At 63.3% G+C, this 51260-nt stretch carries 56 protein-coding genes and 6 pseudogenes; 19 read left to right on the forward strand and 43 right to left on the reverse strand.

The genetic code is table 11. The annotated features are described in order from the left end of the window. The 3 genes from YO9_RS0101685 to YO9_RS16255 all read right to left on the reverse strand — a co-directional run. Positions 1 to 884, reverse strand: an 884-nt coding sequence (locus tag YO9_RS0101685; protein ID WP_016995959.1) for an ImmA/IrrE family metallo-endopeptidase, incomplete at its 3' end; no start/stop codon positions are given. After that, positions 872 to 1135 carry a hypothetical protein gene (locus YO9_RS16250; RefSeq protein WP_016995960.1) on the reverse strand — a complete coding sequence of 88 codons (264 nt, stop codon included), beginning with the start codon at positions 1133 to 1135 and terminating at the stop codon, positions 872 to 874. The genes YO9_RS16250 and YO9_RS0101685, both read right to left, overlap by 13 nt. Continuing rightward, the gene (locus YO9_RS16255) at positions 1132 to 1401 is read right to left on the reverse strand and encodes a helix-turn-helix domain-containing protein (protein ID WP_016995961.1); all 270 of its coding nucleotides are present in this window, start codon (positions 1399 to 1401) and stop codon (positions 1132 to 1134) included. Before YO9_RS16255 ends, YO9_RS16250 begins: the two co-directional genes overlap by 4 nt. A 165-nt stretch (positions 1402 to 1566) precedes the next feature. Between YO9_RS16255 and aceA the strand changes: the two are divergent. Both aceA and YO9_RS0101695 read left to right on the forward strand, forming a co-directional pair. After that, positions 1567 to 2852, forward strand: a pseudogene (gene aceA, locus YO9_RS0101690) (isocitrate lyase). Positions 2853 to 2994: 142 nt separating this feature from the next. Further along, positions 2995 to 3411 carry a hypothetical protein gene (locus tag YO9_RS0101695; protein WP_016995963.1) on the forward strand — a complete coding sequence of 139 codons (417 nt, stop codon included), beginning with the start codon at positions 2995 to 2997 and terminating at the stop codon, positions 3409 to 3411. 405 nt (positions 3412 to 3816) lie between these two features. Here YO9_RS0101695 and YO9_RS0101700 read toward each other — a convergent pair whose 3' ends face one another. Beyond that, a complete protein-coding gene (locus YO9_RS0101700; RefSeq protein ID WP_016995964.1) occupies positions 3817 to 4314 on the reverse strand; it encodes a hotdog fold thioesterase in 498 nt (165 codons plus the stop codon). A 167-nt stretch (positions 4315 to 4481) separates the two neighbouring features. On the opposite strand from YO9_RS0101700, the pseudogene paaZ reads away from it, so the two are divergent. Beyond that, positions 4482 to 6592: pseudogene (gene paaZ, locus YO9_RS0101705) on the forward strand (phenylacetic acid degradation bifunctional protein PaaZ). A 249-nt stretch (positions 6593 to 6841) separates the two neighbouring features. Here the strand turns inward: paaZ and YO9_RS0101710 are convergent. The 3 genes and pseudogenes from YO9_RS0101710 to paaI form a co-directional block, all read right to left on the reverse strand. After that, positions 6842 to 7470, reverse strand: a pseudogene (locus tag YO9_RS0101710) (TetR/AcrR family transcriptional regulator). A 112-nt stretch (positions 7471 to 7582) separates the two neighbouring features. Next, complete coding sequence (locus tag YO9_RS0101715; protein ID WP_016995966.1) at positions 7583 to 8920, reverse strand: phenylacetate--CoA ligase family protein; 1338 nt, start codon at positions 8918 to 8920, stop codon at positions 7583 to 7585. Positions 8921 to 8925: 5 nt separating this feature from the next. After that, complete coding sequence (gene paaI / locus YO9_RS0101720; protein ID WP_016995967.1) at positions 8926 to 9336, reverse strand: hydroxyphenylacetyl-CoA thioesterase PaaI; 411 nt, start codon at positions 9334 to 9336, stop codon at positions 8926 to 8928. A gap of 202 nt (positions 9337 to 9538) precedes the next feature. Between paaI and paaA the strand changes: the two genes are divergently transcribed. From paaA to YO9_RS0101750, 6 genes and pseudogenes are all read left to right on the forward strand, one after another. Continuing rightward, the gene (gene paaA / locus YO9_RS0101725; RefSeq protein ID WP_016995968.1) at positions 9539 to 10573 is read left to right on the forward strand and encodes a 1,2-phenylacetyl-CoA epoxidase subunit PaaA; all 1035 of its coding nucleotides are present in this window, start codon (positions 9539 to 9541) and stop codon (positions 10571 to 10573) included. A gap of 2 nt (positions 10574 to 10575) precedes the next feature. Beyond that, a complete protein-coding gene (paaB, locus tag YO9_RS0101730; RefSeq protein WP_016995969.1) occupies positions 10576 to 10872 on the forward strand; it encodes a 1,2-phenylacetyl-CoA epoxidase subunit PaaB in 297 nt (98 codons plus the stop codon). Continuing rightward, a pseudogene (paaC, locus tag YO9_RS0101735) lies at positions 10869 to 11702 on the forward strand (1,2-phenylacetyl-CoA epoxidase subunit PaaC). Before paaB ends, paaC begins: the two are co-directional and overlap by 4 nt. A gap of 5 nt (positions 11703 to 11707) precedes the next feature. Next, entirely contained in the window at positions 11708 to 12286 is a 579-nt protein-coding gene (gene paaD / locus YO9_RS0101740) for a 1,2-phenylacetyl-CoA epoxidase subunit PaaD (RefSeq protein WP_016995970.1), read from the forward strand. Between the two features lies 1 nt (position 12287). After that, a complete protein-coding gene (gene paaE / locus YO9_RS0101745; RefSeq protein WP_016995971.1) occupies positions 12288 to 13481 on the forward strand; it encodes a 1,2-phenylacetyl-CoA epoxidase subunit PaaE in 1194 nt (397 codons plus the stop codon). Positions 13482 to 13595: 114 nt separating this feature from the next. Continuing rightward, positions 13596 to 14369, forward strand: a complete 774-nt coding sequence (locus YO9_RS0101750; protein WP_016995972.1) for an enoyl-CoA hydratase/isomerase family protein — start codon at positions 13596 to 13598, stop codon at positions 14367 to 14369. A 339-nt stretch (positions 14370 to 14708) separates the two neighbouring features. Here the strand turns inward: YO9_RS0101750 and YO9_RS0101755 are convergent, their stop codons facing one another. Genes YO9_RS0101755 through YO9_RS0101765 form a run of 3 tightly spaced genes read right to left on the reverse strand, consistent with a single transcriptional unit; the run spans position 14709 to position 15748 of the window. Then, positions 14709 to 15086 (reverse strand): MmcQ/YjbR family DNA-binding protein, encoded by a 378-nt coding sequence (locus YO9_RS0101755; protein ID WP_016995973.1) that lies wholly within the window; start codon positions 15084 to 15086, stop codon positions 14709 to 14711. Positions 15087 to 15089: 3 nt separating this feature from the next. Beyond that, the gene (locus tag YO9_RS0101760; protein WP_223285942.1) at positions 15090 to 15536 is read right to left on the reverse strand and encodes a hypothetical protein; all 447 of its coding nucleotides are present in this window, start codon (positions 15534 to 15536) and stop codon (positions 15090 to 15092) included. Between the two features lie 20 nt (positions 15537 to 15556). Beyond that, a complete protein-coding gene (locus YO9_RS0101765) occupies positions 15557 to 15748 on the reverse strand; it encodes a hypothetical protein (protein ID WP_016995975.1) in 192 nt (63 codons plus the stop codon). Positions 15749 to 15858: 110 nt separating this feature from the next. On the opposite strand from YO9_RS0101765, the gene YO9_RS0101770 reads away from it, so the two are divergent. Continuing rightward, complete coding sequence (locus YO9_RS0101770) at positions 15859 to 17847, forward strand: M13 family metallopeptidase (RefSeq protein WP_016995976.1); 1989 nt, start codon at positions 15859 to 15861, stop codon at positions 17845 to 17847. A gap of 18 nt (positions 17848 to 17865) precedes the next feature. On the opposite strand, the gene YO9_RS0101775 is transcribed toward YO9_RS0101770, so the two are convergent. Next, positions 17866 to 18084: a hypothetical protein gene (locus YO9_RS0101775; RefSeq protein WP_016995977.1), complete on the reverse strand. Its 219-nt coding sequence runs from the start codon at positions 18082 to 18084 to the stop codon at positions 17866 to 17868. A 112-nt stretch (positions 18085 to 18196) separates the two neighbouring features. On the opposite strand from YO9_RS0101775, the gene YO9_RS0101780 reads away from it, so the two are divergent. From YO9_RS0101780 to YO9_RS0101785, 3 genes are read left to right on the forward strand one after another with little or no spacing between them, the layout of a single operon-like run. Then, entirely contained in the window at positions 18197 to 19432 is a 1236-nt protein-coding gene (locus tag YO9_RS0101780; RefSeq protein ID WP_223285943.1) for a sensor histidine kinase, read from the forward strand. Next, entirely contained in the window at positions 19429 to 19608 is a 180-nt protein-coding gene (locus YO9_RS16260; protein WP_016995979.1) for a helix-turn-helix domain-containing protein, read from the forward strand. The genes YO9_RS0101780 and YO9_RS16260 overlap by 4 nt, the downstream gene beginning before the upstream one ends. A gap of 26 nt (positions 19609 to 19634) precedes the next feature. Continuing rightward, positions 19635 to 20081, forward strand: a complete 447-nt coding sequence (locus YO9_RS0101785) for a response regulator transcription factor (RefSeq protein ID WP_262925537.1) — start codon at positions 19635 to 19637, stop codon at positions 20079 to 20081. A gap of 25 nt (positions 20082 to 20106) precedes the next feature. On the opposite strand, the gene YO9_RS0101790 is transcribed toward YO9_RS0101785, so the two are convergent. Beyond that, complete coding sequence (locus tag YO9_RS0101790; RefSeq protein WP_016995981.1) at positions 20107 to 20550, reverse strand: DUF4190 domain-containing protein; 444 nt, start codon at positions 20548 to 20550, stop codon at positions 20107 to 20109. A 170-nt stretch (positions 20551 to 20720) separates the two neighbouring features. Between YO9_RS0101790 and YO9_RS0101795 the strand changes: the two genes are divergently transcribed. Both YO9_RS0101795 and YO9_RS0101800 read left to right on the forward strand, forming a co-directional pair. Beyond that, a complete protein-coding gene (locus YO9_RS0101795; RefSeq protein WP_016995982.1) occupies positions 20721 to 21113 on the forward strand; it encodes a YidH family protein in 393 nt (130 codons plus the stop codon). Between the two features lie 3 nt (positions 21114 to 21116). Continuing rightward, positions 21117 to 21449, forward strand: coding sequence for a DUF202 domain-containing protein (locus YO9_RS0101800; RefSeq protein WP_016995983.1), 333 nt, complete (start codon positions 21117 to 21119; stop codon positions 21447 to 21449). Here YO9_RS0101800 and YO9_RS0101805 read toward each other — a convergent pair. Next, positions 21446 to 22950 (reverse strand): annotated as a pseudogene (locus YO9_RS0101805) (amino acid permease). The gene YO9_RS0101800 and the pseudogene YO9_RS0101805 overlap by 4 nt on opposite strands. 184 nt (positions 22951 to 23134) lie before the next feature. Continuing rightward, positions 23135 to 24424 carry an adenylosuccinate synthase gene (locus tag YO9_RS0101810; RefSeq protein ID WP_016995984.1) on the reverse strand — a complete coding sequence of 430 codons (1290 nt, stop codon included), beginning with the start codon at positions 24422 to 24424 and terminating at the stop codon, positions 23135 to 23137. A gap of 251 nt (positions 24425 to 24675) precedes the next feature. On the opposite strand from YO9_RS0101810, the gene YO9_RS0101815 reads away from it, so the two are divergent. Beyond that, a complete protein-coding gene (locus YO9_RS0101815; protein ID WP_016995985.1) occupies positions 24676 to 26085 on the forward strand; it encodes an amino acid permease in 1410 nt (469 codons plus the stop codon). A 123-nt stretch (positions 26086 to 26208) separates the two neighbouring features. Here the strand turns inward: YO9_RS0101815 and ald are convergent, their stop codons facing one another. The 8 genes from ald to YO9_RS16265 all read right to left on the reverse strand — a co-directional run bounded on the left by ald (position 26209) and on the right by YO9_RS16265 (position 33881). After that, a complete protein-coding gene (ald, locus tag YO9_RS0101820) occupies positions 26209 to 27297 on the reverse strand; it encodes an alanine dehydrogenase (protein WP_016995986.1) in 1089 nt (362 codons plus the stop codon). A 127-nt stretch (positions 27298 to 27424) separates the two neighbouring features. Next, a complete protein-coding gene (locus YO9_RS0101825; RefSeq protein WP_016995987.1) occupies positions 27425 to 27847 on the reverse strand; it encodes a DUF3151 domain-containing protein in 423 nt (140 codons plus the stop codon). A gap of 91 nt (positions 27848 to 27938) precedes the next feature. Then, complete coding sequence (locus YO9_RS0101830) at positions 27939 to 29381, reverse strand: AbgT family transporter (protein ID WP_317259702.1); 1443 nt, start codon at positions 29379 to 29381, stop codon at positions 27939 to 27941. Positions 29382 to 29383: 2 nt separating this feature from the next. After that, positions 29384 to 29572, reverse strand: coding sequence for an AbgT family transporter (locus YO9_RS20385; RefSeq protein ID WP_317259701.1), 189 nt, complete (start codon positions 29570 to 29572; stop codon positions 29384 to 29386). Positions 29573 to 29644: 72 nt separating this feature from the next. After that, the gene (locus YO9_RS0101835) at positions 29645 to 31033 is read right to left on the reverse strand and encodes an amidohydrolase (protein WP_223285944.1); all 1389 of its coding nucleotides are present in this window, start codon (positions 31031 to 31033) and stop codon (positions 29645 to 29647) included. Positions 31034 to 31166: 133 nt separating this feature from the next. Beyond that, positions 31167 to 32189 (reverse strand): class II fructose-bisphosphate aldolase, encoded by a 1023-nt coding sequence (gene fbaA / locus YO9_RS0101840; RefSeq protein WP_016995989.1) that lies wholly within the window; start codon positions 32187 to 32189, stop codon positions 31167 to 31169. Positions 32190 to 32295: 106 nt separating this feature from the next. Continuing rightward, positions 32296 to 33459, reverse strand: a complete 1164-nt coding sequence (locus tag YO9_RS0101845) for a sensor histidine kinase (RefSeq protein ID WP_223285945.1) — start codon at positions 33457 to 33459, stop codon at positions 32296 to 32298. Positions 33460 to 33686: 227 nt separating this feature from the next. Continuing rightward, positions 33687 to 33881, reverse strand: coding sequence for a hypothetical protein (locus YO9_RS16265; RefSeq protein ID WP_223285946.1), 195 nt, complete (start codon positions 33879 to 33881; stop codon positions 33687 to 33689). Between the two features lie 235 nt (positions 33882 to 34116). Between YO9_RS16265 and YO9_RS0101850 the strand changes: the two genes are divergently transcribed. Both YO9_RS0101850 and YO9_RS16270 read left to right on the forward strand, forming a co-directional pair. Further along, a complete protein-coding gene (locus tag YO9_RS0101850) occupies positions 34117 to 34629 on the forward strand; it encodes a response regulator (RefSeq protein WP_223285947.1) in 513 nt (170 codons plus the stop codon). After that, positions 34626 to 34799, forward strand: a complete 174-nt coding sequence (locus YO9_RS16270; RefSeq protein WP_016995992.1) for a response regulator transcription factor — start codon at positions 34626 to 34628, stop codon at positions 34797 to 34799. Before YO9_RS0101850 ends, YO9_RS16270 begins: the two co-directional genes overlap by 4 nt. Here the strand turns inward: YO9_RS16270 and YO9_RS0101855 are convergent. The 20 genes and pseudogenes from YO9_RS0101855 to YO9_RS0101955 form a co-directional block, all read right to left on the reverse strand. Next, positions 34786 to 35772 carry a lantibiotic dehydratase C-terminal domain-containing protein gene (locus YO9_RS0101855; protein WP_016995993.1) on the reverse strand — a complete coding sequence of 329 codons (987 nt, stop codon included), beginning with the start codon at positions 35770 to 35772 and terminating at the stop codon, positions 34786 to 34788. The two genes, YO9_RS16270 and YO9_RS0101855, sit on opposite strands and share 14 nt — an antisense overlap. Then, positions 35769 to 36806 (reverse strand): lantibiotic dehydratase family protein, encoded by a 1038-nt coding sequence (locus tag YO9_RS0101860; protein WP_262925534.1) that lies wholly within the window; start codon positions 36804 to 36806, stop codon positions 35769 to 35771. The genes YO9_RS0101855 and YO9_RS0101860 overlap by 4 nt, the downstream gene beginning before the upstream one ends. After that, the gene (locus YO9_RS0101865; protein ID WP_223285950.1) at positions 36803 to 37000 is read right to left on the reverse strand and encodes a hypothetical protein; all 198 of its coding nucleotides are present in this window, start codon (positions 36998 to 37000) and stop codon (positions 36803 to 36805) included. Before YO9_RS0101865 ends, YO9_RS0101860 begins: the two co-directional genes overlap by 4 nt. Before the next feature lie 209 nt (positions 37001 to 37209). Beyond that, positions 37210 to 37449 carry a hypothetical protein gene (locus YO9_RS0101870; protein WP_016995995.1) on the reverse strand — a complete coding sequence of 80 codons (240 nt, stop codon included), beginning with the start codon at positions 37447 to 37449 and terminating at the stop codon, positions 37210 to 37212. A gap of 107 nt (positions 37450 to 37556) precedes the next feature. Then, the gene (locus YO9_RS0101875; RefSeq protein ID WP_223285951.1) at positions 37557 to 38243 is read right to left on the reverse strand and encodes a hypothetical protein; all 687 of its coding nucleotides are present in this window, start codon (positions 38241 to 38243) and stop codon (positions 37557 to 37559) included. 24 nt (positions 38244 to 38267) lie between these two features. Continuing rightward, entirely contained in the window at positions 38268 to 39128 is an 861-nt protein-coding gene (locus YO9_RS0101880) for a M50 family metallopeptidase (protein WP_016995996.1), read from the reverse strand. Between the two features lie 373 nt (positions 39129 to 39501). Beyond that, the gene (locus YO9_RS16275; RefSeq protein WP_223285952.1) at positions 39502 to 39690 is read right to left on the reverse strand and encodes a thiocillin family RiPP; all 189 of its coding nucleotides are present in this window, start codon (positions 39688 to 39690) and stop codon (positions 39502 to 39504) included. Between the two features lie 56 nt (positions 39691 to 39746). After that, positions 39747 to 40043, reverse strand: a complete 297-nt coding sequence (locus YO9_RS21235) for a thiocillin family RiPP (RefSeq protein ID WP_396350714.1) — start codon at positions 40041 to 40043, stop codon at positions 39747 to 39749. After that, the gene (locus tag YO9_RS0101895; RefSeq protein ID WP_016995999.1) at positions 39971 to 40159 is read right to left on the reverse strand and encodes a thiocillin family RiPP; all 189 of its coding nucleotides are present in this window, start codon (positions 40157 to 40159) and stop codon (positions 39971 to 39973) included. Before YO9_RS0101895 ends, YO9_RS21235 begins: the two co-directional genes overlap by 73 nt. 94 nt (positions 40160 to 40253) lie before the next feature. Further along, on the reverse strand, positions 40254 to 41003 hold the full coding sequence (locus YO9_RS0101900; protein WP_016996000.1) for a nitroreductase family protein: 750 nt from the start codon (positions 41001 to 41003) through the stop codon (positions 40254 to 40256). A 99-nt stretch (positions 41004 to 41102) separates the two neighbouring features. Beyond that, positions 41103 to 41687 carry a nitroreductase family protein gene (locus YO9_RS0101910; protein WP_223285953.1) on the reverse strand — a complete coding sequence of 195 codons (585 nt, stop codon included), beginning with the start codon at positions 41685 to 41687 and terminating at the stop codon, positions 41103 to 41105. A gap of 161 nt (positions 41688 to 41848) precedes the next feature. After that, positions 41849 to 42667, reverse strand: coding sequence for a hypothetical protein (locus tag YO9_RS0101915; RefSeq protein WP_223285954.1), 819 nt, complete (start codon positions 42665 to 42667; stop codon positions 41849 to 41851). Next, positions 42660 to 42932 carry a hypothetical protein gene (locus YO9_RS0101920; protein ID WP_016996003.1) on the reverse strand — a complete coding sequence of 91 codons (273 nt, stop codon included), beginning with the start codon at positions 42930 to 42932 and terminating at the stop codon, positions 42660 to 42662. Before YO9_RS0101920 ends, YO9_RS0101915 begins: the two co-directional genes overlap by 8 nt. Positions 42933 to 43328: 396 nt before the next feature. Then, on the reverse strand, positions 43329 to 44288 hold the full coding sequence (locus YO9_RS0101925; RefSeq protein ID WP_223285955.1) for a YcaO-like family protein: 960 nt from the start codon (positions 44286 to 44288) through the stop codon (positions 43329 to 43331). Then, entirely contained in the window at positions 44213 to 44692 is a 480-nt protein-coding gene (locus YO9_RS16285; RefSeq protein ID WP_223285956.1) for a hypothetical protein, read from the reverse strand. The genes YO9_RS0101925 and YO9_RS16285 overlap by 76 nt, the downstream gene beginning before the upstream one ends. Next, positions 44689 to 45279 (reverse strand): annotated as a pseudogene (locus YO9_RS0101930) (ABC transporter permease); the annotation flags it as partial. The gene YO9_RS16285 and the pseudogene YO9_RS0101930, both read right to left, overlap by 4 nt. A gap of 517 nt (positions 45280 to 45796) precedes the next feature. Beyond that, a complete protein-coding gene (locus YO9_RS0101935; protein WP_016996005.1) occupies positions 45797 to 46558 on the reverse strand; it encodes an ABC transporter ATP-binding protein in 762 nt (253 codons plus the stop codon). Positions 46559 to 47110: 552 nt separating this feature from the next. Then, complete coding sequence (locus tag YO9_RS0101945) at positions 47111 to 47374, reverse strand: hypothetical protein (RefSeq protein ID WP_223285957.1); 264 nt, start codon at positions 47372 to 47374, stop codon at positions 47111 to 47113. Positions 47375 to 47503: 129 nt separating this feature from the next. Then, positions 47504 to 48073 (reverse strand): TetR/AcrR family transcriptional regulator, encoded by a 570-nt coding sequence (locus YO9_RS0101950; protein WP_262925536.1) that lies wholly within the window; start codon positions 48071 to 48073, stop codon positions 47504 to 47506. 165 nt (positions 48074 to 48238) lie between these two features. Then, positions 48239 to 49666, reverse strand: a complete 1428-nt coding sequence (locus YO9_RS0101955; protein WP_223285962.1) for an FAD-dependent oxidoreductase — start codon at positions 49664 to 49666, stop codon at positions 48239 to 48241. 114 nt (positions 49667 to 49780) lie between these two features. On the opposite strand from YO9_RS0101955, the gene YO9_RS0101960 reads away from it, so the two are divergent. Next, positions 49781 to 50587: a TetR/AcrR family transcriptional regulator gene (locus YO9_RS0101960; RefSeq protein ID WP_031272499.1), complete on the forward strand. Its 807-nt coding sequence runs from the start codon at positions 49781 to 49783 to the stop codon at positions 50585 to 50587. Positions 50588 to 50874: 287 nt separating this feature from the next. Here the strand turns inward: YO9_RS0101960 and YO9_RS0101965 are convergent. After that, positions 50875 to 51260: TrmH family RNA methyltransferase (locus tag YO9_RS0101965; protein ID WP_016996011.1), on the reverse strand; the 386-nt coding region annotated here is incomplete at its 5' end.

Consider the following 51260-nt stretch of genomic DNA (forward strand, 5'->3'; position numbering starts at 1 on the left):
TCAGGACTGGCGTCCCAGGTGTCCGCGAGCGCGCCGGGCGGCTCTTGGCAGCACGCGGGGTCGGGACAGGTGGACTGCTTGCGCGCGGTGGTGTCCCTGTTGCGGAACCACTTGACGTGCTCGTAGGGCACCCCGAAAGCAATGGAAAACTCGCCGTCCGTGGACCGCTCCACCCGCGCCGAACACCAGAACGTGCCGCCGGGAGTGTCCGTGTACTGGAAGTGCGAGAGCAACCGGTTGGTCGCGGAGAACGCCTGCCGCGCGGAGAAATAGCGACATGCCCGCTGGCCTTCGACCGCTCCGGTGTGGTCGGTGGGGAATGCGATGCCGTCATTGGACCAGGCCTTGTGGATGATCCCGGAGGAATGGACCTTCTCGAAGTGCGTGGGGATCCCGAAGTGCTGGGTCATCAGGTTGGTCATGCGGTGCGCGGCGGTCTCATGGGAGACGGCGAACGCGTCGCGCAGGTCGTCCACGGAGAGCTCTCGGCGGGCCTTGGACTCGGCGAGCAACTTCACGGCCGAGGACTCCGGAATCATGAGCGCTGCCGCAAAGTAGTTGGTCTCAACCCGCTGCTCCAGGAACTCCCCGTAGTTTTCGGGGCGCGAGTGATCCAGCAGCAAATGCCCCACGGCCTGCAGCAACACGGACCATGTGGAGCCGATACTCGAGCGCGCCGGCAGGTAGAACCGCTTATTGCGCAGGTCCGTGACCGACCGAGTGGAGTGCGGCAGATCCGGGACCTGATGAATCTCGAACCCCACGTGGGACACCAGCGACGAGATGTGGTGCTCGGACAGCGGCCCACCACCGTGCCCGATGGCCGCCAGCAACTCCCCGGCCATCGTCTCGATGCGCTCGAAGTAGTTATTCAGCTTCTGCATGCGCGCCGCAGGTCGGTGTTGGCGCGCCGGGCCTCCTCGGGTGTGGCTGCCTGTTCATCCAGCCGTTGGGCGAGCTGACGTTGCAGCGCGACGATGGCCTCGAGCGCCTCGGTGCTCAGCCCCGGCCCCACGCGCACGGACGGCAGCCCCAGCGACGAGTACATGGGCCCGCGCTGCACCCGTTCCACCTCGATCTCCAGCTCCATGCGCTTGGACGGTGCCTTGGCCCCGATCAGCTGGTCGACCGTCATGTCCAGCGCCTTGGCGATGCACCCAGCGTGGAGAGTTTGGGCTCGCGCTTTCCGTTCTCGATCAGCGACAACGCCGACGCCGCCATGCCCACCTGCTCGGCCAGCTGCCCGAGCGTCACACGGAGCCTCTTGCGGCGGTAGCGGATGCGGCGGCCCACGGCGATGGGGTCAGCGGGGTCGCCCTCGAACACGGAATCGGCGGGCGGGGCAGAAGGTGCGCTCTCGCGGGTGCGTTGGCCCTGCGGCGTCGTCGAACGAGGTGCCATGGCACGAGCTTACGGAAAACATGCCGAAACGTGAAGAACTGGATTTCTTCACTGAACTTTCTGGGTGCAACCGGCTGAAAACCCAGCAAAGTAGTAGTCACAAGGCACAGAGAAGCGGAACTTCAACGACAGCCGCCGTCTCGCAAGGATCAAGGAGAACCACCCATGAGCCCCATGAACAGCAATCAGCGCACCGCCCAGGAGATCCAGCAGGACTGGGACGAGAATCCCCGCTGGCTCGGCATCACCCGTGATTACACGCCCGAGGAGGTCCTGCGTCTGCAGGGTTCCTTTCGAGAGGAGCACACCCTCGCACGCCGCGGTGCAGACCGGCTCTGGCAGCTGCTCAACACGGAGAATTACATCAATGCTCTGGGCGCTCTGACCGGCAACCAGGCGGTTCAGCAGGTCAAGGCCGGCCTCAAGGCCATCTACCTTTCGGGTTGGCAGGTCGCCGGTGACGCCAACCAGGCCGGGCAGACCTACCCGGATCAATCCCTGTACCCCGCCAACTCGGTGCCGCAGGTGGTGCAGCGCATCAACAACGCGCTGCGCCGCGCGGACCAGATCGAGCACTCCGAGGGCATCAGCACGGTCGACAACTGGATGGCCCCGATCGTGGCGGATGCGGAAGCCGGCTTCGGCGGCCCGCTCAACGCATTTGAGTTGATGAAGTCCATGATCAACGCCGGCGCGGCCGGTGTGCACTGGGAGGACCAGCTGGCCTCCGAGAAGAAGTGCGGACACCTGGGCGGCAAGGTTCTGGTTCCCACCCAGCAGCACGTTCGCACCTTGAACGCCGCCCGCCTGGCCGCGGACATCGAGGACGTTCCCACCCTGATCATCGCCCGCACCGACGCTGAGGCAGCCACCCTCATCACCTCCGATGTCGACGAGCAGGACGCCGAATTCATCACCGGCGAGCGCACCTCCGAAGGCTTCTACAAGGTCCGCAACGGCCTGGAGCCCTGTGTGGCACGCGCCAAGGCGTACGCCCCGTATTCGGATCTGATCTGGATGGAGACCGGCACCCCGGACCTCGAGCTTGCCCGCAAGTTCGCCGAGGCCGTCCACGAGGACTTCCCGGACCAGATGCTCGCCTACAACTGCTCGCCGTCCTTCAACTGGAAGAAGCACCTGGACGACGAGACCATCGCCAAGTTCCAGCGCGAACTCTCAGCCATGGGTTACCGCTTCCAGTTCATCACCCTGGCCGGTTTCCACGCCCTCAACTACTCGATGTTCGATCTGGCCCACGCTACGCCCGCAACCAGATGACCTCGTACGTCGAGCTGCAAGAGCGCGAGTTCGCCGCAGAGGAACGCGGCTACACCGCCACCAAGCACCAGCGCGAGGTGGGCACCGGGTACTTCGACCTGGTCTCCCAGGCCGTGAACCCCAACTCCTCGACCACCGCTCTGGCCGGCTCCACGGAGACCGCGCAGTTCTGAGCGATGCGCGAGTAGTCGCCTCGAAGTAGAAGTAGTCGTGTCGCCCGGAGGTCATGATCCTCCGGGCGACCGTCATGTCACGTTCTTCTCTCTGTAGAACAAAGAGCCACGTCACCGCCTATCTCGCGTACGGTGAGCAGGCATGAAGGACTCCGCGCTCCGCTCAACCCTGCTCATAGCCCTGGGATTCTCAGCGCTGGCCGCGATAACCGTCCGGGTGTGGTTGGCATGGTTGGCTCAGGACTCCGCCGGCGGTGTTCCGATCGGCCTGGCCCTCGGCTACGTGACACTGGTCATCGCCACAGTGGGGTTAGGTATCGCAACTTTGATCATCTGCCTCACCGACCTCGCTCGCACCGCAGCCTCTCGAGGATTGCGCACCGGACTCACGCTGGGCAGCTACGCCTCGGGAGCGCTGTCCTTGGCCGCATTGGTCGCCACCGTGGCGCGGTCCATCACCGGCCCCGGCACAGGTTCCTGGCAGCAGGAATGTCTCATCCCTTTCCGCTCATCCTGTGGGTCCTGGCCCTCGCCACCCTGTGGGTCACTCTGGCGTTGAGCGCGCTGATTCTTCGACGCCGCCGCGCCAACCATGCCTGACCTTGCTCCATCAGGAGAAGGGCATTGGCGAATGGGGGCGGCGCTTCCCGCCTGCCGTTCCCTCACGCGAAGTTGTCGGCGCATGGTGCTCGGGCAAGCGTGATGTGAGGAAATCGCAAGGCAGCAGTCTGGTGTGAGGAAGATGCAGATTCCGGGCCCCGAAACTGCATTGTCCTCACATGAGGCCATCCGAATGCTGTTGCCTCACCTGAGATTGCAGGCATAGTATCCCGCCCTCCTCCCGGAGCATTCCCGACGACGCCGCTCGGTCGCGTTCGTCGCAACAGGCCCCTCAGCGCCGCGGCCCGCACACTCATCAGTGAGTGTGCGGGCCGCAGTGCTGTTGCGTGCGCGGGGTAATCCGTCAGGACTTCTTCTTGGTGTCCTTGAGGAAGTTGGTGATGCGGATCGTGCACAGGCGCTTGCCGGTGTCGATGTGGCTGATGACCACTTCATGAGTCGTGGCCGAGCGGCCCAAGTGGATGGCAGTGGCTACGCCGCGGATCATGCCGGACCGCGCGGAAGCGTGGTGGGTCGCGTTGATGTCCACGCCCACGGCCACTTTGCCGAATGTGGAGGCGTGAATCACCGCTGCCCACGAGCCGAGCGCTTCACCCAGGGCCACGGATGCGCCGCCGTGCAAAAGGCCCAGCGACTGGCGGTTACCTTCCACCGGCATGGTCGCGACCACGCGTTCGGCGGACTGCTCCTCGATCACCACGCCCATCTTGTTGTCCAGCTCACCCAGCTGAATGGTCCACGGTTCGTAGGGCTGGCCGTCCGCGTCCTCGAAGGGGAGCTTCTCGCGGTTCTTCCGGTCCTGGTCCGCGCGGATGTCCGCCGGGGTGGGGTCCTCGTGCATGGTTCCTCCTTAGCTTGGCGTCCGACGCCGCCGCGGTGCGTTGCGTGCGCGAGGTACCCGAGCGGCGTCGTTGCCCGAAAAACGGTGGTGCGCTGTTGTGACCTAGGTTATCCTGGACTAAATACTGACCGATCGTTCGGCTTGAAGTGTTGAGAAGGGACCGGCGCGTGAGCACCCAAACCAAAACCCAGGACATCCAAATCCTCCCCAGCTACGTGAGCGGCCAGTGGTGGCAGCCGGAAAACCCGGAGCGCGTCGCGGATGTGAACAACGCGGCGACCGGCGAGCTTGTGGCCCGCGTCAGCACCGACGGTCTGGACACCGCCGCCGCCATCGAATACGGCCGCACGGTGGGCCAGGAAAACCTGGGCAAGCTGCGCATTCATGACCGCGCGCTGATCCTCAAGCAGCTCGCGCAGTACCTCACCGAGCACAAGGACGAGCTCTACGAGATCTCCTACGCCACGGGTGCGACCACCAAGGATCACCTGATCGACATCGACGGTGGCATCGGCACCGTGTTCACGTTCTCGTCCAAGGGACGTCGCGAACTGCCCAATTCCAACGTGATCGTCGACGGCGCCGTGGAACAGCTCTCGCGTGACGGCTCGTTCCTGGGCGAGCACATCTACACACGCATTCCCGGTGTGGCCGTGCAGATCAACGCGTTCAACTTCCCCGTGTGGGGCATGCTCGAGAAGTTCGCCCCGGCGTTCATCGCTGGTGTCCCCTCCATCGTGAAGCCCGCGACGCCCACCGGTTACGTGACCGAAGCCTGCGTGCGCCTGATGCTGGATTCGGGCCTGCTGCCCGAGGGTTCGTTGCAGCTCATCTCCGGCTCCGCCCGTGACTTGCTCGACCACCTGGACGCCCGCGACCACGTGGCCTTCACCGGTTCGGCCGCAACTGCCAAGTCCCTGCGCTCACACACGAACGTGCAGGACAAGGGCGTGCGCTTCACCGCGGAGACCGACTCCCTCAACGCAGCGATCATGGCTCCTGACGTCACCCCCGATTCGCCCGAGTTCGAGGCGTTCGTGAAGTCCGTGGTTCTGGAGATCACCGCTAAGGCCGGCCAGAAGTGCACCGCCGTGCGCCGCGTGATCGTGCCGCAGAACATGCGCTCTGAGGTCATCTCGGCCATCGAGGCTCGCGTGTCCGAGCGGGCCAAGGTGGGCGATCCTCGTTCCTCTGAAACCACCGTAGGTGCCCTCGCCTCCGATGAGCAGCAGTCCGAGGTTTCCCGCTCCGTGCGCACCCTGATCGACGCCGGTGCGGTCGTGGAATTCGGCGGCCCGGAGGCCCTGTCCTCGGTTCCTTCCGAGGGCGCGTTCTTCCCGGTGACCTGCTGTCCTTCGACGACGCCCGCACCCCCGCCGTCCACGAGGTCGAGGCCTTCGGCCCGGTCACCTCCGTGATCAGCTACGACGGATCGGTGACAGACGCCGTGGAGATCGCCGCCCTGGGCGGCGGCTCCCTGGTGGCCACGGTGTGCACCCACTCGCCCGAGCTGGCGGGTGAGTTCGCGGCAGGCATCGGCTCCCACCACGGTCGCGTACTGTTCCTGGACCGCGACGACGCCAAAACCTCCACCGGTCACGGCTCCCCCGTTCCGCACCTGGTGCACGGTGGTCCCGGTCGCGCCGGCGGCGGTGAAGAGCTGGGCGGCATCCGCGCCGTGAAGCACTACATGCAGCGCACCGCCGTCCAGGGCTCCCCGGATCTGCTCACCGGCATCACCGGTCAGTGGCACTGGGGCGCAACCGCCAACACCGTGACCCGTGAAGACGTGGAGAACGGCATGGGCGAGCACCCGTTCCGGAAGTCGCTGGAGACCCTGCGTATTGGCGACCAGCTGGTGTCCGACCTGCGCGAGGTCAAGCTCGAGGACATCCTGGAATTCGCGGAGAAGACCGGAGACACGTTCTACGCGCACACGGACGAGGAGGCCGCCATGGCCAACCCGTTCTTCCCGCGCCGCGTGGCCCACGGTTACCTGCTGGTCTCCTGGGCCGCTGGCCTGTTCGTGGAGCCCGCCCCGGGACCGGTGCTGGCCAACTACGGCTTGGAGAACCTGCGCTTCATCACCCCGGTCACCTACGACGATTCCATCCGCGTGACGCTGACCGCCAAGCGGATCACCCCGCGCGTGACCGATGAGTACGGTGAGGTTGCCTGGGACGCCCGGCTGACCAACCAGAACGACGAGATCGTGGCCACCTACGACGTACTGACCCTGGTCTCCAAGACCTGGCCGATGCCGGAGGACACTGAGTAACCCGGGCTGGCCGAGCAGCTGAAAACGGCGGTGGTGTGGACTCGATTCGAGTCCCCACCACCGCCGTTGCGTTCCTGCCACCTGACTAGGAACCAGAACTCAGTCACTTTTAGGCCACTCGGCACGGCCGGGGCAGATTCCTGGCACTCTAAAGCCACTCAGAGCCGTTCTGGGTGGCGTGAAAGTGTCTGGAATCTTGGCGGTGGCCTAAGGATGTCTCAGATTTCGGCGGCAACTCGAAAGCTGCCGCTACATCGCCCGCAGCCCAGCGAAGATCATTTTGACCGCGGTGTCCGAGAGCTGGTCCACGGTTCCGGAGCGTTCGGGCTGATACCAGTCCACGATCGAGTTGACCATGCCCAGCATCAAACGGGGCGCGGATTTGTTGGAGATGTCGGTGCGCAGGTCGCCTTCGTCCTGGGCCGTGCGCACCAGGTTCTCGACCATCCGCGTCAATTGCCGACGCCGCTCGAGCGCCTTCAACTCGACCGGCGAGTTCCCACGCAGTCGCAGCAACAGCGTCACGTAGGGCATTTGATCCACCAGCACCCGCACGGAGCCCTGAATGATCATCTCGAGCTTGTTCACGGCGCGGGAATCGGTGGCCTGGACGTGCTCAAAAACGGCCTCGAGTGAATCCAGTGCGCGGTTGAGCGCTGTTCCAGGATCTCTTCCTTGGAGGCCACGTGGTGGTAGATCGCGGACTTGGAAATGCCCAGGTGGGAGGACAAGGTTCCCATGGAGGTGGCGTCATAACCGTGACGGTTGAACACCTCGACACACACGGCCAGCAAGGTCTCCCGGTCGTAGCCGGGACGACCGCGACGAGGCGCCGAAGCGGCGTCGTCGTGCGTGAGGGAGCGTGGCTGTGCTGGCATGAACCCGGACTCTACTTTCTGTTACTGAACGATCACTACAGGCTACCGCGAGCCGAACGCAACGAGCACCGGAGGAAACCCTCCGGTGCTCGGCGTCATGGCTGATCAGAGCTTACTTATCGCGGTGATCGTAGATGCGGCGCAGCTTGCCGGAGGAACGCTCCAGCGAGCCGGGCTCCACCACGTTGATCGCGGCGGACGAACCGATCTTGGTCTTGATCTCGTGCACGAGCTTCTTGGCGCCCTCCTGAGCTTCCTCGGGAGTGGCCTCGTCGCGGCGCTCGATGTGGATGGTCATCTGGTCCATGCGCTTGGGCCGGGTGATCTCCAGCGTAAAGTGCGGGGACAGAGCCGGGATCTGCAGCGCGAGTTCCTCGATCTGGGACGGGAACAGGTTCACGCCGCGCAGGATGATCATGTCGTCCGAACGACCCGTGATACGGCCCGTGCGACGGTGACCCGGGCGCACCGACCCCGGCAGCAAGCGGGTCAGGTCGTGGGTGCGGTAGCGAATGATCGGCAGCGCCTGCTTGGTGAGCGCGGTGAAGACCAGCTCACCGGGTTCACCCGTGTCCAGCACGCGATCGTCGAACGGGTCGATGATCTCCGGGCGGAAGTGATCCTCCCAGATGTGGGATCCGTCCTTGGTCTCCACGGATTCACCGGCCACACCGGGACCCATGACCTCGGACAGACCGTAGATGTCACACGCGGTGATGTCGAAGGTCTTCTCGATCTCGTGACGCATTTCCTCGGTCCACGGCTCGGCACCGAGCACAGCGTGCTTGAGGGAAGTCTCGCGCGGATCGATGCCGTGCTTGCGGAAACCATCGGCAATGGTCAGCAGGTAGGTGGGCGTGGACAGGATGACCTCGGGCTGGAAGTCCTGGATCAGCTGAACCTGCTTGTCGGTCTGGCCGCCGGACATCGGGATCACGGCGCAACCGAGGCGCTCAGCGCCGTAGTGGGCACCCAGACCACCGGTGAACAAGCCGTAGCCGTACACGTTGTGCACCTTGTCGCCGGGCTTCACGCCGGACATGCGGAAGCAACGGGCCACCAGGGTGCCCCAGGTCTCCAGGTCATCTTCGGTATAGGCCACCACGGTGGGCTGACCGGTGGTTCCGGAGGACGCATGGATGCGACGGATCTCGGACATGGGCGTGGCGAAGGACTTGAACGGGTAGGACTTCCGCAGGAATTCCTTGTCCGTGTAGGGGAACTTGGCCAGGTCCTCGAGTTCCTTGAAGTCGTCCGGGTGCACGCCGTGCTCGTCGAAGAGTTCCTTGTAGGCAGGAACGTTCTCGTAGGCGTAGTGCAGGGTCCAGTTGAGGCGCTCAGTCTGCAGCGCCTCGATCTGGTCCCGGCTCATGGTCTCTTCGGGATCCGGCTGCGAAGGATCCGCCGACTTGGTGGGCTTGTACGGATTGGGAACGGAGCAAGTGGTCATGGCCTTCAAGCTTTCTGACGGTTGGGCACGGTACGGCTACGGCCGCGGAACTGGGCGATCACGGAGCCGTCTTCGGCTGTGACGCACATGTCGTAGAGGCCGCTGCGACCGGTGGTGGCGATCTCACGACCTTCGGCGGTCAGGGTCTGACCGACTCGAGCTGAACTGATGAAGTTGATGTCCACGCCCTGCGCCACCGTGATGGTGCTGCCATCCCCGGTGGGGTCGTTGCAGGCCATGGCGAAGCACGAATCAGCCAGGCTGAAGATCATGCCCCCGTGGACGATGCCGAAACCGTTGAGCATCTCTTCCCGCACGGTCATGCTGATCACGGCGTGACCCGGGTCCGCCCGATGAACGGTGATCCCCAGCCACTCCGAGGTCTTGTCCCCGCGGAGAATCGGATGTTCCGGCATGTTGTCTCCCTCACATTATATGACCGAATGGTCAGTAGGGAATCGCAAAATGTGATGTTCTGTCAAGTGGATCACAATTTTTCGGGTTTTGTGTTGACGACCACATTTTACAGCTATATTCTGAACGAGCGGTCAGTTATTATCGAAGCGGAGTCCGCGGCAGCTTGCTCCGCCCCAACTCATCCGTGAACTGAGGGACACCATGACTGAACAAACCACTTCCACCGAGAACTCCGTGGACCAGCAGCACTTCGACACGCTCATTGCGGACGATTCCCGCATCGAGCCCCGCGACTGGATGCCCGAGGCCTACCGCAAGACCCTGACCCGTCAGGTTTCTCAGCACGCGCACTCGGAAATCATCGGCATGCAGCCTGAGGCCAACTGGATCACCCGCGCACCCAGCCTCAAGCGCAAGGCCATTCTGATGGCCAAGGTCCAGGACGAGGCCGGCCACGGTCTGTACCTGTACTCCGCCGCCGAGACCCTGGGCACTCCCCGCGAGGTCCTCAACGAGCAGTTGCTGTCTGGCAAGGCCAAGTACTCCTCGATCTTCAACTACCCGGCACGCACCTGGGCCGACATGGGCGCCATCGGCTGGCTCGTGGACGGCGCAGCGATCTGCAACCAGGTTCCCCTGTGCCGCGCATCCTACGGACCCTACGGCCGCGCCATGGTCCGCATCTGCAAGGAAGAGTCCTTCCATCAGCGCCAGGGCTGGGAGATCCTCTACGAGCTCTCCCACGGCTCCAAGGAGCAGAAGCAGATGGCGCAGGATGCCGTGAACCGCACCTACGGCCCCGCACTGCAGATGTTCGGCCCGCCGGATGCCGACTCCCCCAACTCCCAGCAGTCCATGGAGTGGAACATCAAGCGCTTCTCCAACGATGAGCTGCGCCAGCGTTTCGTGGACATGATCGTTCCGCAGGCAGAGGCCCTGGGCCTGACCCTGCCGGATCCCGATCTGAAGTGGAACGAGGAACGCGGTCACTACGACTACGGTCAGCTGGACTGGGACGAATTCATGTCCGTGATCAAGGGCTCCGGTCCGTGCAACGTGCAGCGCATGCAGCGCCGTCGCAAGGCCCACGACGACGGCGCCTGGGTCCGCGAAGCCGCCGAGGCCTACGCCAAGCGTCAGATGCAGGCCGCTGCCGAGGCAGCCGGGTCCGCGGACGACAACGAAGAAGTCAGCATTGTTGCGGGCCGCGCGTCCGCCGAACTCATCGGAGCCTGAACATGAGCGAAAACACCACCGGTAACTGGCCCCTGTGGGAGGTCTTCGTGCGGTCCTCGCGCGGTCTGTCCCACGTGCACGCGGGTTCGCTGCACGCCCCGGACGCCACCATGGCCGTGCGCAACGCACGCGACCTGTACACCCGTCGCAACGAGGGCACCAGCGTGTGGGTCGTCCCGGCTGACGCGATCACCTCGTCCGATCCGGACTCCAAGGGTGGCTACTTCGAGTCCGCTCAGGGTAAGAGCTACCGCCACGCCACCTACTACACCAAGAGTGAAGGGGTGAAGCACCTGTGAGCGCATTCGCATCCCACGATTCCGCAACCAAGCAGTCGGCCGGTAACGCGATCACCGCTGAGGACATCGCCACTTCCGGTGGCAAGGCGTCCGAGCCGGTGGCCCAGTACGCGCTGCGTCTCGGTGACGATTCCCTGATGCTGGCTCAGCGTCTGTTGGTGGATCTCTCGCGCTCCCGAGCTCGAGGAAGACATTGCCCTGGGCAACATCGCCCTGGACATGGTGGGTCACGCTCGCTTCCTGCTGACCTACGCGGGTTCCGCGTGGGGTAAGTCCGAGGACGACCTGGCGTACTTCCGCGACGAAGAGGATTTCCGCTCGGTCCGCCTGGTCGAGCAGGAGAACGGTGACTTCGGGCAGACCATCGCCCGTCAGCTGTTGTTCTCCTTCTACCAGTACGAGCTCTACTCGGCGCTGCAGTCCTCCCAGGACCAGACCCTGGCCGCTATTGCGGACAAGGCGGTCAAGGAGGTCGAGTACCACCAGGACACGCGGCACAGTGGATTCTGCGCCTGGGCCTGGGCACCGAGGAGTCCAAGCGTCGCATCCAGGAAGGCCTCTACTACATGTGGCCGTACCTGGACGAGCTGTTCGCTGACGAGCCGTTGCACGACGAGCTCGAGGGCATTGCGGTCCGCCCGTCCACGCTGCGCGAGAACACCATGAAGCGCATCGAGGCACTGCTGGCCGAGGCCGAGCTCGAGGTTCCCAAGGTCACGCAGGCTCGGTTGTCCGACTCCCCGCGCGACGGCGAGTACTCGGAGTACCGCGGTTACATCCTGGCCGAAATGCAGTCGCTCGCGCGGAAGCATCCCGGGGCCAAGTGGTGATCTAGATGACCTCACGCGTTTCTTCCGATTCCGTACTTCGTCACGACGCCGCTCCCCGCGAGTTGCCGCTGGGCCCGTCCCAGCGGCCCTCCAACGAGGAGGACGCCAAGCTGTGGGATGTCGCCGCGACCGTGTGCGACCCCGAGATCCCCGTGCTCACGCTCGAGGATCTGGGTGTGCTGCGTGATGCGTACGCGGGCCAGGACGAGACCGTTGTGGTGATCACTCCCACGTACTCCGGTTGCCCGGCCATGGACACCATGGCCGCCGATCTGGAGACCGTGGTTCAGGCCGCCGGTTACCGCAACGTGCGCGTTGTCCAGGTGCTGCGTCCGGCGTGGACCACGGACTGGATGAGCGAGGCCGGTCAGGCCAAGCTCACCGAATACGGCATAGCCCCGCCCACCGGTCGCACGGCCGCCGGGCACAATTCGGGACCGGTCCGCTTGGCCCTGTCCGTCAAATGTCCTCGCTGCAGTTCGTTGAACACCCGAGAGATGACCCGTTTCGGGTCCACCTCGTGCAAGGCCCTGTGGGTCTGCAACGACTGCAAGGAACCCTTCGACTACTTCAAGGTGCACTGACATGAGCGAAACCATTGAGGCCACTGGATCCGAGACCGGCGAGGCCAAGCCCGCCGCCAAGCGCCGGGGCACGTTCAACACCCTCGAGGTGTCCGAGGTGCGTAAGCTCACCTCCGATTCCGTGGAGGTGACGTTCGCGGTTCCCGAGGATCTCGTGGACGACTACGACTATCTTCCGGGCCAGTACGTTGCCGTGCGTGCCCAGATCAACGGCCACGAGGTGCGCCGTTCCTACTCGATCTGCGCGGACCCCAAGCCGGGCGAGATCCGCGTGGCCATCAAGAAGGACATGGGCGGCGTGTTCTCCACGTGGGCCAACGAGCAGCTCAAGGCCGGCGATGTCTTGGACGTGATGAACCCGCAGGGTGCTTTCACCTCCAAGGTGAACATCACCTCCATGAACAACCCGGAGGAACTGGCGCGCCAGGAGGTGGCCAAGAACAAGAACGTTCACGTGGTGGCTTTCGCCGCCGGTTCCGGCATCACGCCCATCATGTCGATTGCCCGCGCGATCCTGCGTGCCTCCGACACCGCGTCGATGGACCTGGTCTACGCCAACCGTTCCTCGATGGACGTGATGTTCGCCGAGGAACTCGGTGACCTCAAGGACAAGTACCCCTCCCGCGTGGCCATTCACCACGTGCTCTCCCGTGAGCAGCGCATTTCTCCGCTGATGTCCGGTCGTATCGACCAGGACAAGCTGGAGGAGCTGTTGGATCACGTGATCCAGGTGAACTCCGCGGACGAGTGGTTCCTGTGCGGCCCGTTCGAGCTGGTCCAGTTGTGCCGCGACACTCTCAAGGAGCGTGGCGTGGACGAGTCCAAGGTGCGCTTCGAGCTGTTCACCACGGGCAAACCGGCCGCTCCGCAGGGTCAGCAGGGCCGCGTGGTCAAGGCCGACCCCAAGGGTGACAACTTCAAGATCACCTTCAATCTCGACGGCGCCAGCGGTGAGGTCGAGTCCCCGATGTCCGCGAACGAGACCGTACTCAACGCCGCGCTGCGCGTGCGCCCGGACGTTCCGTTCGCGTGCGCCGGTGGCGTGTGTGGCACCTGCCGCGCCAAGGTCACCGGTGGCGAGTTCGAGATGGAAGAGAACTTCGCTCTCGAGAAGGACGAGGTGGACGCAGGTTACGTGCTGACCTGCCAGACCCGCCCCACCTCCAAGGAACTGAGCGTCGACTTCGACGCCTGAGTTCGTGTGCTTTGCCGACGACGCCGCGCTGGGACCCGCGCGGCGTCGTCGTCGTATGTGCCCGCTCGCCACGAACGCGACCGGGCGTAGGAACCGAACCGCAAGGAGAACCCCATGATTGATCTGACGATCGAGGACAACATTGCCCACGTGGTGCTCAACGCACCCAAGAAGCTGAATTCGCTGGATGCGGCCGCGTTGGACGAGCTGGCCCAGGCGTACACCGAGGCCGAGCAGGCCGGGGTGCGGGCCCTGGTGCTGCGCGGTGAGGGACGTGCGTTCTGCGCAGGCCGTGACATCTCCCAGGTGGACCCGGCGACCGATGACACGGATGCCTACCTGTCCGGCAAGGTGCAGCCGCTGCTGCAGCAGATGTCCGAATTCCCGGCACCCACGTTTGCGGCCGTGCAGGGGGCCTGCCTGGGTGTGGGGCTGGGTCTGGCGATCGCCACGGATGTCGTCTACGTGGCCGAGGACGCGACCATCGGCTCGCCGTTCGCCAACCTGGGCGCCACGCTCGATTCGGGTGGGCACGCGTTGTTCACCGAGCGGCTCGGAGCTCACCGCACCCTGGATCTGATCTACACCGCAGAGATGATGACGGGCGCTGACGCCGTGGCCGCGGGGCTGTTCTCACGCGCGGTTCCGGCCGATGAGTTGCTGGACTTCACCATGAAGCGCGTCAACAAGGCGGCCAAGGGCGCCACCCAGGCGTACGTGGCGTCCAAGAAGCTCGTGGCTCAGGTGCGTGACGCCAAGGTGGGCCTGTGGGATTCCATGGCCGCGGAGAACAAGGCTCAGGCGGCACTGTGCTCGACCGATGACTACGCGGAAGGTTTCGCTGCGTTCCAGGAGAAGCGCAAGCCGGAGTTCACCGGCAAGGGCTGACACAGGGAACGCCACTGAAGCCACGGAGCGGGTACTGACGCGAATTTCTCCCCCGAATAATCGCGCCGGTACCCGCCCCTTCCGTTCACGGATGTCGTCCCGGTGAACCGCCGTTGCACCTAGCTAAGGTGCAGCTCGACGTGGTGGGCCATGAACGGGCGCCGCAGTGACGTCTTGGAATCGTGACTGATACGGCGCTCTGGATCCCCCTGATAGCGCCGAACGAGCAATGCTCCGAGCCACGTTCCATGTATATAGTAAGCACCCTTTTTATTATTTTCGCAAGGGTTGTAACCTAAATGGAACCATTAATTCTTAGTGCACTAACATCGGGGCTTGTCAGTCGGCCTTGAAGCGGTACTCCACCGGACGGTTCTTGCGGGGCAAGGACTCCACGATCAACTCGTAGGACTCGTGCACCAGCTCCGTCACGAGTTCTTCAGTGAGTTGCTCGGAACCGGCCAGGGAGATCCAGTGTTTCTTGTTCATGTGCCAGCCGGGTTCGATGCCCTCCACGGTCTGGCGCAGTGCCACGGAGTGTTCGGGATCCACCTTGAGGTTCACCAGCGGCCTGCCGTACGGGGATGCCACGAGGATGAAGATCTTGCCGGCCACCCGGTAGACCGTGGTCTCGTCCCCGAACGGAAAATCCTTCTCGGCCGAGGGCAGCCCTGCGGCCACTGTGGCGGCGTAGTGCTGGATCTGTTCTCCGTCCATGGCTCAACCCCACACCCCCAGGGCCAAGAAAACAAGGCCCGCGAGCGCGAGGCCCACCACCACAACGGGCCGGATGTCCTTGCGGGACAGTGTGGCCGTGAGATCTTCGATCCTGCGCGCCGCTTTGGGGAACCTGCGCCACAACCATGCAGCCAAAAGATAAGGGCCCACGAATCCCACAAGGAACACCGCGTAGAGGATCAGGTCGACCACGATGTCGTGGCTCGCACCCGTGATCACTCGTCCCGTGATGTACATGGTGGCCATGCCGCTGACCCCCACCACGGTGTTGATGAAGCCCAGGAGGACCATCTTGCGGGGGCTCTCCGTGTCATGACGGGCGGGAGCTTTGTGCGGTGTGAACGGTGTGGTGCGGTAACGGCGGTACTCGATCAGTGCTGCGATCAGCAGCAAGGATCCTGCGGTGAGGTCCACGCTGTGCCGAATCAACAGTTCCTCCACCCGACCCTTCAGGCCGCCGTGAGAGTCTCCGGATCCACGAACCGGAACACCACGACCAGCAGAGTGGATCCGAGCATCATGCCCACGGTCACCCAGCGGATCATGGTTGCCGCCTTGGGAGTGTGGGCCAACAGATGCAGCACCACCGCATAGAGCGACGGCGTGAATCCCATGACCAGCCCCAGACCCAACAGGCTCACTGCGGCACTGGCCAGGCGATCGCGGTAGCCTCCATGGCTTCCATTCTGCCCTCCGGGAACAGCTCGGGGGCTCTGTAGTGCGTATCACCACGGTTCAGTAGCGTGGTTGCATGACCACTTCCGTGTTTGATCTGCAAGCATTTGACCGCTCCGTACGCCCCCAGGACGACCTGTTCCGGTTCGTGAACGGGACTTGGCTGGCCAACGCGACCATTCCCGATGACAAGGCCACCACGGGCGCTTTCATCGAGTTGCGCGATCAAGCCGAGGAGGCCGTCCGGAACATCATCACGCAGGCCAAGCCGGACGCGCACGACGACGCCGCGGGGCAGAGTTCCGAACAGAAGATCGCCTTGCTCTACGCCTCCTTCATGGACACCGAGCGCATCGAAGCGCTGGGAGCGGAACCGCTGCGCGAGGACCTGGACGCGGTCGAGGCCGTGGATTCCACGGAATCCCTGTCGCGCTGGTTTGGCACTGCACTGCGCCGCGGCATCGGCGGTGCCCTGGACATCGACCTGGACTCCGATCCCGGTGATCCGCAGCGCAACATGGTGTTCGTGGGGCAGTCCGGACTGGGCCTGCCGGACGAGGAGTACTACCGCGAGGACCAGTACCAGGAGATCCGCGAGAAGTACGTGGCCCACGTGGAGAAGATGCTCTCACTCGCTGGCTTCGACGATGCAGCTGAGCAGGCTCAGGCCGTGATGGACCTCGAGACGCGCATTGCTTCCCACCACTGGGACAAGGTCACCGTTCGTGACCTGACCAAGATGTACAACCCCATGACCTTCTCGGAGCTGGCCGAACAGGTTTCGAGCCTGGACTGGTACTCCGTGCTGTTGGGCGTGGGGCTGACCGAAGACCAGTTGGCCACCGTGGTCAACGCGCAGCCCAGCTTCTTCACCGGCCTGGACGAGCTGATCACCGACGAGCTGCTCCCGGCTTGGAAGTCCTGGGCACGTTGGCACGTGGTCTCCGCGCGGGCGTCGTACCTGCCGGAAGCGTTCGTACTCGAGAACTTCGCGTTCTACGGAACGGTGCTGTCCGGAACCCCGCAGCTCAAGGACCGTTGGAAGCGCGGCGTCGCCCTGGTCAATGGCGCGCTCGGTGAGGCCGTGGGTGAGCTGTACGTGCAGGAGTACTTCCCGCCTGTGGCCAAGGCACGCATGGACGAGCTGGTCGACAACCTGCTGGGCGCGTACCGCGATTCCATCGAGACCCTCGATTGGATGACCGAGGACACCCGCGCGGAGGCGCTCAAGAAGCTTTCGGGGTTCACTCCCAAGATCGGGTACCCGGAGAAGTGGAAGGATTACTCGGCGCTGTACATGGACGGCGAGGATCTGGTGGGCAACGTGGTCCGCACCTCCCAGTTCGCGGTGGACGAGATCGCCCGCAAGGCAGGCCAGCCTGTGGAAAAGCACGAGTGGCTCATGACCCCGCAGACCGTGAACGCCTACTACCACCCGCTGCGCAACGAGATCGTATTCCCGGCTGCCATTCTGCAGCCGCCGTTCTTCAGCCAGGACGCGGACGACGCCGTGAACTACGGCGGTATCGGTGCGGTGATCGGTCACGAGATCGGCCACGGCTTCGACGACAAGGGCTCCACGTGCGACGGCGAAGGCAAGTTGCGCAACTGGTGGACCGACGCCGACCGCGAGGCTTTCGAGTCCCGCACCGCGCGCCTGGTGGACCAGTACGCGGCGCTGTCGCCGGCTCAGTTCGAGGGTTCCGAGAACGCCCCCAAGCTCAACGGTGAACTGACCCTGGGTGAGAACATCGGCGACCTGGGCGGACTGTCCATCGCGTACAAGGCCTGGCGTGCAGCCCAGGACAAGAAGGATGCCCCGGACACCGAGCCCATCGACGGGTTCACCCCAGCGCAACGGTTGTTCGTGTCATGGGCCTACGTGTGGCAGGAGAAGTCCCGCGACGAGGCGCTCAAGACGCGCATCGCCACGGACCCGCACTCCCCCGCGGAATTCCGCGCCGCCCAGACCCCGCGCAACGTGGATGCCTTCTACGAGGCCTTCGACGTGCAGGAGTCGGACCAGATGTGGCTGCCGCAGGAGGAGCGCGTGGCGATTTGGTGACCTCGCTGGGCCCCGGAACTACTTCCGGGACGCCCCTGCGGGGTTGCTGGCACCGCCGAGCGCGCACAGGCCGTAGATTCCCGAGCCCATCACCAGTCCGAAGAACGTGGCGGTGAGGGCGTGCCCTACGTTTTGGGTCATCAGGAAGACGGACAGGCCTCCCAACAAGCTCAGTGGAACCGCGATCAGTGCGGCGATCAGGATGGAAGAGGTGGTCTTGTAGTTTCGATTCATCATGTTTCTACGGTGTCAGGACCGCAGGTTCACCCCAATCCTCCGATTGGTCCCTCCGTGTCGTCCGATCGAATGACCCCACTCATATCCTCCGAGCACAGAGAGGATCGGGGGCATGCCTGAGCGGAATGCACTCGCGGCGAATTCAGGACGAACCCTCCCCAACCACACCGACCATCGTCCGAGAGCAGCGACCACGGGGCTCGGTTGGCACGTCTTCACGGGCCTGTCCGCGGTGGGGGTCATGGTTCTTTGTGCGCTGAGCCCGCAGCCTCGGTGGTTTCTCATCCTGCCCGGGTTGGCTTTGCTGATAGCCGCGTACATCTGGACCGTTCTGCATGATCGACTTTCCCGGCCCGTGGGGGCAATGCTCATTGCCGCTGCGGTGGCAGGGTATGCATTGGTCAGCTTCGGTTCACCCGCAGGGCTTTTACTCCTGTTCGTCCTCATTGCTCAGTTCTTCTGGTTCCTCACCCCCGGTATCGCAGGTCTGGCCACGGTGGCCGCGGCCCTAGTCTCCGTGGCCGTGATTTTCCATCACGATCTCGCCAACGCGGAGCTGCTCGCAGTGTTCCTCATGGTGGCTGCGCTGTTCGGAGTGCTGGTGGGACTGTGGCTGTCCCAAGTGTTCACCCTGAACGCCCGGCAAGAGGTCATGATCGAGGAACTGCGTGCGTCCCGTGCGGAGGTGGCCCGGCAGTCGGCGCTCCGCGGCGCCTCGGAGGAGCGCTCCCGTGTGGCACAGGAGATTCACGATGGACTGGCCCAGCAGATCAGCGCAACGCTCATGTTGCTGAGATCCTCTGAGGACCAGCTCGCCAAAGGGGATACCGACAAGGCCGCGGAAAGGCTATCGCTGGCACGGAGGCACACGGAGCTGTCGGTTGCGGAGTCTCGCTTCCTTCTCGGACACAGCCGCATGGACGAGCAGGACCGAGCACTTGATGATCTGGTGACCGAACTCGTTACTCTCTTCCGCCAGACCGCCGAGATCGAGACGGCACTGTCCATCTCGGATGCGCATAGCAATGAGGACATTTCGGCTGAGACGACCAGGACTGTGCTCGGGGTGCTCTCGGAGGCGTTGTCCAACTGTCTCCGCCATTCTCAGGCCACTCAGATCGTCGTCGAGCTTGGACACCTCGGGAACCAGCTCAAGGTCACGGTGGCGGACAACGGTGTGGGGATGGACCAGCCCACCGGGACTGCGTCCGGAGCACATGGCTGGGGTCTGGCCGGCGCCCCGGATCGAGTGAAGGGGCTAGGCGGCACTTTCGACCTCGACACTGCCCCGGGACGGGGTACGACCATCACCGTGTCACTTCCGACCAATCAGGAGAACGCGTCATGAGCGCTCAGAAACTTCCGGCGGACGGGCTCACACGAGTAGTGATCGTGGACGATCATGACATTGTGCGTACCGGGCTCGAAATGAGCCTCGAAGACAGCGATCGCCTACTCGTGGTGGGTTCTTACGCGAATGGTTCAGCAGCACTGCGCGGACTCGACGCGGACGCCCTGACCTGATCATCACCGATGTGCACATGCCCATCATGGACGGGTTGGAGCTGATGACAAAGCTCCGGGAAACACGCCCGTCAGTGCCGGTGCTACTGCTCACCGTGGTGGAAGATCCCACGGTGATCCGGGAAGCGCTGGACCAGGGAGCCGCGGGATATCTTCTGAAGTCTGCGTCAACGGATGAAATCATCCGCTCCGTCGAACGAGCCCTGGACGGTCAGCTGGTGGTCTCCGCCGAGGTGGGCACTTTGATTGCCGGCATGATCTTCAAGTCTGAGGAAGACACTCTCAGCCCTCGAGAACGAGAAGTTCTCACCGGCGTGGCTCGGGGGCTCACGAACGCTCGGGTAGCTTCGCAGCTGTACATCAGTGAAACAACGGTGAAGACCCACCTGCGGCGGGCCTTCACCAAGTTGGGCGTTCAGGACAGGACGTCAGCCGTCACCGAGGCCCTTCAACGAGGCCTGATCAGACTCTGACCCCGGTAGTAGTAGTAGCGGAGACCTAGACGGTCGTGCTCACCGAGTTCGAAATTTCGCTCATCATCACTCCGAAGAACGCGAAGAAGAGGATGGCCCACAGAATGCCCAGGAGCAGCAGGGCCACGCCCACCCAACCGAGGACCTTGCCGGAGGTGGCACGGCCACCCAGCTTCTCGGACTTGTAGGCCTGCCACAGAGCGAACGGCGCGAGGATGGGAAGAATCACTACTCCCAGAATTCCGAGAACCAAAGATGCCTCGGAACTCCTGGCAGCTTGGTCCTGCTGCTGCGCGTCCTGGGCACTGGCCGGCACGTACTCCCAGCGGCCGGAAGGCTGGCCGTACGGGGAGACCTGGTTAGCTGCCACCGAGGGATTCCGCCCCTGAGCGCCGCCGTTCGGCACGTATTCTTGAGTGGAATTGCGATAGTCCGTGGGGTTGTTGCCCGAAGAATGGCTGGAACTCATGATGCGCCTCCGTGAGGTCGTAACGTGCAGTTGGTGCCATCCTTTCGCATAGATCAGTGACACCCATGGATTACGTGCCACCAACCGCACCGCGACAGTGTGTGTCGCCCGGGAAGCTTCCTTAGTATCCCGGTGACCGATCCCAACGAAACCCCGCTAAAGGAGACCAGGTGAGTTCCGCAGAAGACCCGGCCGAGCGGCGTCGTAGTTCGTTCAGCGAACGCGTGCTGAAGGGCGGCAGCGAACCCGACCCTCGCTTCACCTTGGCCAACGAACGCACGTTCCTCGCGTGGATCCGTACGTCGCTGGCGTTCCTGGCCGGTGGCATCGCCATTGAGGCGTTCACGGGCGATATCTTCGATCTGGCCATCCGCAAATTCCTGGCCACGGTGCTGCTGCTCCTGGGCATGCTGTTGAGCGCGGGCGCCACCTTCCGTTGGCTGGGCGTGGAGCGCTCCATGCGCCACAAGGCGCCTCTGCCGTTGCCGATCATTGCGCCGCTGGTGGCCGTGGGCGGGGCCGTTGCCTCCGGCGTGCTGGTGGTTGTGGTCCTGACCCGCTGAGCCATGGCACGCACTGCGGAACGTTTCCACGAAGACCCCGGACTGCAGCCCGAACGCACGGTGCTGTCCTGGGGACGCACCATGCTGGCCCTGTGCACCGCAGCAGCCATTTTCCTGCGCTGGCTACCCACGCACGGGCCGTTCGTGCTGGCCCTTTTCGGGCTTGCGGTATGTACCGCTATCGGCATTTACGCCACCCAGCGTGCCCGCTACCGACGTGGATCCGTGGGGATCAGCAACGAGCACGTTGAACCGGACGCGGTAGCCGTGGTGGTGACCTCCACGGCAGTGGTGGCCCTGGGTGTCCTGGGCCTGGTCACCGTGGTGGTGTTCTAGACCCGGTCGCCGCGGTGATCCACGATCTGCGGGTTGCGGGTCAGATCAGCCTGAGCCGGATCCACCGCGTGGGACTTGGTCGAGATCTTGTGACCGAACCAGAACGCCAGGAACAGCGGCAAACCGATGTATGAGGTCAGCAAGGACAGCGGGGTCACCGTGTCATTGATGAACGCCTCGTAGCTCTGACCCACGATCACCAGCAAGCACATGGCCAGCGCGATGATCGGGCCTGCCGGGAAGAACTTGGCGCGGAACGGCAGCTCCTTGACCGAACGACCCTGCGCCTTGAACGCCTGGCGGAACTTGTAATGGGTCCACGCAATACCGGCCCACACGATGAATCCCGCCAGCGCGGACGCGTTGATCAGCCAGGTGTACACGGCTCCGTCGCCGAACCAGGTGGTACCGAAGGCCAACAGCCCGAAGGCGGAGGTGGCCAGCAGTGCCCGCATGGGGATACCGCGCTTGTTGAGCTTGCGCAGGAACTTGGGCGCCTTGCCGTCCATGGCCAGTGACCACAACATACGCGTGGAGGCATACAAACCGGAGTTACCGGCGGACAGGATGGCTGTCAGGATCACGGCGTTCATGATCGAGGATGCGAAAGCTACGCCGGCGTTCTCGAGCACCAGGGTGAAGGGCGAGATCGCCACGTCTTCAATGTCCGAGGCGAGCAGATTCGGGTGCGTGTAGGGCAGCAGGAACCCGATCACCGTAATGGCACCTACGTAGAACAGCAGGATGCGGAAGAACACGGTGCGGATGGCTTTGGGCACGGTGTGCTCGGGGTCCTTGGCCTCACCAGCGGCAACACCGACCAGCTCGGTGCCTTGGAACGAGAATCCCGCGACCATGAAGATCGCCAGAATCGTGATAGGCCCACCCACGAACGGCGCCTCACCCGTGGTCCAGTTGTCGAACCCGGAGGGTTCCCCGCCCATGATCCCGGAGATCATCAGAACGCCCAGTCCCAGGAACACGACCACCGCGGCCACCTTGATGGCGGCCAGCCAGAACTCGCCCTCGCCGTAGGCGCGCGTGGACAGCGCGTTCAGGGAGAACACCGTCAGCAGGAACAGCGCCGACCAAATCCAGGACGGCACATCCGGGAACCAGTAGCGCATCACCAGGCCGCGGCCACGAGCTCTGCGGCCAACGTGATAGCCCAGTTGAACCAGTAGTTCCAACCGATCGCGAAACCGAAGGACGGCGACACGTAGTTCGCGGCGTGGTCGCCGAATGAACCGGACGTGGGCCGCCATGCAGACATCTCACCCAGTGACTGCATCAGCAGGTACACCATCAGGCCGATCGCGATGTACGCGACCAACGCGCCACCCGGACCTGCGGTGGCGATCGAGTTACCGGAGGCCACGAACAGGCCCGTACCGATCGCGCCACCCATCGCGATCATGGTCATGTGCCGGGTTTCCAGGCTGCGGCGCAGCCCCTGGCCCTCGGCCTGTGTGCTCACAGCGGGAGCGGGTTCCTTGGACACGAGCGTGCCTCTCTATCGGCGTTACACGTTTCGGAGGACTCCACGGGGGCTGGAGCTGAACGAGAATGACAATGAGTGAGCTTACCGGAGACCGCCCCGCAACACGTGACCCGGGCCTCAACGCGACGACGCCGCTCCAAGGCTTGGAGCGGCGTCGGCGTGTATGTAGTTGCGAACCGGGAAGTCAGCCCTCAATCAGGTCCCGAATCACAATGGTGTCCTCGCGATCCGGGCCCACACCAATGGCGGAAATCCGGCAACCGGACATGCCCTCGAGCGCCTCGATGTACGCGCGAGCGTTGTCCGGAAGGTCTTCCAGGCTGCGAGCGCCGGTGATGTCTTCCTTCCAGCCCGGGAAGTTCTCGTAAATGGGCTTGGCGTGGTGGAAATCGGACTGGGTCATGGGCATTTCGTCGAAACGCTGACCGTCCACGTCGTAGGCGACGCACACGGGGATCTCGTCCAGGCCGGTGAGCACGTCCAACTTGGTGATGAAGAGGTCCGTGAAGCCGTTGATGCGCGAGGCCTGGCGGGCCATGACAGCGTCGTACCAGCCGGTACGGCGCGGGCGGCCGGTGTTCACGCCGAACTCGCCGCCGGTCTTGCGCAGCTGCTCCCCCATGTCGTCAAAGAGCTCGGTGGGGAACGGGCCAGCACCCACGCGGGTGGTGTACGCCTTTTGAATGCCGATCACGCGGGTGATGCGCGTGGGACCGATGCCCGCGCCAACGGATGCGCCGCCGGCGGTGGGGTTCGAGGAGGTCACGAACGGGTAGGTGCCGTGGTCGACGTCCAGGAACGTGGCCTGACCGCCTTCCATGAGCACTACTTCGTCGCGGTCGAGGGCTTCGTTGAGCAAACGTGTGGAGTCCACGATCATGGGCTCCAGGCGATCCGCGAAGCCCATGAAGTACCCGACGATCTCGTCGACCTCGAACGCGCGACGGTTGTACAGCTTGACCAGCAGCTCGTTCTTCTGGCGCAGGGCGCCCTCGATCTTCTGGCGCAGGATGGACTCGTCCAGCACGTCCTGAACGCGGATACCCAGGCGGCCCACTTTGTCCATGTAGGTCGGCCCGATGCCGCGGCCGGTGGTACCAATGGCTCGCTTGCCCAGGAACCGCTCGGTGACCTGGTCAAGGGTCTGGTGGTACGGGGCCACCAGGTGCGCGTTGGCGGAGATGCGCAGGTGGGAAGTGTCTGCTCCGCGGGCTTCGAGACCGTCGATCTCTTCGAACAGGGCCTGCGGGTTAATGACCACGCCGTTGCCGATCACCGAGGTTGCGTTGGGGCTGAGGATGCCCGCGGGAAGGAGCTTGAGCTCGAACTTCTCGCCGCCCACCACCACGGTGTGCCCGGCGTTGTTACCGCCGTTGGGCTTGACCACGTAGTCCACTCGACCACCCAGGAGGTCCGTGGCCTTGCCTTTACCCTCGTCGCCCCATTGGGCACCGACGATCACGATTGCTGGCATTACAGAATTCTCCTGCCCGGGCGCGAACCCACTTGGCACGACAACAGTTGAGGTGTACGCACCACGAGCACGTACCTCCCGATTCTAACGGGGTGCGACGACAACCACAGCCTCGTGACCTTTCGCGGTGCCGAATCAGGGTCCGAACGGGAGTAACGTTGATGGCTATGAGTCCGTCGAATTCGCGCCCCAGCTCCGCTCCCTCCGCACCAGCACAGGGCACGGGAAGCAGTACGTATCATGACGGACCAGTGGAGCACACTCCCCACAGCAACACTCAGAACGCCCAGAAGGCACAGAGCAGCTACCTCAAGCCACGCCACTTGGTGATGATGGCCCTGGGCTCGGCCATCGGCACCGGCCTGTTCGTGGGAACGGGCGCGGCCATCCAGACCGCTGGCCCCGCCGTATTGATCTCCTACCTGGTGGCCTGCCTGCTGCTGGTGCTGGTCATGCGTGCCCTCGGCGAGATGGCCGCAGCTGACCCTTCCTCCGGCGCCTTCTCGACCTACGCAGGCAAGGCCATGGGCCCCACCGTGGGCCGCGCGCTCGGCTGGTTGTGGTGGGCACAGATCGTGGTGGTCGTCGCGGCCGAAGCCACAGCGGCCGCGCAGTTGGTCACCGAAATGTGGCCGTCGCTGCCGCAGTGGGTCTGGGCACTGATTTTCATGGCCGTCTTCACCGCCATCAACCTGGTGCGCGTGGGCACGCTGGGCGAAACCGAGTTCTGGTTCGCGCTCCTCAAGGTCGCCGCGGTGGTCGCGTTCCTGGCGGTGGGCGTGCTCCTGCTGATCGGCGTGCTCCCCACACCGTCCCCCGGTCTGAGCAACCTCACCGAGCACGGCGGGTTCATGCCCAACGGCATCACGGGTGTGGCAGCGGCGCTCCTGGTCGTCATCTTCGCGTTCGGCGGCACCGAGCTGGTCACCATCGCAGCGGCGGAGACCGAAGACCCCCAGCGCAACGTGGCCGCGGCCATCCGCACCATCCTGATCCGCATCCTGGTCTTCTACGTGGGTGCCGTGACCGTGATGGTCCTGGTGCTGCCCTGGAACAACAACGAGCTCTCCTCGAGCCCGTTCGTGGCCGTGCTGAACGTCGCGGGCATCCCCGGCGCGGACGTGCTCATGAACATCGTGATCATCCTGGCGTTGTTGTCCGCGCTCAACGCCAACGTGTACGGCAGCTCGCGCATGCTCTACTCGCTGGCTCGGCGCGGCTCCGCACCGCGCGGGCTCGCGGCCACCTCAACGCGCGGCGTGCCGCGCGCCGCAGTAGTGATCTCGGTGCTGTTCGGTTTCATCGCGGTGGTGTTGAACTACCTGTGGCCCGAAACCATCCTGAACATCATGCTCAACGTGATCGGTTCCACGTGCCTGGTGGTGTGGGGTCTCGCGCTGATCTCGCAGATCATCCTGCGCAAGCGCGCGGACCGGGCAGGCGTGGAATCACCGCTGAAGATGTGGCTCTTCCCATGGCTGTCCTACTTCGCCCTGGCGTTGCTGGGTGCCATCATCGTTCTGGGTCTCTTCGATTCCGCGGTCCGGTTCCAGCTCATCGCCACCTTCATCCTGGTGTGCCTGATCGCGCTGGCTTGCAAGGTCCTCATCAAGCCGCGGCCGGATTCGGTCTCCGCCGACGACGCCGCTCCGCGCACCTAACGCTCGGCCCGCCCGGAACACCCAGGCCCTCCGGAACCGTTCCGTCGCTCCGGATCCGACCCGCGAGATCCGGTCACGATCGGCACTGCTGGCGACCGGATCTCGAGGGACTAACGCACCCGCCTAAACCTCTGCCGGAAGATCCGGGAAGGTCGCGGCAACGCCCGGGGACCGCAGCACGCCTTGGAACGTGGACAACCCCTCGGCCAGACCTGGATCTTTGTCCAACGCATGTTCGACGCCACCGGCCAGCTTGAGCACGTACGGCATGGTGGCATTGGTCAACGCCTGGGTTGCGGTCACCGGAACCGCGCCGGGCATGTTCGCCACACAGTAGTGACGTATGCCGTCAACGTAATATGTGGAGTCGTCGTAGCTCGTGGGGCGGGTCGTTTCGAAGCAACCGCCCTGGTCAACGGCCACATCCACGAGTAGTGCGTGCGGCTTGAGAAGCTTCAGGTGCTCCCGCGTGACCAGCTTGGGAGCCGCAGCGCCAGGGATCAGCACGGCACCCACCACCACGTCCGCCTTGGGCAGTTCTTCCTCGATTCGGTGGGGATCACTCATGAGGATGCGCGCGCCCGGCAGCATGAGATCCAGCTCGCGGATGCGATCGCCACTGGCATCCAGCACGGTGACATCCGCGCCGAGCCCCACGGCCGCACGGGCCGCATGCTCACCCACGGTGCCACCACCGATGACCAACACCACCGGCGGAACTACACCCGGCACACGGCCCATCAGGATTCCGGGACCGCCCTCGTGGTGCAGCATGTAGCGGGTGGCGGCACCGATCGACAGTCGCCCCGCGATTTCGGACATGGGTCGCAGCAACGGCAATGTACGCCCCACTCGAACCGTCTCGTACGCGATCCCCGTGGTGCCGCTGTTGAGCAGTGCCTCGGTCAGTTCTCGACTGGCAGCCAAGTGCAGATAGGTGAACAGCGTGAGATCTTCGCGAAGGTAGCCGTACTCCTGCGCGATCGGTTCCTTGACCTTGACCACCATGTCCGCGTTGTTCCAGGCGTCATCAACGCTGACGATGCGGGCTCCGGCAGTCTCATAAGCGGCGTCGTCGAATCCCGAGCCCTCGCCGGCGCCGCGCTCCACGAACACTTCATGGCCTCGACCCGTCAGCGCCGTGACCACGGCCGGGGTGAGACCGACTCGCGCCTCTTCGGGTTTGACCTCGCGGGGAACCGAAATCCGCATGACTGCCACGCTCCTGCCGTAAGCGGGGCGCGCGAGCCTGGCAGGTTGCGCTCAAGGCTCCGCGTCGAGCCCCGGGGTGTCCCTCCATTGTGCACGCTGGGTAGTGATGTGCGACACAGGGACGGCGTTAGCGCTGCGCGATCTGCCCCGCGGCCTCCGGATCGGAGTCATCCAGGAACTTCTCGATGCGGGCGGCCTCGTCCATTTCACCGATCTGCGCGGCAGCCTTACCCAGCGCGGCCAGTGCCCGCAGGAATCCACGATTCGGTTCGTGGGAGTACGGCACCGGTCCGTGGCCCTTCCAGCCGTGGCCGCGCAACGAGTCCAGACCGCGGTGGTAACCCACACGGGCGTACGCGTATCCCTCCAGCGTGCGGCCGTCCGCGAGCGCTTCCTCCGCGAGGATGGCCCACGGCAGCTGCTCCTTGGGGAACGCAGCGGCGAGATCCTCGGCCTCGTCCCCGGCGTCGAATCGCGCGGTCAGCTGGGGGTTCTCCTCCAGGTAGGTGGGCTCCGGTCCGTCCAGGAGGCTCTTGCCAACGAGTGCCACGGTGGTTCCTTTCCACGTAGATCATGGGGTCTGCTGCCCACTCTACGCAGGCTCGACGACGCCGCTCGCGGCCTTTCGCGCCCGGCGTGACTTACTGCTCGATCATGATTCCCACACCCGGTCCCAGTGGCAGGTTGAAGAAGTAGAAGACCATGAGAATGATCGTCCACGCGACCCAGAAGGGCACCACGAACGGGATCATGCGGGCCATGACCGTGCCCAGGCCGGCCTCGGGTTCGTATTTCCGGAGCATGGCCAACAGCACCACCATGTAGGGGTTGAGCGGAGTCATCACCTGAGTGGCGGAGTCGCCCACGCGGAAGGCTGCCTGGATGAAGGCGGGTTCGAATCCCAGGATGCCGAACATCGGCACGAACACGGCGGCCATCAGGGTCCACATGGACGACCCGGAAATGATGAACAGGTTCAGTAGCGAGCACAGCAGGATGAAGCCGATGATCACGGGGAACCCGGTGACACCCACGTTCTGCAGCCCGGTGGCACCGGTCACGGCGATCCACGAGCCGATTCCGGACCAGTTGAACAGTGCGATGAACTGGCCCAGGATGAACGCCAGCACCAGGAACGAGGTCATGTCCTTGAGCGCCTCGCCCATCATGACCGGTACGTCTTTGAAACCCCGGATGGATCCGGCGATGCGGCCGTAGACGTAACCGCTCACGGAGAAGAACACGAAGATGATGAACACGATGGACGCCAGCAGCGGGGATGCCGGGAGGAAGTTGCCCTCCTCATTGCGCCACGGTGAATTGGGGAGCAGCGCGAACACGGTCAGCACCACGGCGATGAGCACGAATGTCACGCACGCCCAGATCAGTGCCTTCTTCTCCCGAGGGGACAGGGCCGCTTCGGTCTTGGGTCCCTGGGACTCGGACACGGTCTGCTCGTCGCCCACGATCCGCATGGATCGAGTGTCGGTCATGAGCTGACTCGTCTCCGGGTTGACCTCTTCCGTGGACACGTTGGACCGCTGGATACGCGGCTCCACCACTTTGTCGATCACCCAGCCGGCGATCACGGACAGCACCAAGGCCGAGACAATGTTGAAGTAGTAGTTGGAGATCGGGTTGACCTCGGTCGCGTTCTCCGCGAGCGCGGGCACCGTGGGGATCACAGCGTTGGTGATGCCCGCGAACAGGGCGTCGAGCGACGTCGGGAAGATATTGGTCGAGTAACCGGCACCGGCCGCGGCAAAGCCACCCAATAGACCGGCCACGGGGTGCCGTCCGGCAGCCTTGAAGGCGAGCGCGGCCAGCGGCGGGATCACCACGAATGCGGAGTCCGCCATGATGGAGCCGACCACGCCCACGAAACCCACGGTGTAGGGCAACAGCCAGCGGGGCGCGCTCCCGATTGTGTAACGGATCGCTGCCGCCAGGAACCCGGACTTCTCCGCGATGCCGATGGCCAACAGGATGGTCGCCACGGTGACCAGCGGCGGGAAGCCGATGTAGTTGTCACCCAGCGTGGACGTGAACCACGCGATGCCCTCGCCGGTGAACAGGCCCTTGATGGCTAGGGCTCATCGGTTCCCGGGACCGTGACGATCACGTTGCCCCACGCCATGGCCGTGGACACGATCGCGGTGATCAGGAAGAGGATCGTGAACAGGGCGAACGGCTCCGGCAGTTTGTTGCCGACCCTCTCGATACCCGTGAGGAGCCTGTCCCCCAGACTCGATGTCTTGGTCGCGGTGGCGTTCATGTGCACTCCATGATGGTCAGTGGCCAATAATTCCGGTGGATCTTTTCTGCGTGGTACCCGAACGAATCCGGCTCAGTCGAAGTAGTTCTCCACGGCGATACCGCCGCCGTTGGCGTGGAAATCCTCGGTGACGTGCTGGGCGAGAGTGTCATCGACCAGGTAGTCGAGGGCCACCGCGGCCAGGCCGTAGGCGCCGTCGACCCCGGCGCTCTCGGCGAATGGGGTGGCCGCCGCGGCCGCGAAATCTCGGGTATGCAGGCCCATGTCCTGGTCGGTGATGCTGATCAACGGGTGGATGCCCGGGATGCGGTAGCTGACGTTGCCGAAATCGGTGGACGCGGCCAGCACCTCGGACACCGTCCCTGCCGGGAACGGATCGCGCCCACGACGCCGCTGGGCCAGGACCCAGCGATCGGACAGTGGCGCGTTGCCCAGCACGGGCAGCGTGGCCGGCGAGGAATCCCAGTCGATTTCCACACCCACCCCGGCCATCAACGCGGCTCCCTGCAGGATTTCGGTGACGCGTTCGGACAGTGCCTTGAGCGTTTCTGGCCGCTGAGAGCGCACATACAGCTGCAGCGTGGCGGATTCGGTGATGATGTTCGGCCGTTCCCCACCCTCGGGCAGCACGGCGTGGATGCGATCGGTCGGCGGGGTCTGCTGTCGCAGCAGCCCCAGCCCCTGGTAGGCGAGCACGGCGGCGTCGAGCGCGTTGCGTCCCATGAAGGGGTGCGACGACGCGTGGGCCGCCCGGCCGCGGTAGTGCACGGTGCACTGGCGGCGTCCGAGCCAGACCTGATCCACGAGATCCGTGACGTAGGAGTGCACCATGGCGGCCGCGTCGATGCCTTCCAGCGCACCGGCCCGAGCCATGATTTCCTTGCCGCCCTCGCCCTCCTCTGCGGGGGTGCCCAGATAGACAACCCGACCGGAAAACGCGGAAGGGTTGTCGCGGATGAGCTCGACGAGTGCCACGAACGCGCCCAGTCCGGTCACGGCAATCACGTTGTGACCGCAGCCGTGGCCGATGCCGGGCAGAGCGTCGTACTCGGACATGATCGCGATGGTGCGGTGGCGCTGCGGATCAAAGTCTTCGGAGGCGATCTCCGCGTGGATGGCGGTGTCCAGCCCGAAGGCGGGGTTTTCCGCGGGAATGTCGTGGGCCTTGAGATGGGCGAGAATCTGCTGCACGGCAAAGTGTTCCTGGAACGCCGTCTCGGGGTTCTCGTGCAGTTCGTGCAGTACGCGGTGCAAGTCGGTGGCTTGATCGTCGACCAGGGATTCGAGACGCTCCTGCAGTTCGTCCGCGGCGCCCGCGTGGTCGGCCAGGTGATGCTCCAGCTCGTTCTTGCGGCGCTCGGTGTCCCGTTCGAGCTGCTCCAGATACGCGCGTGACGGTTCCGGGCTGACCGTCAGATCACGGGGGTTGCGGTGAGGAGTCTCGTTGGCTGCGTGGCTCATTCCCATGCTTAGGGAGCGTAACAAGTGATTCGGATCACCGGCGGGAATGAGGCGGCGCGGCGGCGTCGTCGGCCTTAAACGATGCGGTGCCCCGCGCGAGAACGCGCGGGGCACCGGTTGGGTGAAACGGAAGTTACTTGATGGAGGTACCTGCGGAACCGAGGTTCTGGCAGGCCTCGACCACGCGGGTGGCCATGCCGGTCTCGGCCTCGGCGCCCCACACGCGGGGATCGTACTTCTTCTTGTTGCCGACCTCGCCGTCGATCTTCAGGACGCCGTCGTAGTTGTCGAACATGAAGCCTGCGACGGGGCGCGTGAACGCGTACTGGGTGTCCGTGTCCACGTTCATCTTGATCACGCCGTAGGAGACCGCATCCGCGATTTCCTGGGCGCTGGAGCCGGAACCACCGTGGAAGACCAGGTCGAACGGACGATCCTTGCCGATCTTGGCACCGACCTCGTCCTGGATCTGCTTGAGCAGTTCCGGACGCAGGCTCACGTTGCCCGGCTTGTACACGCCGTGGACGTTGCCGAAGGTCAGAGCGGTGATGTAGCGGCCCTTCTCGCCTGCACCCAAGGCCTCGATGGTCTTCATGCCGTCCTCGACGGTGGTGTAGAGGGTGTCGTTGATCTCGCCGACCACGCCGTCTTCCTCGCCACCGACGGCGCCGATCTCGACCTCGAGAATGATCTTGGCCTTGTTGGTGCGCTCCAACAGTTCCTGAGCGATCTTGAGGTTCTCATCCAGCTCGATCGCGGAACCGTCCCACATGTGTGACTGGAAGATGGGGTCCTCGCCGCGAGCCACAGCCTTCTCGGACTCGGCCAGCAGCGGCAGCACGAAACCTTCCAGCTTGTCCTGGGGGCAATGGTCGGTGTGCAGGGCAATGTTGACGTCGTAGTTCTTGGCGACCTCGCGAGCGAACGCGGCCATGGCCAGCGAACCGGTCACCATGTCCTTGACCGAGGAACCGGACCAGTAGGCAGCACCGCCGGTGGATGCCTGAATAATGCCGTCCGAACCTGCCTCGGCGAAGCCACGGATCGCGGCGTTCAGGGTCTGGGAGGAGGTCACGTTGATGGCCGGGTAGGCAAAGCCCTTTTCCTTGGCCCGGTCGATCATCTCGGCGTAAACGTCAGGGGTTGCGATGGGCATGAAGTGCTCCTTCTACTGGATTCCCGATGCACGGTTGAGCCGTGGCCTGTGGGCCTGGTCTCAAGTCTAGTGGACGGGCCGCAGGCAAACTGTGCGTGACCGGGGATCAGGAAGGGCGTGAATCGGAGTCTTCAGGACGGAACGGTATGTGCGTGCTGAGGTGCCACCGGTCCCCGTCCACAGCTCCACTGGAGATGCGACCGCCCAAGAGCTGCACTCGTTCGCGAAGCCCCATGATTCCGAATCCGGACCGGGCGAAACGTGGTTCGGAGCGTTTCCCACCGCGGGTCATGATCGTATTGAGGACATTCACATCCACTGCCTCGGCAGTGACCGCTACCTCGATCTCGACCGGTGCCTCCACCAAAGCGTGTTTGAGAACATTGGTGGCCCCTTCACGCAGGAGCCTCCGAACCGTGGTGCGCACGCCATCCGGGATTTGGTCCACGTCACCGGTCACAGTGGTGTGCACACTCAGACCCGATCGCTCAAGGGATTCCTTGATCTGGCTCAGCTCCGACAGCAAATCGATGCCAGCGGAAGATTCCGCAACGTCTTCGTTCTCCCCGGCATCACGCATGATGCGAAGGAGTCGGCGCAAATCATCCAACGCGCTCCGCGCAGAATCCCCGATGACGTCGAAGGTCTCCGCGTTCTCGTCAGCATCGCGACTCATGGCCCCGGCCCGCGCCTGCATGGCGATCACCGTGATGTCATGGGCCACGATGTCATGGAGCTCTCGCGCCAGTTCTGTGCGCTGCTCTTCCAACGAAGCCAAGGCCCTTCGGTCAAATTCTTCGATGGTTTGTCGATCCACCTGTCGCTGGGCGTTCATGTAACGGAGGCCGAGTCCGGGAATGACCGCAAGGATCCCCAGGGGCAAGACCACTGACAGGAAGATAAGTCCGGTATCTTCCCGCACCGCAGTGACCGCTATGGCCCATGTAGCGACCACGCCTATTGCGATGATCAGCGCATAGCGGCGCGCAGAGTAAGCGAGGAAGGCCAACGCCACCATGGCCATCACCGGGACAGCCCCATAACCGCTGGGCATGAAGACGAAAGGCAACAGGTTGGCCAACAGGAGTACCCAGGCCCAGTCAGGGGCGTAGGCAACTATGATCCATAGGCCCAGATCGACGATCGCCAAGTACATGGCGAACGCGGGCGAATCGTACCCGTACGAATATCCGGACAAGATATTGACGATGGAGATGCCATCGCTGATCAGCGCCGCCACAACAATGAGTACCCGAAGCACAACGTGCACTCTCCGCCCAGACCACATGAGCGAGCGCGCAGTGGTCTGAGGGTTGGTGGCGGGGCTACCTAATAGTTTCGCGTGGGACTCCGATGTCACGTTCGACAGATTAGCTGTGACTCAGGTTTCCCGCTGGTAGCACCGAACACGACATGGCCAGACCCGGTTGAGCAATCGCAGCGGCGCCCCATCCGTAGATGAGGCGCCGCTGCGATCATCCGGCGAACCAGCCGTTATCAACAGCTGCGGAGCAACTTGCACAGGAAGTCGTCCGGAAGCAGACCATCGGGAGAAGCTCCACCCTTGAGCGCCTGCGGCCCGACCGCGGGCGGCCCGGGGACCGGGGTCGTGGCGCTTGCCGGTGCTGCACCAACTGCAATGCACGCGATGACGGAAGCCGCGACGGCAACGGAGCGGAGCGAGTTCTTCATGGATCATCTTCTTTCTGAAAGCTACGTGCCTCGGGCTGTTTCCCTCGGCGTCTTGGTTACTACTCAATCGCATGAGTGACGCCCACCACAGCTTCTTTCGAATACTCTCCGTTGCGACCAAAGTCGCAACGCCTTTGCGTGTTGCGACGAACACCGGTGAGACGTTGCGACGCCGGAATTGATCTTCCGCATTCCTACCTGTTGGTAACGAATGTCACCGACTATTGTCATGTCCATGGATGATCCCCAGGCCACTCCCGTTCGCCTTCTCCTGGCTGATGACCAGAAGCTGATGCGTCAGGCCCTCCGAGTTTTCGTAGAGAACGAACCCGGGATGGAGGTCGTGGGTGAAGCTCAGGACGGGCGGTCCGCGGTCATTCAGGCGAAAACGTTGCACCCGGATGTGGTGCTGATGGACCTCCAGATGCCTCGTCTTGACGGAGTAGCAGCAACTGAAGAAGTCCTCGCGGCATGTCCGAACACGAAAGTGGTCGCGGTGACCACCTTCCACTCCGAGGAATATGTGATCCCCGCCCTAAGGGCCGGTGCGAGTGCATACCTGCTCAAGGATTCCGAGCCCGAAGACATCGTCGCCGGAATCCGTTCCGCCGTTGCCGGAGAATTCATGGCGTCCCCTCGCGTGACCGAAGTCTTGGTCAATTCCGTGGTCACCAGCCTTCACGCCCCAAGACCGACCCCGAGTCCATCGCCCAAGAGATGCAGCTCAGTGAACGGGAAATCGACGTGATCAATTTGCTCTGCGACGGCAAGAGCAACCGGGAAATCTCGCAGGAGCTTTTCATCGCGGAACCAACCGTGAAGTCCCACATCGGACGCATCATGACCAAGATGGGAGTGCGTGACCGGGTGCAAGTGGTCATCAACGCCTACCGCAACGGTCTGGTCACGCTGAACTAGGCGTAGCTCCTTCACCCGAAGCAGCCGGTTCGCCCTCGCGAAAGTACAGCCGCGCGTACTGGCCCAGCAGCGCCTCTTCACGAGGCAGGAACCCCAGACGATTGGTCATCATGTGACCCTGGTGGAAGATCAAATGCATTGGCGTCAGGTCGATGCCTTCTGTCATGGCCCGGACAACGTAGCGATGAACAGCCGCACTCCAGTTCCGCCGCCATCCCGTCACCGATGGCATCGCCGCAAGCCTGTCCAACTGCGCACGGACATCCGGCATCTTGGTCTCGACACTCGACTGGATGGTCTTCCTTACACGCGGCGCATTGGGGCCGAAATCTGCGGTCCACCACTTCAGGTGCTGGTCCCAGTACCCTTGCCAGTTTGCTCCCGGCGAGACATCGGTGAACCGTGCCGCATCCAATCCGCTGTGAACGGCGTCAAACAGCAGAAGAGCAGCCAGCCCTGCCCTGTCAGGGGTCTTGTCGAACCGTCCCGTGGCCCAGACGCCGAGGTCAGATGAGAACTCGAAGAGCTGCTCGGCCAGTTCCACACCGTGGATTCCTCCGTACTTGGTGTATTCGGGTTCATAGAGTGCGCCACTGACACCGATACTGGCGGAGCCCAAGTATTTATGCTCGTCAACTGGCATCACAAAGGGATGGTTGTGTTCTCCGTGGGACAGCGCGGTTTGCAGATCGGTGACCAATTCCCGGTAGCCACTTTCCATGACATCCAGGACGTCCCGGGTGCCTTTGACCCGAAGACGAATGTGCGGCCCGGACGGATCCATGTAGCGCATGTAGAACCATCGATGGATGTCCAGCTCACGTGCATGGGCCACCAGAGGTGGAATCAATTCCGAAATCATGGAGTCCGCCCCTACGAACCCGCCCGTGTAGAGCCTCACGAACCACCATTCGGGCTTGTCGACCAATCCGCCGAGCAGGGTTGATCTGCTCTGATCCGCGTTGATACTCATGGTGTTGCCTCTTCCGAGAGAGTGGCCTCTGAAGACCAGGTGAGAAAGGAAATGTGCTCCACGGCCCGGTGATGCCCTTGCTCATCGGTGAGCCAGTATTGATCCGCAGTGGGTAAAGCCTCTTGGAACGTCACACTCCGGGCTTTCTTGAGTCGGTCCGACACGGGTGCCCACGCGTGAGGTGAAGCGAAGGAGACCCACGCGGGTTTTGAAGCTGTGCCTCCCATTCCCAGCTCGGGACCGTGGGGCCGGACGAACACCTCGCGGGGAAGCCCCCAGCTTTCGCGGAATCGCTGCAGCCGCCGGAAATAGTCCTCGTGCGGCTCTTGCGGCTCCAGAACAGGCACCTGATCGACGGGTACGGTCCATGACTCTCGCTTGAAAACCACGCGGCCACGCTGCACGCGGGGTTGATGCGACGCACGTTTCGTGTCCGCAGGGTTTCCGGGACCAGCGCCCAGGTCCTTGATGAGCCACGTCGCCCTGTTCACCCATGGGTCCCCCAGAACCGCCAGGATTCTTGAAGCCCCACCGAGTAGGTGAGCCGGCACCAATCCCAAGTAGACGGGAGCCACCGGTCGTTCCTCAGCATCCAAGAGCTCAACGGTGTCCGTCTTTGAATCGTGGCGCAGATGCAGATCCGCCAGGGCGACCGCACAAGGGCCGTTGTCCGCACGTGGGGTGTCCGTGGGCCATACCAGTCGAGGTAGCGTCCCTTCCGACACCGCTTGCATGTCGTTGACGTCCGAGGAGGTGATGAATTCGAGCGGTGTGGCTTCCGGGTACAGCCGTCTGATCCAGGCACGCAAGCCGTCCCGCACTTCGGAGGTTCCGTTCTCACCCGGTTCGAATCTGGCGACTAGTCCTCCGAGACCCGGGTTGAACTGATTCAACACCAGCTCACCCTCTCCGTTCGTGGCCTTCTCGGTCGTCCCGGCACAGACCTGGTACATCACAGCGCACGACGGCGCCGCACTCGATCGCCCCACGGGTGCGCTCCGGCTCTGGGCCACCTCCCCTAGGCTCGCCGTCATGTCCTTGATGGTTGCTTGTTGTAGCGCTGGATTGGCGGCCAGGCGCTGAGGTACCCGGCGACGTCGTCGCAACGACCACCCGTGCCGAAGGTCTCCTTGAAGTGCTGGCACAGCTGGCCGTAGATGAAGCTCCTGAAGATCAGCGGTCTGGTACCGGCCAGCACTCTGGTCAATTCCGCCTCGGCAGAAGGCATGGAGCTGGGTACCCTGACTCCACCCATCACGTCACTGAACACTGCGGTTGGCGGAACTCCCGGCAAACTGGGAGTGGGGAGATCACGAAGGATCTCAGCCCTACGGACTCCCGACGCTTCACGAAGCGTATGGAGGGTGCTCCGGATATCACGTAGTTCGTTGGTGATTCGTAGGCACTTCTCCGAGTTCTGGGTCTCCAAGGCGGAGATCAGGCTCCCAGCCGATCGGTATTGGCATAGCCCCACGGTGCGACGTATCGCACCACGTTCACTGCGCACAGCCTGCTCAGCGTGGCAAACGGTTTATCCCCTCCGATGGCTTCCAAGTAGGTCGCCACCGGTTGGCGTCCCAGCCAACGCAACCTGTCGAGCACGTCAGCGTACTCGGAGAGATCCACCCGCTGGTCTTTGACCCATGTGAACTGCGGTGTGTGGAGTGTTTCCGCCACTAACGCTGGCTCCTGGCGGATGTCTGTCCGGCCGGTGTCTAGTGGCTCCACGGAAAAACTGCGTGCTAGGTATGGATCCTGGGTCATGGCCCGGAACCACTCATGAATCACGCTGGGCGCCACATACAGCTGTTCACTGCGGGGTCCGGTCGCCCGTTGTGAGTCACAGTAGTGAGTTCGCTGAACGGGCTCGTCTTGAACGCGGCGCGGGTCGCATAACTGCTGAGGCCACGGGATCCTTGCGTGTACGGAGTGGTGTCGACGGAATCCAGGCACGCACCGAGACTCGGACTAGCGTGGGCCACGCCCCGGGCGAATGACTCCTGGTGGGCCGCCGCCGTTATGACGCGTTGTGCGTCCTCCGCCTCACTCGAGTACTTGACCATGAATCGCTCGCGCGTCGTATCGCGGGCTCGAACCGCGTGAACCCACAGGTCCAGTAGTTCCCGGTCCCCTGCGTCCAGATGCTCGTGCGCTGCTCGCCGCACCTCGGCGATGTCTTCCGGTCGAGGTGTCTTGCCCGGCCGGGTGCTGCGGCGCACCGCCAGGGTCCGACGTCGCGCGGCTGGGTCTTCCTGGAGCAGGGGGACCAGACCGAAGAGAACCTCGGAGACGAGCTCCCCCAGCCGTTCGGACTCCTTCTCACGGGACGTCAGTTCTGCCTCGACCAGAATGGTCTCGTCGAGGGTCAGGGACAGGTCCTCCGTGGACAGACCCGCTACCCTGTCCACGCGTAGGTCGGACAGCTCCGGAATGGTTGGTGCTTCGGTTTCGTGCATAGTTTGCTGAGTCATGATGTGGCCTCCGTGAGGTGGTGTTCAGAGGAATACGCCCAAGTAGGCACCGGCCGCTCGGACAACGGCCACTAGCGCCACGGCTACGAATCCGAGACAGCCCATGGCGTAGACCACGAGCCATACCCGTTCGGTCCGTCCCTTGGCATCGAAATTCGTGGGCAGGGGTGTCCGCAGCACCAGGTGCACCGCGTACAGGAGAGCGTTGCCCCGCATATTGATGATCCCCAATGCGGCAGTGATTGCGTGATAACCGTCGGAGGGAGTGAGGGGGTTGAAGTTCATGACCGTCAGTAGGATCTGGCAAACCATGAGGACCACGGCAATGTGAGCCACGGGATCGGGGGCGGTCAACGCAACGACCCCTGCCGCGCCGAACCAGATCTGGTCGCTGAGTGGCCCTGCCATGGCGATCATGACCCGCCCCGAGCGAGATCGCACTCGATAACTGTCCGTCCGATCCACGTACCCGACCGGCAAGAAGTAAAGCATGAGCGCAACCCCCGCTTCTCTAGCGGGAACACGCAGATACTGGCAGACCACGGCATGGGCCAGTTCATGGACAGCGATCTGGACGATCATGATCAGCGGGACAACCCACAGATTGCTCGGCATAGACGTGACCTGTGTGCTGGTCAGCCCAGCAACCCCTAGTCCCACTCCGGTTGCAGCCAGGATCAGCCATGCAACGATCAATGCCATGGGCGGAACCGACCGCAACGGTGCGCTGACCGGTTCCAGATAGCGACCCACATTCTTGATCAAAGGGAAACGGAACATGTGCTCCCGGCGGGCGAAGCGCGCCGTTGCCTCCCGACCTCCCTCGCCCACGGGGGGCTCGGCCAGGAATCCGCTCTGTCGAATGTCATGGAAGAGACGTGCCACTCTCTCTGTCTGAGCGGCAGTTGGCGGTTGTCGCAATTCGGACAGCACCTCGGCGCCGGTTCGAGCGCCGTCGAAGTGATTGATCAGGCACCGGCGCTACCGCTGAGGGCCATGTACTTTCCTCGAGCGGTGTCGTAGAGCAGATCACGGTCATCCAGACCGTGAGTGCGTTCGACGTGAAGTTTCAGTTGGTGTGACGTGGTTAGGAACCACGTCACCAAGTCGGTGGATTCCGCGCGCCCGTCCTCAAGCGCGGGTGCCGCGCCGGGCTGTCGTTGAGAACGGCCATGACGGTCCTTTCGTGGTGATGGTTGCGGTGGGGTGCGGATCGCGTGGATCGCACCCACCGCAGATTTCCAAGAGAGCTACTGGATCAGCCGCCGGCCGAAGAGAAGGAACCGGCGGTGCCTGCGGATGAGGCCGGGCATGAGGCGGAACCTGCGCTGAAGAACGATGCTGCGGTGGTGAAGCCAGCCGCGGTGACGTTGTCCAGGTCCTCTGCGCTCAGGTCCTGGGCGATCAGCTGATCGATGTTGTTTTCCTGGTTGTTGAACTGAGTCATGGTTTTCTCCTTGGTATTGGTGTGGCGTTTACTGCGAATGGGTGGGGTGTGGAGGCCTAGCCCACGGATGAAGCCGAGCTTCCGGAGGAAGCGGTCGATGCCGGGCACGAACCGCTGCCGAAGGTTCCGGCGGAGCCCCAGGTACCAGTGCTGCCGTGGCATCCAAGTCCTCTGCTGAGAGGGCATCGCCCAGGTCGATAGCGTTCAGGTCGGGGGTATTCAGGTTGTCCTGCATGGTGTCTTTTCCTTTGTTCTGAGGGTGTGAATGAGTAAGGGGTTATCAGCCGAAGCAGCCCACGGTGCCCAGGGTGCTGGCGGACGACGCAGGGCAGGAGGCGGAGCCTGCGCTGGATCCGGAAGACAGCGAGGCGAAGGCCGCATCCGTGGGCAGTTCGTCTGCGCCTACGGAGTCCAGGTCCGCGGCAAAGAGATCGGTAGTGAGCTCGTTGGGGTTGATGTTCTCGTGCATGAGGTACTCGCTTTCATGAGTGATGTTGTGTGATGTGTGGCCGAACGGCCGGGTGGAGACGTGGTCTCCGCATACGTGGATGACGTATGGGTCTTCAAGCGGTCCAGGGGTCTCCTATGACCGCTGCCAGAAGCTGTGCCCTGTAGTAGCCGTCCACCGTGAGGTGGCGGGCTAACCCGGAAGGCAGGCATCCGGCAAAAATCTGTCCTGCGGCGCCGCGGCGCTGGGCGTTGAGGAGGGCCGAAGCCACGGCCTGACCGGCACGCCGGTTCATCAGTGGTTCACCGTGATCTCCCCACCGGTGTAGGTGAGCTTCCAAGGAAGACACGGCCATGATGATGGCCGGGGCGTGGGCGAACTCCAGTTGCAAGACCATTTCAGCGATGTCTTCGCGACTGATCTGCTGCAGGAAATCGAATGTCACCGCGTCGGCCGACTTAGCCGGTTGCGCCCGGTAGAGCCCTGGTTCCATTCCGTTCACGGAATTCACGACCACCAGGAGATCCACGGGCTCGTCCTCCGGCCAGCAAACACTGTCAGCTCTTAGGGCTTCCAGGACGCTCGCAGCCACCACGCGGGGATTCATGGCTCTGTCCGCGAAGAACCGCTGGCTGGACCGGCTACTCAACAAGCTGTCCACGTCCATCGTGGGCGGCGCGGCAGTGAACTCATAGGTCCGCTCTTGCCCGCTTCGTACCAGGGGAGTTACGCGTGGCACCGTTTCGGAGATCGAGCGGGGGCCATGAACGGCCAATTCCCGCCTGGCCTCATAAACGCCTTGCCGTAGCTGCGTCAAGAGCTCGAACTGCGTGCTGTGTTCTTCAGCCATCGTGATGGTGGTCATCGCTGGTCCTCCTGTTCCACGGCGTGGTCCAGATGGATCACGGCGGTAATGACTTCTTCACGGTCGTCGAGGCTCAGGGAGTCCAGGATTCGGTCATCATCAGGTAGGAGCCAGGGCCAAGTTCACACGGTGGTGATCGGCGAGCATCATCATCTGAGCGGTAGCGGCGCCGGCGTCAAGGTGAACGATCCGCCAGGCGAAGGGCCCATATTTCCCTCCCACTTTCGCCAGTCCCCCGGTGAGGATCACCGTTGCCGGGGCCGTCCCGTCCAGTCCCTGTTCCTGGCCACTGAGCCAGGTCAACCGCGCCAGGGAGTTCTTCGCCGCTTGGTATCCATAGACACCCGGCCTCAGGCCTGGAACATCCCGAGCTACCAGATAGGCCTGTGGAGACCCCAGGTTGCCCCCGGTCGGGGCATAGCGTTGGACGTGCTTGTCGGTAGCCTCCGTTTCCGGGCGCCGGCCCACTGTGCGTCGAACCAGGTCCGTGACCGTGTCCCGGTCGCACAATCCGTTCGCCGCGTTCGGGGGTAGGTCCGAGACCTTTTCTGTGGGCGCAGCCGGCCATTCGATGGCGTCCTTCTGCAGGGCGATATTCGACGACTTGTAGTGCATCTGATGCCCAGCGGGGTCGCAGTACTTGCGTGCTGGGAAGGAGACAGATGTTTCGAAGGCATGTGCCACAGGAACCATGTGACCAGCGCGACGGGGTGGCGTTACAGCCGCGCAGCGGTCGCAGTCCGGGGCGAAGGCTACCGGGAAATTGGCGGTCTGCCAGGTCGCGAGATCGATACGGACTCGGTCCATTCGAGATCGGGTAGTCCCGATCCGTCCCACATGGGCCATCAGGTGGCGGACCACCAGTGTACCAGTATTCCGTGGCCGCTGTTCATCCAGTCGGAGAATTCCGAGTGCCGGGAGCGCAGAGCGCACGACGGGCACAGCCCGGTGGCAGGTTCCAACAACGGTCCTACCGTCACAGCCCGAGGCTCCGGGCAGACAGGGAACACGTGCCACCCCTGTTCGAGCCATTCATCGGCTCGTTGCAAATCGTCAGCGTCCTGTAGGACCAGCACAACGCAAGCGTCCGGATGCGTGCTGACGTCGATTCCTGTTCCCCGCGGTCCCTTGTGGCCCGGGATGAGCCGGAATCCTTCTGTGGTCAATTGAACATTCAACTCTTCGGCCCAAGTCCCGGTTCCGGCAACCACCATGGGAGCCCGTTGGACGGACTGATGCAGCTGCGAGAACGAACGGTGGACCCGACTGGTGTCCAGGGACCTGGTGAGGAATACCCGCGCCTCCGGATCCATGCTGTCAGCCACGGCCGACTCCGGAGCGTCTGTGGCGGCGTCTTCCAACAATCCAGTGGTGTAGAGCAAAGCCAGGAACTGGTCCAGGTGCTCCTGCGGCATGTTGAGGGTGGCGCTGAGCTGGGCGAGAGTCGAAGTTCCGTCCAGGGCGTCCATGACCACGGGCAGGGCGGTGGCTGCACTACGTCCGGTAAAAGATTGTCGGCTGGGCCCGCCATCGACGATCAAACCATCAGCGGTGGGTACCCTCACCAGGCCGGGGACGAGACGAGGAAGCGTAGGGGGAGCGAACTGCGGGTCCGTGTGAATTGCGGCGGACATGGTTGCCGCGCTCAAAGTTGATTCAGCCACGTCGTTCACCCGCCATCGACAGCCCCAGGTGAGTGAGGTTCTGCCACGACGATTCCGACAGAGGAGGTGTCACCCGGCACCGCGAGCAACCATGGATACCAACCACCGTGGAACGACGCATCGTTCCGTCGTGCAGGTTCACCTGGGAAATCGTGCCGGCACGTTCGCTGTCTCCCGTGATGTGCAATTCTTCCGCGATCTCGAGTGCATATGCGGCGGCCATGCTGACGTGGGAGGGGAGGAACCCGCCGGGCTCCAGGTCCATGTCCCGGTCGTAAGCGTCTCGCAGCGGCTGTGAGGCCGCCCGAGCGGCGTCGTGCTGATCCGCACGACCCGAGGCGCAGGTGGCGCACGCCGTGCGCCGGGTAGGACGAGTGGCCCGAGGAACAGACGAGGATGATCTCGGGAAATCGATAGGAAGTCCGTGCGTTCCTCGTGTGCGCAGCGGTCCAAGTATTCGACCAATTTCCTGCTTTCTCGACCCGTGATCAGTACTCGGAGGTCAGCGGCCGGCCAGCACGCTGCCATCAACGTGTAGGGCGTGGCTTGTGTCGTGGTAATGGTGTGATGAGCGGCGCTGAGCTGCTCGATTCTGCTGGCGACGGCTGGGCCAAAACTGCCCTGCGCGATGATGTGGATTCTCATGGTGTCCTCGCTGTTCTCAGGCGAAAGGTTGCGGGTCGGGATTGATCTGTTCCTCGGAGAGCACGGGATAACCCATGTCACGAGGGGCTTGATAGAGGCGCGGAGTGGCCAGGTACCGACCGGCGTGTACGAATGAAAGCGGCATGAGGGAAGGAACCAGGACCTTGACCACGTGGAAACCCACGTCCCTCGCTTCATCGGTGGTCATGTCCACCACGATCACTTCGTGACCGCGGTCTGCGAGCTTGCCGAGCACCACGTTCAAATCCGTAGCTGGGTCCCCAGATTCCAAGGACGGCATGTCCTCGAGATGTCTCGTGGGACTGGCCGAGGAGAGGAAATCGAATGCCTCCGCCCTGTGGGGTGCTCCCATGTGCAGTGCGCCGTGGAACACTGTGGTGAACTCGAAGACGTCTTCCGGAACCGGCCGGGGAGACTGCAGTGCAATGCGGGAGGACGCCGATTCCCGGAGCATTTTGGCCACGCCGTTGATGGGGTCCAGGTCCGTGTTACACATGACCAGCTGTCCCAGTTCCGAGTGATGCTCGGTGGTCTCCAACGCGTAGATCGTGGGGACTCCCAGATCCGTGGTCGCATCGAAGAACCGTGCATTCACGAACGAACGCTGGTGCCGCTGCGCGAAGGGTTCAAGCTTTGGGTGCGACCAGTCGATCTCCAATTCCGGCCAACTGATCTTCTGCAGCCAGGTGAGCGCGATGGAGTCCCGCTCGATCACTTCGCACAGTCCGTTGAGAACTGCCGCGGAGAGATCGGTGTGAGTTGCTGACCCGGTTGAAATTCCCGCGGTGAATCGCTCACCTCGAGTTCGTTGAGCAAGTTGCAGCCAGACTGCTACCGCTGGAACCCATGTGGGTTCCCGGCGGGTGAGCGACCAACCCCTCACCCAGCGGATCGGGCAATCGACGTCCACGGGACCGTGAATACTCTTGGGATGGCCAGTTCGGTCTCGGAACACTGTGGGAACGCCTCCGGTGATACCGCGGTATCCCCCAATTCGGCTGGAGTGGCCCACAAGAGCTGGTCCGTGTCCACAACCGAGGATGAGTACCGTTCCAAGGACTCCGCCACGCTGACGTAGCGGGCACGGTCTCCGTCCACACCGCCGCCGGCTCCATCCAGGCCACCCCGGACGCCCTTTCCGCGGGTGCACTCTGCGACATTAGGGATCACGGTTGCGAGGTCCCCTAGAGATCCACACGTGATGGGGAATCGTGGGTCACCATGTCGGATGGGCATACCGTAGGTCTTGGATACCAGTCCGTAGTCGCCGATCAGAGCGGCCACTCGGGGAAGATCTCCCAAGGATCGTTCATCACGCGAAGCGTTGAGATTTACACGGTCGATCGGTTGAACACTCATCGGTTGTCTCCTTGATCCCATGTGAACAGGCGGGAGGCGAGGTATCCGCAGAACACCGCCATGCCGGTCAGGACGAGCCAAGCCATCGGGAGGGACAGGCCTCCCTGCGACTGACCAGTCATGGATTCACCGAGTCCTTGTGCCAGCACCGTGGTGGGCATGAAATCTGCGAATCGAACCAGTGCGTCGGGCAAGAATTCCTTGGGCATCATGGCCCCTGAGAGCAGCAGTGCCACGGGCAACAGCAAGGCCAGAATGGCCGTAGCTAGTTCTTGACTCTTGATGCGTGCAACCACCAGGTATCCCAGGGCGAAGAGGGCCAACAGTCCCAGGAATGTGGTCAGGAGCAGTTGCGGTAGTTGCGAGAAGTCCAGCAATCCCCAGACCCAGGCGGCTGCCGCGATGACGGCCAGTTGGAAGCCTGCGATACCAACACGGATCGGCCATTGAGACACCAAGAAGAGTGTCCGGTCGATGGGCATGGTTCCCAGCAGTCGCAGAGTCCCCCGTTGCCGGAGGCCCACCAACGGGGCCGCAGTGCCCAAAAAGGCCAGCGAAAGCAATGCCACCATGAGCACACTGGCAGGGAAATCGCCAACATGTCCGTCATCACGGTTCCGTCGGCACCGGTGAACTCAACAGCTGTCCTGGAGAAGCCGGCATCTCTCAGGCCGTCGAGAATCGGTCCCCGGGCTGGGATCTCGCTTCCGGTCAGTGTTGTGGTGACTGAATCGCCTCCGGTCTCGATCCAGGCCACCGGGGCCTCTGGCCCGGCACTACTTCCTGCGGCAGGGTCGGTCGTTGCCGTGATGCCTTGGCTCTCGAGGGAACTGACGACCTCCTCGCTCTGCGAGCCGGCGACGACAGCCACTTCGGGTGCGGGTCCATCGTTCATGAAGGTGTTGTCCATGAACCAGAAGAGTCCGAGAAAGAAGAAGGGGAAAACAGCGGTGAAGAAGAGGGTCTTGGGGTCCCGCAGGATTTCCTTGGCGCTGGTTGTGGCCAGGGCGCGGAAGACACGAGCACGAGGCGCTCTGGTGACACGTTGCGCAGAGGGACTTTCGAGGTCGGTGCGAGACACCGTGTGATCCGTGGTGATGGTGCTCATTTCTTGTGTCCTTTCCGGGATGACATGCGTGCGCTGGGATCCGAGGTTTCCGCGAGCCGCAGGAACACCTCTTCAAGGTCGATGCCACTGACGCGACCACCCTGTTGCGCCAATTCGGGCCGTACTGATGCGGCGAGCTCTCGAGGCGTCCCCAAGGCCTTGATGCGGCCGTCCACGATGATGGCCACGCGGTCGCAGACCGCAGCTGCCTCATCCATGTGGTGGGTGGTGAGGAGCACCGTGGTTCCGCGTTCCTTCAGTTGTTCCAATACCCGCCACAGTCCGCGCCGCGCTTGGGGGTCTAGTCCTGCGGAAGGCTCGTCCAACACGACCACTTCCGGCCGACCCACCAGCGTGACGCCGACCAAGGCCCTACGCTGCTGTCCGCCCGACAGTCGAGTGATCCTGCGGTCCGCATTTTCCTCGAGGTCCACCAGACGGAGGATCTCGTCCGTGTCCATAGGGTCTGAGTACAAAGCTCCAAAGAGGTCGATGGCCTCCCGCACCTTGAGTGATTCGAAAATGCTGGCCTGCTGCGGCTGCACCGCCACACGGGTGGTGAATTCGGCCCGGTCACGGTGGGGGTCCAGCCCCAGTACGCGGATCTGTCCCTCAGTGGGCTTTCGCAGACCTACCAAGCACTCGAGCAACGTGGTCTTACCGGCTCCGTTGGGGCCGAGTACACCAAAAATCTCCCCGGCGGGGACGTTCAAGTCCAAGGTGTCCACGGCCGTGAAGTCTCCGTAGTGCTTAGCCACGTTGTGGACCTCTACTGCGGGTTCAGCCGAGTGTGTGCCTGGGCCGAGCTGTGTGTCGTTACGGTCACGATTCCTCCTCGAGTCGTTGGGATTCGGTCCGCTCTTTGGCGTTCCGTTTTTCCGTTACAACTACTCTCCCGCCGACTCACCACCTGCCCGTAGATGCGGAGGTCTCGCTTTCGCGGAGCCAATAGTCCACGTTCTGCTTGCGACTTTCGTCGCACCGTGGTGCTACTTCCGGCACGGAGTCTTCAACGGACATGACGAAGGCCCGGAAGAATTCCTCCGGGCCTTCGTCATGAATCTTCTTGTGGTTATGTCAGTATCTTCGAGACTCGAGTCGTTCGAGACGTCGTTCGAGGGACAGGACTCTGGCCCTCAGGTCCGGGTCCAGTGGCATACGAGTTTCACTTCTCCTGGAGCGAAAGATCGCCAACGCTGCGATGGCCAGAACCACCAGTAATGCGGCGTTGACACCCAGGACCACCCACAGCGTTATCTCCATTTCTCAACCTCCTTCGGAATCGATCCCGACGTTCTGGCAGTACACACTCAAACGGCAACCGGGGCCAGAGTGATCCTGTCCATGGATTCGTTCCTGGTGATCCCTGTCCAGAAGCGGCAGACCTGGTTATCCGCGGTTTGAACCAGCAGGCTCTCGTCCTTCGCTTTCAACAACTCCGGCTCATCACCGCGAATAACGCGGTCGAAGAGTGCCCGAGCCTCGGCTTGGGGCAAGGCATCGGAACGCCGAATTCGGTAGTTGAGATTGCTGCTGCGGAAATCTGCCTCCACCAGCACTACGTATTGGCTCACGAGATTCTCCTCTCATCGATAATGCGTACATCAATCCTCACGCGGATATCGAGAGTCGGGTAGAGCCAAAAGTATGAACCTGTCTCCGACAGGATCCGACGGAAGCGCGCGGTGGTTTCGCAATGCGTTTCATGATGAATCCTCGGTTCGGTGAGTGCCTGTCGCGAGCTCCACCACGGAGAGAAGTTCGCGGGTGTAAGCGGCCAGATCGAACGACGGGTCAACGACCAACCGCCCGGACGCGGTGTCGATCGCGCTCCTGATGATGATGGCCAGGTAATGCGCATCGAAATTTCGGAAGTCCCCGCTGCGCTGCCCCTCGCGCAAAAGTTTCTCGAGGTGCGCCAGCACCGGGTCTTCCCCCTGAGGAACAAAACTGTGAGTGCCGTCCGCCCCGCGAGCGTTGGAGACGATCTCCACCACGGCCCGGATTTCGGCCGAGTGTTCTTCCAGGAAGTGCAGGTTGGTCCGCACGTAGGCCGCGATTTTTTCACCGGGGCTCGTCTCGTGGGACAGCGCCTCCGCGATGGCTTGGCCCGCTCGCCCGTACACGTCGAAGACCACGCTGGACAGCAGATCGTCCTTGCCGGAGAAGTAGTACAGCACCACGCTCTTGCTGATGCCCGCCCGCCGCGCAATTTCCGCGAGAGACGCGCCCGAGTACCCGGACTCCGCCAGCACCTCGATGGCGCACTGCATGATCTGAGTCCGCCGAGCCGATTCGGTGAAGGTGGGATTCGAGCCTGTCTGCACACTGTTTGACCGCATGGTCTAATCGTAGACCGATCGGTCAGGTCCGGATAGATCTACCCCTATCCGGAACTCAAGCAGGAACGCCCCGCCCGACCGCGGGGGCGCCCGGTCTTACTCCAGCTGGCCCAGAACCTCGTTCAGGGCTTCAGTGGAAGAGGGGTGCGTCCAGATACCGTCACGCAGTTCGCTCGCGGTCACCCCGGCGCGCATTGCCAGCGCCACCAGGTTGATGACCTCTTGGGAGTCCACGTGGAACAACCGGGCGCCCAGCACCAGGTCGGTTTCGGCATCGACGACAAACTTGATCACGCCGCGCGGATCCTGCACGGCCTTGGGGCGAGGCATGGCCTTGATGTCAGCAACCATGGCGGTCGCGGTCTTCACTGACCGACCGGCCTCATGCGCCCCATCTTCGGTCACACCCACGGCCGACAGCGGCGGTGTGAGGAACGTGGTGGTCGGCACGGCCACGCGGGAGGACACACGCCGCGAACCATCCCCGGTCAGCGCACTCATCACCACGCGGCTGTCGTCCAGCGACAGGTAGGTCTGCTGCGGGCCGCCATGCACATCGCCCATGGCATAGACGCCTTCGGCCGTCGTGCGCAGGTGATCGTCCACGACCACCGCGCCATTATCGTCGACCTCGACCCCGGCCGCTTCCAGGTTCAGCCCTTCGGTGGCGGGCTTGCGCCCGGTGGCGACCAGAACGGCGTCGGCCTCGATGGACCCGCCACCGGACAAGGCAACGGCCAATGCGCCGTTACGCGCCTCGATCGCTTCCGCGGACGCGCTCGTCCGTAGCGTGATTCCCGCGTTGCTCAGCACGTCGAGGACGACGCCGCGTACGTCGTCGTCCTCGTTCGGCATGATCGTCTCGCCGCGGGCGATCACGGTGACCTGCGATCCGAAATTGCTGAACATCGAGGCGAACTCCAGGCCGATGGGGCCGCCGCCGATGATCGCCAGGCGCTGCGGGAACGGATCTGCGTGCTGGATGGAGGTGGAGTCATAGACGCCGGGCAGGTCGATGCCGTCGATGGGTGGCATGACGGGCGTGGCACCGGTATTGATGACCACGGTCTCGGCGGTAATGCGCAGAGACTCGGCCAAACCGCGACCGCCCGCGGACGGGGTGATCTCGACCTCGCGGGGACCCACGAAACGTGCGCGGCCGTCCACCACGGTCACGGTGTCCTGGTCCGCGAGCATGTGGAAGTTCACGTCGTTGAGCTTGCCGATCAGGGAATCTCGATAGCCGACGGCGCCCTCGAAGAACTTCTGATCGCCGTCCGCCGCGCGCTTCTCGGAAGCCGAGTGGATCAGTGTTTTGGTGGGCACGCAGCCGATGTTGATGCACGTGCCGCCGTACATCGCGGCACTCTGCTCGACCATGACCACGCTCTTGCCCGCGGCGGCCATCTTCCCGGCGAACGTCTTACCACCCTTGCCCCAACCGATCACCAGAACGTCCACGTCCAGACGACGGGGTTCCTGCACCTCCTGTGCGGAAGTGTCGGTGGCGGCTACGGACGGCATGGCGTTCACGGGGTTCCTTCTTCTCTCGGCCCGAACCGAATCGTTCGGAGAATGATCGTTCTCCAGCTAGCATAGAGAATCACCATTCTCCATGCAAAGGGGCACCTCAGAACCGTGACCGAGACAGCCGACCTTGCCCCGCTTGCCGCCCACGCCAAACTCACGGATGACCCCATCCTCCGCGCGGCCGCGCACCTGTTCTATCGCCGCGGGATCGGCAACGTCTCGATTCAAGACATTCGACAGTTGGCCGGCGTGAGCCTCAAAGCGCTCTACGCCCGCTATCCCTCCAAGGAATCGCTGGTCACGGCCTATCTTCGGTCGACCCACGCGGGATGGACCCGCTCGCTGGAAGAATTCGTGGCCGCTAGAGTTCCTGACATTCTCAACGACGGCGCTCTGGACGAGTCCGCTCGCACTGCCGCCGTCACCGCGCTGTTCACCTGGCTGGCCGACTGGTTCGCAACGCCTGATTTCGTGGGCTGCGGCATCGCCAACACCCGCGGCGAACGTCTGAGCGAAGAAGCCAGGGAGTCATTCGGGAGCATGATCGCCACGTGCGGTCCTACATGGACCGAATCGGCGGCTCGACCGAAGCCGGTGGTTCACTGTTCGTGCTCATGGAAGGTGCCATCTCCACCGCCGCAGGCACGGGCGACCCAGACTATGCCAGGGTGGCTCTCCGCACGGCGCGCGCTGCGCTCGGCCTGGACTGAAGCATTAATCCGCTCCGGGGGAACTCACACGATGACCGAAGCTGCGGCCACAACCTCCAGCCCGTCATCATCCGGGTGCGCAGGGTTCATGTTGGCCATGATCAAACACGCACCCACTACCGCCGCAAGCACGCCTTTCCAGCGGATGGTCGCACGGGTCGAACTGGGTCTGTGTGCCACGAGAACCTCCGTCATCGACATGTGATGTGGCCCACAGTAACTGAGTGGTAACTACCAGGCTGTCCCCTTAAAGGGTGAACAGTTCGCAGGTATTTCCCGTAGTGAGACGGCGAAACACGATTTATTGGAGATCTACGTCAGGGTTTCGAATATCGGCCGTGAACCACGACATTTATGGCGCGAGTTCGGGAAAAAAGATGCCCTTCTCATGCGAACCTCTGCCCGAAAAGTTTTCGCAAAAAACCGTCACCTCAGATGTTCACGGTGGCCACTCGGTACACAGCGGATCGCCCGCGTCGGGCCGGAAAGAAATTAGTCGACCCGTTGTCCGAACACGTGTCGACGGATCCACGCGTGCATCGCCACGGCCGCGGCGGCACCGGCGTTGATGGAGCGAGTGGAGCCGAACTGCTCGATCGCGAGCACCGCATCCGCGGCCTCGATGACTTCCGGGGACACCCCCGGGCCTTCCTGGCCGAACACCAGAACACACTTCTTGGGCAGGTCGAACGTCTCGATCAGCACCGACCCCGGAACATTGTCGATGGCCAGTACCGGCAGCCCCTCGGACTTCGCCCACTCGATGAACTCCGGCACGGAGGGGTGATGGCGAACGTGCTGGTAGCGGTCGGTGACCATGGCTCCGCGACGGTTCCAGCGGCGTCGTCCGACGATGTGGACCTCGCGCGCTAGGAACG

This window comes from Kocuria atrinae C3-8, assembly GCF_000286355.1.
In the GTDB taxonomy this organism is placed as follows: domain Bacteria; phylum Actinomycetota; class Actinomycetes; order Actinomycetales; family Micrococcaceae; genus Kocuria; species Kocuria atrinae_A.

Excerpts from the sequence above, each read along its gene's own strand:
- YO9_RS20385 (WP_317259701.1), bottom strand. The coding sequence starts at position 29,572 with ATGAACGCCACCGCGACCAAGACATCGAGTCTGGGGGACAGGCTCCTC.
- YO9_RS0101750 (WP_016995972.1), top strand. The coding sequence starts at position 13,596 with ATGATTGATCTGACGATCGAGGACAACATTGCCCACGTGGTGCTCAAC.
- YO9_RS0101900 (WP_016996000.1), bottom strand. The coding sequence starts at position 41,003 with ATGACCACCATCACGATGGCTGAAGAACACAGCACGCAGTTCGAGCTC.
- YO9_RS0101770 (WP_016995976.1), top strand. The coding sequence starts at position 15,859 with ATGACCACTTCCGTGTTTGATCTGCAAGCATTTGACCGCTCCGTACGC.
- YO9_RS0101780 (WP_223285943.1), top strand. The coding sequence starts at position 18,197 with ATGCCTGAGCGGAATGCACTCGCGGCGAATTCAGGACGAACCCTCCCC.
- YO9_RS0101810 (WP_016995984.1), bottom strand. The coding sequence starts at position 24,424 with ATGCCAGCAATCGTGATCGTCGGTGCCCAATGGGGCGACGAGGGTAAA.
- YO9_RS16275 (WP_223285952.1), bottom strand. The coding sequence starts at position 39,690 with ATGACTCAGTTCAACAACCAGGAAAACAACATCGATCAGCTGATCGCC.
- YO9_RS0101695 (WP_016995963.1), top strand. The coding sequence starts at position 2,995 with ATGAAGGACTCCGCGCTCCGCTCAACCCTGCTCATAGCCCTGGGATTC.
- YO9_RS0101785 (WP_262925537.1), top strand. The coding sequence starts at position 19,635 with ATGGACGGGTTGGAGCTGATGACAAAGCTCCGGGAAACACGCCCGTCA.
- YO9_RS0101920 (WP_016996003.1), bottom strand. The coding sequence starts at position 42,932 with ATGGACCTGGAGCCCGGCGGGTTCCTCCCCTCCCACGTCAGCATGGCC.
- YO9_RS16265 (WP_223285946.1), bottom strand. The coding sequence starts at position 33,881 with ATGAAGAACTCGCTCCGCTCCGTTGCCGTCGCGGCTTCCGTCATCGCG.
- paaB (WP_016995969.1), top strand. The coding sequence starts at position 10,576 with ATGAGCGAAAACACCACCGGTAACTGGCCCCTGTGGGAGGTCTTCGTG.
- YO9_RS0101850 (WP_223285947.1), top strand. The coding sequence starts at position 34,117 with ATGGATGATCCCCAGGCCACTCCCGTTCGCCTTCTCCTGGCTGATGAC.
- YO9_RS0101955 (WP_223285962.1), bottom strand. The coding sequence starts at position 49,666 with ATGCCGTCCGTAGCCGCCACCGACACTTCCGCACAGGAGGTGCAGGAA.
- YO9_RS0101700 (WP_016995964.1), bottom strand. The coding sequence starts at position 4,314 with ATGCACGAGGACCCCACCCCGGCGGACATCCGCGCGGACCAGGACCGG.
- YO9_RS0101755 (WP_016995973.1), bottom strand. The coding sequence starts at position 15,086 with ATGGACGGAGAACAGATCCAGCACTACGCCGCCACAGTGGCCGCAGGG.
- paaI (WP_016995967.1), bottom strand. The coding sequence starts at position 9,336 with ATGCCGGAACATCCGATTCTCCGCGGGGACAAGACCTCGGAGTGGCTG.
- YO9_RS16250 (WP_016995960.1), bottom strand. The coding sequence starts at position 1,135 with ATGACGGTCGACCAGCTGATCGGGGCCAAGGCACCGTCCAAGCGCATG.
- YO9_RS0101860 (WP_262925534.1), bottom strand. The coding sequence starts at position 36,806 with ATGACGGCGAGCCTAGGGGAGGTGGCCCAGAGCCGGAGCGCACCCGTG.
- paaE (WP_016995971.1), top strand. The coding sequence starts at position 12,288 with ATGAGCGAAACCATTGAGGCCACTGGATCCGAGACCGGCGAGGCCAAG.
- YO9_RS0101855 (WP_016995993.1), bottom strand. The coding sequence starts at position 35,772 with ATGAGTATCAACGCGGATCAGAGCAGATCAACCCTGCTCGGCGGATTG.
- YO9_RS0101950 (WP_262925536.1), bottom strand. The coding sequence starts at position 48,073 with ATGCAGTGCGCCATCGAGGTGCTGGCGGAGTCCGGGTACTCGGGCGCG.
- YO9_RS16285 (WP_223285956.1), bottom strand. The coding sequence starts at position 44,692 with ATGAGTGTTCAACCGATCGACCGTGTAAATCTCAACGCTTCGCGTGAT.
- YO9_RS16260 (WP_016995979.1), top strand. The coding sequence starts at position 19,429 with ATGAGCGCTCAGAAACTTCCGGCGGACGGGCTCACACGAGTAGTGATC.
- YO9_RS0101835 (WP_223285944.1), bottom strand. The coding sequence starts at position 31,033 with ATGAGCCACGCAGCCAACGAGACTCCTCACCGCAACCCCCGTGATCTG.
- YO9_RS0101715 (WP_016995966.1), bottom strand. The coding sequence starts at position 8,920 with ATGACCACTTGCTCCGTTCCCAATCCGTACAAGCCCACCAAGTCGGCG.
- YO9_RS0101875 (WP_223285951.1), bottom strand. The coding sequence starts at position 38,243 with ATGACTCAGCAAACTATGCACGAAACCGAAGCACCAACCATTCCGGAG.
- YO9_RS0101865 (WP_223285950.1), bottom strand. The coding sequence starts at position 37,000 with ATGCCTTCTGCCGAGGCGGAATTGACCAGAGTGCTGGCCGGTACCAGA.
- fbaA (WP_016995989.1), bottom strand. The coding sequence starts at position 32,189 with ATGCCCATCGCAACCCCTGACGTTTACGCCGAGATGATCGACCGGGCC.
- YO9_RS0101775 (WP_016995977.1), bottom strand. The coding sequence starts at position 18,084 with ATGATGAATCGAAACTACAAGACCACCTCTTCCATCCTGATCGCCGCA.
- YO9_RS0101790 (WP_016995981.1), bottom strand. The coding sequence starts at position 20,550 with ATGAGTTCCAGCCATTCTTCGGGCAACAACCCCACGGACTATCGCAAT.
- YO9_RS16255 (WP_016995961.1), bottom strand. The coding sequence starts at position 1,401 with ATGGCACCTCGTTCGACGACGCCGCAGGGCCAACGCACCCGCGAGAGC.
- YO9_RS0101895 (WP_016995999.1), bottom strand. The coding sequence starts at position 40,159 with ATGCACGAGAACATCAACCCCAACGAGCTCACTACCGATCTCTTTGCC.
- ald (WP_016995986.1), bottom strand. The coding sequence starts at position 27,297 with ATGCGGATTTCGGTTCCCCGCGAGGTCAAACCCGAAGAGGCGCGAGTC.
- paaD (WP_016995970.1), top strand. The coding sequence starts at position 11,708 with ATGACCTCACGCGTTTCTTCCGATTCCGTACTTCGTCACGACGCCGCT.
- YO9_RS0101800 (WP_016995983.1), top strand. The coding sequence starts at position 21,117 with ATGGCACGCACTGCGGAACGTTTCCACGAAGACCCCGGACTGCAGCCC.
- paaA (WP_016995968.1), top strand. The coding sequence starts at position 9,539 with ATGACTGAACAAACCACTTCCACCGAGAACTCCGTGGACCAGCAGCAC.